The following is a 45,537-nucleotide window of genomic DNA, read 5'->3' as shown; positions in this document are numbered from 1 at the left end:
CGCCCGCTCCGATCGGCACGCCCGCGGCACCCGCCGCCCGCGCACCGCCCGGGCCGCCCGGGCCGCCGGGGCCGCCGGGGCCGCCCACGCCGACGCCCTCACCACCTGCGCCGCCCGCGCCACCAGTTCCCGCGCCGGCCGCGCCGCCCATTCCCGCGCCGCCACCTCCGACGACGCCCACCGCCCCGCCGACCGCCCCGACCGCCCCGGCCGCCGGCCGCCCCACGCCACCCGGCGCCGACACCGGCGAGCTGCCCAGCAGCAACGCCTCCGTCCGCCCGGCGCTCTCGGCGACCGGCACCTGCGCGGTGATCAGCCAGATCCGTCCGGCGTCCTCCACCAGGTCCACCACCGGCAGCGTCCCGGGCAGCATCCCGGCGCGGGCGGCGACCACCCGCTCGATCAGCCGGTCCACGGCCCCGGCCGGCTTCAGCAGCCCGGCCTCGAACCGCAGCACCCCCAGCGTTCCGCCGTCGGCGCCGGTGGCGGAATACCAGACACCGTTCGGGCTCCGCAGCAACTCCGCGCCGAGCTTCAAGCCCATGCCCGGCAGTCCGGCCTCGCTCAACGCACTCCCCCAGATTTCCGTCTGTGTGCGTCCGGCGGCCGCCCCACTTCGCGGCCCCGACGCCTCTCCCCTACCCCCACCCGTCTGCGGCGACGCCAGCAGGCACCGCCCGCAGAAGGCCACGCTTGCGGCAGTGTAGAGCGTCCCGGACGATGGAGGCGTCCCTCCTCGGAGAAAGCGGCCCTGACATGCCCGTGACCCGCCTGAACCACGCGGTGCTGTTCGTCCGCGAACTCCCCCGCAGCCTGGCGTTCTATCGCGACGTCCTGGGCTTCGAGGTCCTGATCCAGGCGCCGACAGCGGCCTTCCTGCGCGCGCCGGGCTCCACCAATGACCACGATCTGGGACTGTTCGCCATCGGCTCCGACGCCGCCTCCTCCGAGGCCGGCCGCGGCCGCGTCGGCCTGTACCACCTGGCCTGGGAGGTCGACACCCTGGCCGAGCTGGCCCGGTTCGCCGAGCTGCTGAGCGAGCACGGCGCGCTGGTCGGCGCCAGCGACCACGGCACGACCAAGGCCCTGTACGCGCACGACCCGGACGGCCTGGAGTTCGAGATGTCCTGGCTGGTCCCGGCCGAGCACGTGGCCGGCGCCCGGCTGCCGGAGGGCACCGTCACACTGCCGCTGGACCTGGAGCGGGAGATCGAGCGGTACGGGGCGCGGACCCGGGGCGGGGTCGGGGTCTCGCACGTGGTCGTGCCCTGACGCGCCTTCCGCTCTCTCCCCAGCCCTTCCTTCCGCTCTCCCCCTCAGCCCTTCCCCAGCCCCTCCCTCAGCCCCTTAGTGCCTCAGGCCCTCAGGCCCTCAGGCCCTCAGGCCCTCAGGCCCTCAGTGCAGCACTTTGAGACCCACGACACACCCGACGATTCCAGCCAGCAGCACCAGCTTCGCCGCCGACACCGCCTCGCCGTCGAACACCATCCCGTAGGCCACCGTCAGCACCGCCCCGATGCCGACCCACACCGCGTAGCCGGTGCCGATCGGCAGCGTCCGCAGGGCGTAGGCCAGACCGGCCATGCTCAGCAGCAGCCCGGCCACGAACACCGCCGTGGGCCCGAACCGGTGGAAGCCGTCGGACTTGCCCAGAGCCGTGGCCCACACCGCCTCCATGCACCCGGACACCACCAGGACGATCCAAGCCACCGCACACCTCGCCTTTCCTCCGATGATTCATCCAATCAACGTCGGACGCCGAAGGCTAATGCGGAGCCGTCCGCCCATCGGCACCCGATAGTCTTGACGGGCCGCCGATCCGCACTCCCGATCACACCGCTTGGAGTCCACCGCATGTCCCTGCCCAGCGCGAACACCCTGTCCCGGATAGTCGTCGCGGTCGACGGCCCGTCGGGGTCGGGCAAGTCGAGCGTGTCGCGCGGGGTCGCGGCCAAGCTGGGGCTGCGCTACCTGGACACCGGCGCGCAGTACCGCGCGGTCACCTACTGGATGCTGCAGAACAAGGTCGACCTGGCCGATCCGGCGGCGATCGCCGTCGACGCCGCGGTCCCGGCGATCGTCTCCGGCACCGACCCGGGCGCGCCGGCCATCACCGTGGACGGCGAGGACGTCGCGGCCGCGATCCGTGAGGCCGACGTCACCGGCGCGGTCAGCGCGGTGGCCGCGGTCCCGGCGGTGCGGGCCCGGCTGATCGCGCTCCAGCGGGAGATCATCGGCGCCGGCGGCATCGTGGTCGAGGGCCGCGACATCGCCGCCGTGGTGGCGCCGGACGCGGCGGCCAAGGTGTTCCTGACCGCCAGCGAGGACGCCCGGGCGCGGCGGCGCAACACCGAGAACGGCGGCGGCTCGGGCACCGTGGCCGCCACCCGCGAGGCGCTGACCCGGCGCGACACCGTCGACAACCGCACCAACGCGCTGGCCGCCGCGCCGGGCGCGATCGTGGTCGACGCCACCGAGCTGACACTGGAGCAGGTGATCGACAAGGTCGCCGGTATCGTCATCCACGCGGCCGCGGGCGCAGCTCCGGGGGCCGACTCCCAGGGGGTGGGACTCACCAGATGAAGGTTCTCCGCGAGCTTCCGCACCGGTCGGGCCGACCGGGCCGTCCGGACCGATCCGACCGGGGCCGACTCGGCCCGCACGGCCTCGGCACCGGCTCAGGGTCCGGCACCGGCTCGGGCACCGGCACCGCGCCGGTACCCGGGTCCGCATCCGGGTCCGCACCCGCGCCCATGCCCAGCGCCCGCGGCGCCCGCCGCGCGCACCGCATCGGCGTGCCGCTGATGCACTCGCTGTGGCACGTGGCCCAGCACGGCACCGCCAACTTCCCGGCCGACGGCCCGGTGCTGCTGGCGGGCAACCACACCAGCTTCCTGGACGGTCCGCTGATCGCCGGAGTGGCGCCGCGCCCGGTGCACTTCCTGATCAAGAAGGAGATGTTCGTCGGACCCCTGGGCCCGATACTGGAGCGCGGGTTCGGCCAGATCCCGATCGACCGGTCGCACCCGGACCGCGCGGCGATCCAGTCCGCACTGGCGACGCTGCGCTCCGGCGGCGTCCTGGGCGTGTTCCCGGAGGGCACCCGCACCACCGGCGAATTCGAGTCGGTCCACAACGGCCTGGCGTACTTCGCCCTGGCCACCGGCGCCCCGGTGGTGCCCGTGGCCTGCCTGGGCACCGCGACCCGCGGCCGCTCGGTCGGCTCCCTGCCGACCCCCCGCACCCACCTGGACCTGGTGTACGGAACACCGGTGAGCCTGGCGGAGTTGTCCCAGGGGTCCGAGGGCCTGGGCCGCCGGCAGCGGATCGCCGCGATCAGCGAGGAGCTGCGGGTCCGCCTGGCGGCGCACGTCCAGTACGCCAGGCAGCTCACCGGGCGCGACAATGAAAGACAGACACGGACGCACGACTGACGCGCTCCGGTCGGCGGCCCAGGCGTCCACGGACGTCCGGACCGCCGACCGAACGCTTTTACGAAGACATGAGGAATCCCTGATGCAGCCCGAGACCGAGGACTACACCCCCGGCGACTCCGGCGAGGAGTACTTCGCCGAGGACTTCGACTTCGAGGCCTACGCCGAGGGTCTGGAGTCCGAGGACTGGTCCCGCGCCGACGGCGAGGCGGTCCGGCTGCCGGTGCTGGCCGTCGTGGGCCGGCCCAACGTCGGCAAGTCCACGCTCGTGAACCGCATCCTGGGCCGCCGCGAGGCGGTGGTCCAGGACGTGCCCGGCGTCACCCGCGACCGCGTGTCCTACGACGCGCACTGGAACGGCCGCCGCTTCACGCTGGTCGACACCGGCGGCTGGGAGCGCGACGTGGAGGGCATGGCCAAGGCGGTGGCCTTCCAGGCCGAAGCCGCCATCAACGCCGCCGACGCCGTCCTGTTCGTGGTCGACGCCACCGTCGGCATCACCGACACCGACGAGGCCGTGGTCCGCGTCCTGCGCCGCGCCGGCAAGCCGGTCATCCTGGCCGCCAACAAGGTCGACGACCAGCGCGCCGAGGCCGAGGCGGCCACCCTCTGGAACCTGGGCCTGGGCGAACCCTTCGCCGTCTCCGCCCTCCACGGCCGCGGCTCCGGCGACCTCCTGGACGCCGTCCTCGACGTCCTGCCCGAGACCCCCACCCTCCGCTTCGGAGAGCTCCTGGGAGGACCCCGCCGCGTAGCCCTGGTCGGCAAACCCAACGTCGGCAAAAGCTCCCTGCTCAACAAACTGGCCGGCGAGGAACGCGTCGTCGTCGACCCCACAGCGGGCACCACCCGCGACCCCGTCGACGAACTGATCGACCTGGGCGGCAAAACCTGGCGCTTCGTCGACACAGCCGGCATCCGCCGCCGCGTCCACCAAACCTACGGAGCCGACTTCTACGCCTCCCTCCGCACCCAAGGCGCCATCGAGAAAGCCGAAGTAGCGGTGGTCCTGGTAGACGCCAGCGACACCCTGACCGAACAGGACCTCCGCATCATCACCATGGTCGCCGAAGCCGGCCGAGCCCTGGTGATCGCCTACAACAAGTGGGACCTCATGGACGAGGAACGCCGCTTCTACCTGGAACGCGAAATCGAACGCGACCTCGTCCAAGTCCGCTGGGCCCCCCGCGTCAACCTCGCCGCCCGCACCGGCCGCCACGTCGACAAACTGGTCCCGGCCCTCGAACAAGCCCTGGAAGGCTGGGAAACCCGCGTCCCCACCGCCAAACTCAACGCCTTCCTAGGCACCCTGGTAGCCGAACACCCCCACCCCCTCCGCGGCGGCAAACAACCCCGCATCCTCTTCGGCACCCAAGCCTCAACCCGCCCCCCCCGCTTCGTCCTCTTCGCCTCCGGCTTCATCGAAGCCAGCTACCGCCGCTTCATCGAACGCCGCCTCCGCGAAGAGTTCGGCTTCACAGGCTCCCCCATCCAAATCTCCGTCAAAGTCCGCCAAAAGAACCGCGACCGCAAGAAATAGGACACGCCCCCCACCCCAGGGGTTAACCGATGTGATTCCAACCCCCCAGGTGCGGTATGGTCTTCCTGCTCGCCGATACGGCGAGCGGCGGGCTGTAGCGCAGCTTGGTAGCGCACTTGACTGGGGGTCAAGGGGTCGCAGGTTCAAATCCTGTCAGCCCGACGTCGTTTTCGCAGGTGAGAGGCCTGGCTCCATGATCGGAGCCGGGCCATTTCGCATTCATGTCCGCAAAATGTCCGCACGGTCGACCGGATCCACGCTGACACGCGGTGAGACGGTCTGACACAGCCCCCACCTGGGAATTTGAACCTGCCAACGGTCGCGCGAGTGCGGACACGAGGCCATCTATAACGATACTGTTTCGGTCTTGGCCGGCCAGTGCGATTTGCCCCTTTCAATCACCTAACCCGGACCCCGGCGGTATGGCGAAAGCGCGCATCGGCGGCCGGCCGCCGACCTCGGCTCAGCGCTGGCCCTGCAGGCCCCACCCCACTAGGCTCGCGGGTTCCCACGACGAGCCCATGAACGAGGTGCCACCACGGCTCACGCAGAACACAGTGGAGAGCGACGGATAGAACCCTGTGTGGTTGCGGCGCGGAGCCCAAGGGGGAAACCGGCTCTAAGGCCGGGCTGGTTCGCAACCAACCAGATAGGAGAAGACCATGGAAATGGTCATCGTGTCCGTCCCGCAGGTGCTTCAGGGCCATGACGTGCCCAGGGTCGCCTGGCGGCCTGCCGGCGGTCCAAGCGGCAGCGCCGGGCCCGGCGCAAGCGTCCGGGCCGCAGTAGCCGGGGCCGTCGGTGACGGCCCGGCGGGGCCGGCCCCGCTGCTGCCCGGATACGGTCCTTAAGCAGGTGATGGCGCTGCGCATGATGGGCGCCACCTACCAGCAGATCGCCGACGCGATGAACACCGCCGGCGTCGCCACCCCTGGCGGCGGGCCGCAGTGGTACCCGTCCTACGCCTACCGGCAGCTGCGCACACGCGAAGCCGGATTCGGGGCCGACGACTTCGTCGCCCTCGACCGTCGGCGCCGCGCGGCGCCTCCCATCGGTTAGTAACTTGGCCCGGCCGGTCGGCTCGAGACGACCCGACCGGCCACTCGGCATCTGGCTTCGATCTGCAGCAGGTCAAGGTCGGCCTCGACCCGGAGCTTCCCGATCAGGGCCGGGCCCTGCTCAGGTCGACTCCGGCCGCAGTCGACTGTCAGCAGACCAGAACCCTGCAGCCTGGGGCTATGGGGTGGACGTAGGTGGAGTGCTCGCCTGTGAGGGGGCCGCCATCCCATCCCGCGTTCTGGTGAGGCCGCCGCCCACGTGTCGGGCCGTATCTGGGCCGTACGAGGCCGGGAGGGATTGACCGGAAGTGACAACTGAAGCAAGTACTCAGTCAGCTCGGGTGGCGCGAACCACGCCACAGTTCGCGGACAACCTCCGTCTCTTCCTGCGCAACAAGCGGAGCGAGTGGGAGGAGTACCGGAAGCAGGTCACGCCGTACGAGCTGAACCGGTACCTGCCAGTGCTGTAGGCGGCCGCCTGTCATCCGCATGGCGGTGGGGGTAACGTTCGGGTCTGCGCAGCTGGCGTGCGATCTAGGATCCTGTCGCGCTCAATGACTGTATGAATGACCATGGGCTGGACGCGGAGCATGTCCGTCGCCTGGCGACGATCCTCGGCAAACCCGAGGCGGACGTGGCGCCGACCCTCGAGAAGATCGCCAAGGCTGGCGAGCTCGAGCTCCTCGACTACTGCACGGGCCTGGTGGTGCCCACCACCATCAGCGAAGTCCGGGCGAACCGGATCAATTACCTCCTCAAAGCCGAGATCGAGCTGCCCGAGCTCGAGACGATGGCCGCGCATCTGTTCCAGATACCCGAGTCGGCTGCGCAAAGGCTGGTCCAGGTCGCTGCATCGAGGTTCGCATACGAGTGGAACGACAGTTTCAAACGAGCTGTCAAGGATGTGCTCGAGAAGGCGGAATGGATTGCCGACAAAGCGAACCGCTACCAGCTTCTCGTCACCTCGTCGCTGGTGCGCGCCTGGATGCAGGAGCAGATCAAGGCTACTGACAAACCAGATATGGAGGATGTGAAGAAGGGCGGCTTGATCCGGCTACAGAAAGAGACCTACGAGGACCTTTGCGGTCGCGTAGGGGCGAAGAAGGTCCCGGCTCGTGCCAAGTGAGACCGACGTCGGAACGGCACTGGCCGCCATCACTCTGCTCTTGGTGTTCGTCATTGCGTACTTCTCGGCGCTGTATCCGGTGATCTCCCAAGAACTGGCCAAGGATCTGTCGGCGCCGGGAGACACTGATATGGCGGCCGCGAAGAAATCCCTTGCCAGGCATCGGAACATGCTGATCGGCGTCGCCGTCCTGAGCTTCCTGATCCTGCTGTTGATCCTGCATCCGGCATGGCGACTCCTCGGCCACTTGTCCCTCTACTGGCCTTGGAGCCACAAATATGTCATGGCGTATGGCGCACTCTTCTTGGTTGCGATATTCGTCGCCGTCTTTTTCATCGTGATAGTCATCTTCGCCGTCAAGGTGGGAAGTGCCGCAGCGAAATAGCAGGTGATGCCGACCGGCAAGGCGTCACATCCGGACCTGATTCAGACGGGCATGACGGGGCCCACTTCGACGGCCCGACCGGGGCCCACATGCGTGACGGATTCACGTAGCTAGGGGTCGTCGGACGCGGCGAACTCGATGAACGCTTCGGCTCGCCCTCGGATCAGATCCGCGGCCACCGCATGATCCGATTCCTCGCCGGCATAGTCGATGAAGACCTGGTCGTAGAGATCGATAGCCTCGGTGCCGATGCTGACGAGCAGACTGATAACCGCCGGGCGATCAGGCAGGCCCGGGGCGCTGACCAGTTGGAACAGAAACGGCACAGTCGCCGTCGTGCACCGCGTGACGTCACCTTGATGATGGACCGCGGCATAGAACCTGCTCAGAGCCTTCCCACGCTCGGCCGCGTCAGCCGAAGCGATCGACTTCAGCAGCCCCGGTACCTCCTCTGCGGTGCCGTAGGCATGGTGCATGGACGACCAGTCGACATCATCGAGTCCCGAGCGCACAGGCGGCACTATGCCCGACACGCGGGACCGCAGTCGACGCCAACGATCGCCGACCCTCGGGCACAGCACTGACGACACTGACTCAACCGCGGTGAAGGACTCACCGCAGGTCAGTGCGGTCAACGTCAAGATAGAACTCAAGCGCCCGCTTAATCACTTCCTGAGGCGAGCGCCCGACCTCGGCGGCATAGGTGCGCAACCACGCCTCTGTCTCCTCTGAGAGGAATTTCGATCGTTTGTTGAGATTCTCCAGCTTTGTAATCCACTGGCAGTTGTCGGGCCCGTAGCCCTGATCTCCGTCGATTCGATCTAGTTCCTTGCCCTCCATGTAGCCGTTCACAAGAGCCCAGTCACGGAACACCACGAAGCTATCGCGCCATTCCGGGCACACGGTGATGCCGCGGCCGACGTATCGATGAGCCGCTTTGGTCTTCGTGCTGGTAGTGCGATGCTTCATACTCGCCCAGACGCCATAGAGCTGCGTCTTGTGCTCGCCGTGGGAAGTGAGCCGTTGGCTCAGCTTCTCGCTGTGGATGCAGCCGCAGCTAGATGTGTTGCCAGACCGCAGGGATGCCAGCCGGAGCTCCTTAACAGTTTGGGCATCGCAGCGGCACTGAACCAGGACCCAGGACTCACGTTCACCGTCTGGCTTGGGACGGTATCCGAGCATCTCCAGGATGGTCAGTCTTCCGTAGACGTCGCCGACCTTCGCCGGCGGTCGCTGCCCCTCATTGCCGGCGGCAGGTGTTTCCCTAGACATGCCAGGCCCTTGACTTAACATGTTCGCGGTAGGCATCGAGCGCTCGATGGATGATCGCGTAGGTGTCGACGCCATCGATGGCGGCTCGCTCCTCCAATGCGGTCGCCAGCGGCGTCGGCAGATATCGAGTACGGTTCAAGAGATTCTCCAGGTCGGTGATCCATCGGCAGTTCTCTGGACCGTAGCCCGCATCGTTATCGATGCGATCGATGGAAAGGCCCTCGGCGTAGCCGTTTGAACGAGCCCAGGCCGCGAATACCAGATAGTTGTCCCACGAGGGGTCGACCGTGATACCGCGGCCACCGTAGGCCGCCCGCTTCGTCGACGTCGGATTAGAGCATCGCTCCCGCATGTTTGCCCAGACGCCGTGCAGCTTGCTGCGAGATTCCCCGTGATACCGGTAGCGCTCGTACTCCTGCACGCGACCGTTCCAGACGCGCTTGACCTTGATTCGTTCCTCAGGGTCGGGATTCGGGCTGAGGTAGCAGTATCCGCAGGATGTGTTCGTCATCCGCTCCAGATCGTCTTCACGGACGTCACGAGGCTCGTCGCAGCCTACACACTGAAGTTTTACGTAGTAGCGATTTCGCGTCGAGGACCGTCCGCTCTGCCCCGCAACCTGTTTCGCCACTGGAAGGCCGACTACCTCATAGATCCCGAGTTGGGTTCCGATGGGTGTTGGGACACGTGTACGAGCAGGCATACTGCGTTCTCCTGGTTGACGAGTAGCAAAATCATCACGGACTGCGACTGGACGTACAGTAGCTCCACGCAGCGACAAGTTGAGTTCGATCGGGACGGGCTCCACCCGTCCGCAGAAGCGGCCGATGTTCGCGATCGTTCCGTGTCGCTGTGCTTCTAGGCCCTTCCGCTGCCCATTCTCCGGGGCCGGCCAGCCGCATCAAGGGCGCTACGCGTCGCTTCGCGATCGGCCTTCGGCCGACCCTTGACCCGGCCGGCCTCTTAGCCCCGGACCCGGCAGCAGCTATGGAAGGGCCGGCGAGGAGTGGTCGGGGGCTCCCAACTGCGTGAGATTTCGCTCCATCCCTGGCTAGCGGAATCATCTGACTCCCTATCTGACCTGCCAAATCACTTGACGTACACTCTAAAATGATGTAAATTAAGAGATGTCGGAAGGGCGGCAACCCGAACGACAGCCCAGGACTTGAGACCAGAGGAAGGCAGCACAGAGCATGGCTCATCTGTTGGAGCAGTTCCGCGATGGCAGCACCGCTTTCGCCACCGCCCGCGAGGACGCATGGCACCAGCTCGGCACGGTCACCCGCGACGCGATGACCGCCGAGGAAGCGCTAAGCGTCGCGTTCCTGGCCGGTTGGAACGTCCGCAAGCTCCCGTTGACCGCAAGTGAGATCACGGAGGACGGCGTCACCCCCGTGGCCGTGCCGGATCGGTTCGCCACCGCGCGAACCAACCCGAAGACCGGCCGTACTGACTATCTCGGCGTCGTCGGCCCGGACTACACGCCAGTTCAGAACGAAGAGAACTGCCAGATCATGAACACTCTGGTTGACGCGTCCGGAGCGCACTTCGAGACTGCCGGATCGCTCCGCGAAGGTCGCCAGGTTTTCATCACGATGCGACTGCCCGAGACCATGACGATCGCGGGCACCGATCGCCACGACTTCTACATAGCCGGACTGAACTCCCATGACGGCACCGGCGCGTACAAGCTGATCGTGACCCCTGTCCGGATCGTGTGCGCCAATACGCAGGCTCTCGCCTTGGACCGCGCCCGCTACTCGTTCTCCATCCGTCACACGGAGAGCGCCCGCGCAAAGATCGCCGAGGCCCGTAAGGCACTGGGACTGATGTTCCGCTACGTCGAGGAGTTCGAGAAGGCCGCCGAGCGGATGGTCAACGAGACGCTTGCACTCGGGGAGTTCGAGAAGGTGTGCCGCGAGCTGTGGCCGCTGGACAAGGATCCCAGCCCGCGCAAGAAGGCGAACGACGCAAAGCGGATGGGCCACCTGCGCCGCCTATTCGAGTACGCCCCGACCAACGCAAATATCCGGGGTACCCGCTGGGCGGGAGTTCAGGCGATCGGTGAGTACTTGGATCACTACGCTCCCGCGAAGACTGACACCGTTCGCGCACACCGGGTGCTGACGTCGTCCGACGTGACGAACCTGAAACAGGACGCGTACCGGCTGCTGTCGGTCTGATCTGCCCTTGTCCGGCCGGACTACGGCCCGGCCGGACCCTCTCTCATCACCTTCACGGCTTGCGCCGGGGCGGCAACCCCGACGTGGCCGATCCCAAGACCACCGACCAGAAGGGCGTTTCCGCCATGACCGTCACCATCACCCAGCCGGAAGCCGACGCCGCGGACGCCGCGCCAGCCGATAGCGCCACAGCGGCACCCGAGCAGCAGCCCGAAGGAATCGCCGAGACACCGCAGCCGCAGGAAGCCGTCATGATCCCGCTGGCCGCGCTGATCGTCCACCCCGGCAACGTCCGCAAAAACCTCAACCTCAACAGGGAGTTCATCGCCAGCATCAAGGCCGAGGGCATCATCGAGCCCTTGGAGATCACCGCGTCCGCCACGCCGGGCCTCTATAACCTGATCGACGGGCACCGCCGCATGGCCGGTGCTTTCAAGGCCAAGCATTCGGCCGTGCCCTGTGTCTTCAAGGCCGCACGTGCCGACGACGTCGCCGGTCAGTTCCTCGACATGGTGATGACCTCCCGCCACAAGGAGAAGCTGACGACGCAGGAGGAGGCGAACGCGTTGTTCGCCGCCTACGAGGCCGGAGCCGACATTAACCGGCTCGCCAAGGCATACGGCAAGAAGGAGACCGTCAATGCGGCACTAAAGGCCGCCACGCTCCCTGCCGAGACGCAAGAGGCCGCCGCCAAGACCGCCGCCGAAGCTGAGTACGCGTGGACCGTGGAGCAGCTTGCCGCGCTGTCGGAGTTCGCCGACGATGCCGAAGCGACTGCGCGTCTGCTCGAAGCCTTCAACGAAGACCAGTTCGCGTGGCAGGCGGAGCGGGAGCGCGCAGACCGCGCCGAGTCCTCCGCCCGCCAGGAGATCCGCGAGCTGCACAAGACCGCAGGCGTGATGCTGTACGAGTACGACGACGCCCCGGCCGGTCTGGTGAAGCTGGCCACCATGCCGACCACGGGAGGAAAGGGCATCGAGCCCGAGGCGCACGCCGCGTGTCCCGGACACGTCGCCGTCTTCGAGCGCTACGGAACCCCGCGCGTGTTCTACGCCTGCGCCGACTCGGAGACGTGCGAGCACATCGACCGCGAACACTTCACCGTCCCCGCCGTCCCGGTCTTGCCGACGAACGCCGAAGCGGTCCTCATGGACGCCGCCAAGAAGGCCGAGGAGTCCGCGAGGCGCAAGCGGGTGATCAAGGGGAACACCGATTGGCGCGCGGCCCGCACGGTGCGGCACAAGTGGCTTGCCGACCTTATGGCGCGCACGTCGCTATCGCGGGAGGACACCGACGCGATCACCAGGTGGACCGCCGAGAACTACCTGCGAATGTCCTGGGTCGTAAGCAGCGGGATCAGCGGGTACGTCGGGCAGGCCGACCTGAAGGCCGAACTGCTCGGGGTCAAGAACCCGAACTGGTCGGAGCTGACCGCCAAGGCATCGGCCAAGCGTCTCCTGCTGTTCACCTTCCTGCCCCTGGTCACCGCATACGAGAAGAACATGCACGACCAGCAGTGGCGGACCGACGGCCGGTATGACTACCGGTCCGAGCGCGAGCAGGCCGCCGCGTGGCTGACATTCCTGATGTCCCTGGGCTACAAGATCTCGCCGATCGAGCGTGCCGTCCTGGAGGGACGCGACTACGCCCCAGGCACCCCGGCCCCGGCCGAATCCAGCCTTGAGAACGAGGACGGTCAGGACGAAGCAGACGACGCCGACCCGCAGGACGAGACCGCTCCGGACGAGAACGGCCCCGGCCTGAACCGGGATGGGTCTGACCAGGACTGACCCGCCCCCACGGCGGGCCGGGAACGCATCCCGGCCCGCCCGCCCCGGACCGTCTGCGGACCACTCGCCCCGACCGGTCAACGCCAGCCCATCAGCAGCGGCCGGCGTGCTGCACACGGGCATCGAGCCCTCCGCAGCACCACGGTGCATCGCGGCTCCCGACTTCGGCCCACCTCCGGCGTTCCCTCCCCGACTCTCAATACGGCCTGCCGCAGTTCCCGTTCAAGGAGCATTACCGTGACCGCTACCCAAACCCTGGCGCGCACCGGCTTGCAGGTCCCTGCGACCTACCGTCGCACAGAGCGCGCGCGATGAGCCCGGGCCACAAGACAGCCGTCGAGCGCCGCAGCTTCCGCGACTGGTGCGCCTATCGCGAGCAGGTAGACACCGAATCGGCGCCAAAACAGGTCGCGAAGTTCCGCGTCAGTCGCGAGAGCGGCAACCGCAGCGGTGTCTGGATCTACTTCGCCAAATACCACGAGGGCATCCGCATCGGCGCAATCGAGTCGACCCGCGTCGAGACCAGCCGCACCCGGTACAGCTACCGCTACACGGCGATCTCCGATGTCCACTACAGCCCGGCCGGTACCAGTGCGGCCGAGCCCACCGTCAGCGGCTTCCACGAACAGCCCGAGGCCGCAGCATTCCTGTACGGCTGCTGGATCGAACGTCGCGGCAGATTCTTCACACCCGGTCCCCCAGACGAGGTGTAGCCGGTGCTTCGAAACGGGAGGTCGGTGAGCGGCGGGTCCGCCTCGATGAAGCGGTACCGGCTAGCACGGTCCCCCGGCAAGGGCCCCGACGCATCACCTGGCCCCGCGACGACCCAGGACGCCCGACCAGAGGTGGGCTTCTTCATCCGTCGCGAGACTTGGCACCAAGCCTACGCTGCGCCAGCAGGACGAACCCAATCCGATCGCGACAGGAGCACCCCTGGTGGACGCCCTAGACTCGGTAGCCGACCGGCACCGCCGGCCCGTCTCACGCCGCGCGTCCCTCGATCGTTCGGCGCGGACGCCCCCGCCGCGCCGAGGAGGCCCACCGTCGTGCTCCACGAGTTCGCCGGCCGCAAGGTCGTCGACCGCGCCGCCATGGTGGCCGCAGGCATCGGCGCCTCCACAATCGCCGCCCAGTACAAGAACCGGGCCGAGACCGGCTTCCCGGAGAAGGCAACCAAACACCAGCGCGTCGACTACTGGTTCGCCGACGAGTGGGAGAGATGGCTGGCCAGCTACCGCAGCGCGAAGGCCGCGGCGCTCAGCACCGTCAACCGCGTGGGCGAGCGGGACGATCTGCTGAGTGCGAAGGAGAGCGCGGCGGTTTTGGGGGTGTCGTACCCCACGTTCCGGTCGGGCGTCTCGCGCGGCTACTACCCCGAGGCCGACGACTACGAAGGCGCCCGGCCCCGCTGGAAGCGCGGGACCCTGCTGGACGCCGCTGACGCGAGGCCCGGCCACGGAAGTCCGCGCTCGGGTGTCCGCAAGTCCCGGACAACCGACAGCGACGACTGACCGACCGCCGAGCGTCGGGGATGACGGTCGTGAACAACGACTCCGCGCCCTGATTGCTGGTTGCCTCATCGCTCCGCGCTGCCCCATGATCCGGGGTCGCGAGCCGTCGTCAAGGGCGCTTCGCGTCGCTACGCGAGCAGGCTTCGCCCGCCCCTGGACTCCGGCTCGCTCTGGGCCCCGGACCCACTGGCAGCTATCGCGGAGCGGACGAGAGCGAGCGATCCAACGTTCGAGCACCCTCGTCCGAGGCGCCTGAGATCGCAGGTCACGGGCCCGTAACAGTCCACTGAAACATGGTCGACAGGCTTGCGCCGATTGACCAACTGATGTAAATTAAGAGATGTCAGAGGGGCGGCAACCCCGAAGACGAACCCAGGACGAACTACCAGGGCAAAGGACCATCCTCATGATCGGCAACACCGTCACACTGGTCGGCAACCTCACCGACGCCCCCTCGATCCGCTTCCTCGACAACGGCAGCAGCGTCGCCAACTTCAACCTCGCCGTCACCGAGCGCGTCTTCGACAAGTCCTCGAACGAGTGGAAGGACGGCGACACGGTGTTCGTCCGCTGCGGTGTGTGGAAGTCGGCTGGTGCCGAGAACGTGGCTGAATCACTGCCGAAGGGCTCGCGCGTCATCGTGACCGGCAAGCTGCGGCAGCACAACTACACCACCGACAACGGCGAGAACCGCTCGGTCCTGAACCTGGAAGTCGAGGAGATCGGCGTCTCGCTCCGCTTCGCGGTCGCCAAGCCGGTCAAGGCCACCCGCGCCGCCCAGACCCCCGCGCCGAGCTCCGACCCGTGGTCGATGCCCACATCGGCCGCCGCCGGAGCCGAGCGGTCTTCCTGACTGCCGAAGCCGTGCCCGGCCAGACCCGGGCACGGCCACCGGCCATCCGCTGAACCCGGTCCGCCGACGACTACCGCCTCCACGCCCGCATCCCTCTTGCGCGGGTCCGACTGGCAACGGCGCGGCGGACCCGCATCGCGGCACACCGCACCCCGACGCACGGCACTTCGCGGTCGCGCTGCGCGTGAGCCATGCCCCGTCCCGCGCGGGAGTACTTGGCTTGCAGCCCGCCTGCTCAGGCCGAACCGCCCGAGGGACTCGGCCCCAGCAGAGCGACAACGCCGACGAGGCCGGCCAGGACGCCCAACGCCCCATCTTCAGGAGTACACCAGTGACCATCCTTGAACACTCAAACTTGTGCGCGCCGGACTCACCGCGCGACTACCACTCCCCCTGTGATCTTCCCGCTGCCAGTCTCACCGAACTGGACGCGCTGTTCCGCGACATGGGCGATCTGATCGAATCGACGCTTGATCGGTGCACGTGGGCCGAAGACGAGATCGAAGCCGCCCAACTGCGCCACGGCGAATGGAAGCGCGGCCCGCTGTGGAACAGCTTTCGTCTACTGCGCCCCACGCATCAGCGCCCCTGGCCGGAACTGGTGTATCGCGCGCACTGCCAGGAACTGCTGAACCGCGTCGCCGCCGGCACCGACACACGCTCTGCCACCGACGCCGAAAAGCTCGCGGTCCTGTCCGCCGCCAGCCAAGCGGCGCCGTTGAACAGCGGAGCCGAAACCCTCTACCTCCGCATAGGAATCCGCCTCTTCCCCGACATCTTCGATGGAGTGGCCGACGTTCTCGACGTCCAAGCGTACGAGACGGTCCACGGCAGTCGCGCCGACGATTACGAGGCACAGCTCACGCGCAAGCTGGCCCAGCCATGGCGTACGAATGGCACCACCGCCAACGAGGTCGAACAGCAGCACATCTCGCCGCAGGAGTGAGCCCACCACACGTGGCACGAGCGCACCGGACACAGTCCGGTGCGCTCGACTGCTGCCCACCGGGCGCAGATCCAACCGGTCAGGTCATGGCTGACGCGGCGGGATCGTTCGGCGAGTCAGCGCTACGCCGTCCTCTGCAGGCTCCAGCGTCGCGATTCCTCGGCTTCATCTCGACCGCGACCGCCGAAGGGATCCGCATCGGCAGGCAGTGAGCCGCCGTGGCCCGCTCGCAGTGGCGAGCGGGCCATTGGCGTGTTCGCCTCGTTATCGACGTTCACAGGACCATCCGTCCGAGTCTGCGCCAGCAGGCCCCGCAGAGCACTCACACTCAGGCCGCATTGCTCGGCGATCTCCCCGTTCGTCAGGTTCAACTCACGCAGCGCCCGCACGGAGGATGCCGCCTGACGCTCGAACTCACTCGCCGATGCCTCCCCGTCGGCGAGCACCTTCTCCGCAGCCACCCGAGCGCGCCCGCGGACCCGCTCCGCCTCGAGCACCGCACCCAGCAGCGCCGCCGTCTGCGTCTCGATCTGATCGTCTAGCCGCGCCCGCGCCGCTTCCCTCGACGCCCGCAGCTCCTTCGCCCTGCGAACAGCCTCCGCCCGTGAACCAGTCGCCCGACGAGCCATCAGCACCACCAACCTTCCGTGAATAGACCATAGTCAATTTTCGAGTCGTGACTATAGACTAGATCGCATGGGAAGTGTCAAGACGCAGTCCGCCTCCGCAGACCGCCACACACAGCGCGGCGCCACATGGCGACCGCGCAATGACGCATCCCCGCGCATGACCACCCCAGCGGCCGCCCGCCGGCACGCACCCCTCACCGCAGGGCAGCCCACCCCGAAGCAGCGACCCACAAGACACCTCTTGCACCAGCTTCAAGATCACTTGATGCGTGTCCGAATTGACCGATTCAGAGCTGCAGCTTCTCGGCGGTGGTCGCGTTGATGACAATGCACAAACTCACCGCCGGAGACGGCTACACCTACCTCACAAGGCACATCGCCGGGGGCGACGTCGATCGCGTTCGAGGGCAGGACGCGGCGGGCTACTACACCGCCAAGGGCAATCCTCCGGGGATGTGGATCGGCTGCGGAGCGCCACTGCTGGACGTCGCCGGCCAGCGGGTGACCGAGGACCAGATGCGGCACGTTTTCGGCTCCGGGATGCACCCCGACGCCGACCGGATCATCGCCGAACACCTCGATGAGCACCTGCGTGCCGACATGACTGACCGGCAGCTCGCCAAGGTCCGCGCCGACGCGATCAAGGCCGCGACACTGGGGACCGCGTTCCCGGCCTACGAGCCGTTGGCCCGGTTCGACTCCCGCGTGGCCGAGCGGCTGGAACAGATCCGCGACACCACAGGCCGGCCACCGACTGAGGCCGAGATCAAGAAGATCCACACCGAGGAGTCACGACGAGCTCGTGCCGCTGTCGCGGGTTTCGACCTCGTGTTCGCGCCGGTCAAGAGCGCCGCGCTGGTGTGGGCGCTGGACGAGCGGCCCGAGGTTCGTGCTGCGGTGCAGGAGGCGCACGAAGCTGCCCGGGATGCGGCGCTGGAGATCCTGGAGACCCATGCCGCCTACACCCGCGCCGGCCGCGGCGGGATCGCGCAGATCGAGGCCAAGGGCTTGGTCGCGGCCCGGTTCGACCACTTCGACTCCCGGGCCGGCGATCCGAACCTGCACACCCACGTGGCGATCTCCTCCAAGGTGCAGGGCGTCGACGGCATCTGGCGCTCCCTTGATGCGCGTGCGCTCTACAAGATGACGGTCGCCGTCAGCGAGTTCTACAACACCCGGTTCGAGACCGAGCTAACCGGGCGGATCGGCGTGTCCTGGACCGAGCGGCCGGACACCACCGGCAAGCGCGAGCCGGTCCGGGAGATCGCCGGAATCGACCCGCAGATGGTCGCGCATTTTTCCTCCCGCCGGACCGAGATCGAAGCCCGCTACGAGCAGCTGCTGCGCACCTTCCGCCGCGAGCACGGATACGACCCGTCCCGCGCGGTGTGCCACGACCTCGCCCGCCAGGCCAACTTGGAGACCCGCGAGGGCAAGAAGGCGCCGCGCTCGCTGGCTGAGATGCGCGAGGATTGGCGGGTCTCGCTGGTCGACGCCTTCGGCCGCAAGGCGGTCCGCGAGCTGATGTCCGCGGTCACGGGAACTGCCGCGGAGCCGTCCGCGAAGACGGCCGAGCCGGTCGACGTCGATGCGATGGCGGCGGCCGTGGTCGCCCGTGTCGGACAGGGCCGGTCCACCTGGACCGTGTGGAACCTGCGGGCTGAAGCCGAGCGCTCGGCACGGATCGAGCACGGCGTATCCACCCCTGCCGAGCACCAGGAGCTGGTGTCCGCGATCGTCGCGGCGGCCGTTTCCCCGGCGCACTCCATCCGCGTTGACGCACCCGCCCTGCTGGACGAACCGGCTTCCCTTCGCCGCAGCGACAAGGAGTCGGTGTTCACCGAGCACGGCGCCGCACGGTTCACCTCCGCCGCGATCCTGGCGGCTGAAACCCGGCTCGTCGAGGCCGCCAAGACGCACACGGCCTTCGGCGCCACGACGGCCCGGGTCGGCGCGGTGCTCGACGGATTCGAGGCCCGATCCGGCGTCCGGCTGGACGCCGGACAGCGCGCCATGGCCACGGCCTTCGCCGTCGACGACCGCCTCGTGGTGGCTGGAATCGGCCCCGCCGGCTCGGGCAAAACCACCGCGATGCGCGCCTACGCCGAAGCGGTCGCCGCCACCGGGCAGCGACTCATACCCCTGGCCACCTCTTCGGCAGCCGCAGACGTTCTCGCCCGCGACCTGGGCACCAAGGCCGAGAACCTGCACAAGTTCCTGCACGAGTATTCCGATTCGCCGACCGCCAGCGCGTCCAAGGCGCTGTGGAGCGGGACCGGAATTCCGGCCTGGGCACGCGGGTTCGCACTGCGTCCCGGAGACGTCGTCCTGGTCGACGAAGCGGGCATGGCCGGCACCTTCAATCTCGACCGGCTCGTCCAGATAGCCACGCATCGCGGCGCGGTGGTGCGGTTGCTTGGCGACTACCGGCAGCTCGGCGCTGTCGAATCCGGCGGCGCGCTGCGGCTGATCGCCAATGAGGCCGGGGCCGTCGAGCTCAGCACGCTCCACCGCTTCCAAAACCCGCGCGAGGCCGAGGCCACCCTCAAGGTGCGGGTCGGCGACAGCTCCGCGCTCGACTTCTACGCCGACGCCGGCCGCATCCGCTCCGGCTCCGCTCAAGGCATGATCGAAGCTGCGTACGCTGGCTGGAAGACCGACATGCTGGCGGGCAAGAAGACCATCATGGCCGCCGCCACGACCGCCGACGTCACGGCGCTGTCCGCACAAGCCCGGCTCGATCGCATCGAGGCCGGCCACGTGGAGTCCGACGGCGTCCGGCTGCGGGATGGGAACCTCGCCGGCTTCGGCGACTGGATCGTCACCCGCGACAACGACCGCAAGAACAAGGTCGCTCGCGGCCGGGACTGGGTGAAGAACGGTGACGCCTGGACCGTTACCAAGCGCCATCGCGACGGATCGTTGACCGTCAAGAACATCGCGCACGAGGGCACTGTCCGACTGTCCGCCGAGTACGTCGCGAACAGCGTGGAGCTGCTGTACGCCACCACCACTAACCGTGCGCAGGGCTCGACCGTGGACACCGCCCATCCGCTGATCACTCCCGAGATGAGCCGCGAGAACTTGTACGTGATCCTCACTCGCGCCCGGCAGCGGACGACGTTCTACGTCGAGACCCACGAGCTGCTGCCCTTCGACGAGGACGATCGCCTTGACCGGGTGAAGAACGATCCGCGCCAGTTCGCTGCTCACGAAGTCCTAACCACCATCCTCAACCGCGAGGGCAACGAGCCTTCCGCGACCGAAACGATCGCGGCCTCCCAGCAGGCCGCCGGTTCGCTGGCGACGATCGCCCCGCGCTTCCAGCATGTGCTGGAGACTGCGGTCCGGCCGGCCTACAAGGAGCTCGTCTACAAGACGTTCACCGTCGACGACAGCACCGAGAACGGCGACACCTCGATCCCGGACGCCATCGCCACCGGCCCCGGATACGCCAAGCTGCGCCGCACCCTCCTGGCCACCGACCAGGCCGGCCACAGCCCCGCCGCGCTGCTCGCCCGAGCCGCCAACGACATCGGCATCACCGACGCCGACAGCCTGTCCGACCAGCCCGCCGCAGACCTCGCCCGCCGGATCAACACGCTTCTCGACCTACGCCACACCGCCGCTCCCGAGCAGGACCGGCGCCCGGCCAGACTGCCCGTCTGGTACTCGATACCGGCCGCGGCGGACGCCTCCACCGCGGCCGACATCCCGCCCTACCTGCGTCACGCCCAGGACGTGATCGCTAGTCGCGTGGACCAGCTCGCGGACATCGCGCTCGCCGAGCGACCCGCATGGCTCACCGTCCTCGGACCGGTTCCCGGCGACGAACGCGCCGCCGTCGATTGGCGCCGGCACGTCGCGGCCGTAGCCGCGTACCGCGACCAGCACCAGATCACGACTGACGATCCGAGACAGGTTCTCGGTTCGCACTCCGACGCAGACGATGCTGCTGGAACGCCATACCGTCACGCAGTGCAGGCAGTTCTCGCGGCTCGCGACATCAACCATCTCGACGACCACGCTGACCCCCGTGAGCTCTACCGCGCGCTGCCGGAGGACGACCGCCAGAGAGTCAACCTCATGATCGCCAGTTCGCTCGGAGCTCTGTTCCTCGATCCTGACGTGTCCGCCAGCGAGTGGCCGGCCTTGCTCCCGGAGCACGCCGAGCATCTGCGGCTCGCACTCCTGGCGCACGGGCACTTGGGCCAGCGCGGGCAGGGTCCGGCCGACACCGCAGTGTCGTCGACGCGGCCCGTGGAGATGACCCTTGCAGACCGCCGCCGGGCAACGCGCGACGCCGAACGCGCCGCCTGTCGCGAACGAATCCTCAGCGGTCAGGGTCGGGATCAAACGCCCTCTCGCCAGCAGCGGCAGGGACAGACAGTCGCCAAACGGATAGCCAAACCGGAGGAGGGCCTGCGGCTGGTCGAGCAGCCCCAGCAGACACAGCAGCAAGGCCGACAGGTCGGGATGTAACGACGGCTCGCCCAGTATTCTGACGCCTATGACTTCATCTGAAGCCCCCACTCGCGGCTGATTTCAACAGCCGGTCGACGAGCCGCCAACCTATGCCAAGGCCTTAATTAGCAGCTCGGCAGTCGCGTAATTACCCGCGGCGACGAATGGCAGTTGGTTGCCATTAGCCAGCACGTGAGGCTTGCTGTCGGCGGTAAGGACGGCACCTCCAGCCTCAGCGATCAGCAGGAGGCCGGCAGCATGATCCCATGGGAGGTCCCAGGTGAGGATCATGGCGTCGAGCCGTTGCGCTGCGACTTCTACGTATGTGAGCCCACACGCCGACAGCGGAGCAAATGCGATACCGCGCTCGCAGAGGCCGGCGTACTTGTGGCGGTCGGCGTTGGGCCACCATTCCTCGTCGGCAGCCGCGACGCGCAGACCGTGCATCGAGCGAGGCCCAGGCGTGATACGCAGCGGCACCCCATTCGACTTCGCACCCTGGCCCGTAAGTGCGGTCGCGGACACACCGACAATGGGGCCGTAGGTCCACGAGGCAACCAGCCGACCGCCGTACGCCAACGTCACGAGAGTCGCGAAGTTCGGGTCACCAGCGACAAAGTTCCGGGTTCCGTCGATTGGATCGATGATCCAGACGGGGTCCGGACCATCGAGAAGCGTCATGACGGTCGGGTCGTCGGCGACGCGTTCCTCGCCGACTACAACCGAGCCAGGCACGAACGCTTGGAGTCGTTTCGCCAAGGTCTCCTCGGCGGCGCGGTCGGCGACGGTCACTGGATCGTTGGGCCCCTTCTCCGCGATGTCGGCAGGGCGGAGGTGGCGGAATCGGGGAACGATCTCATTCGCGGCCGTTTCGCGGATTATCCGCTCGACTTCGACCATCGCCTTCATGTCGATCAACGTCATTACTAGGACCTTCCTTCTGTTGGCACCATTACCGCGGTGTTCCGTGTTCGGCCATAGCGGCGATGATGGAGGCGAGGTGAGCGATTAGATCAGCCGGTTCGTCCGTCGCGGCGAGACTCGTGAGCGTTCGATGCGGTAGAAGATCGAGATCAGCTGGACGGCGGCGGTCCGTCCAGAGGACGACACGCCAGGCCAGCGTGACGCCGAGAGCCTGCATGCCACCACCGCAGCGCGCCGCGAGCTGTTCAGGAGCGTTTCGGCCGGCGTAGATGAGGTCGCGAACCGTGTGGAAGAGGAAGTCTGCGTAATCGAGCACGGCTGGGCCGACCGTCGCGGCTTCCCAGTCGACGACGTAGCGCTCATGATCGGAAGCGATGAAGTGTTCGGGCTTGATGTCCCCGTGCAACCTGATGCTGTCGACCGAATCCAGGATCCGAAGTCGTTCACAGAGTTCAGGCCACCATGGACGGGATCGTGCTCGATGGGACAGCTGTTCGTTCACGGACGCGCTATTCGGCCGGTCTTGGCAGCTGCCAGGCCAGCAGGCCAAGCCGCGTCCGTCGTGGAGTCTCGTCATGAGCTCAACGACGTTGTCGACGAACGCGTCGAGCCCGATTTCGTTGTCCAGCCGCCCGGGACTGCCAGCCACATTCTCAAAGACGCTCCACGTCGTCGTGGCCGTCGCGCCAGAATGCAGGAGTCTCGGCACGGGGATTCCGTGACTGGGCGCCTGTTCGATGGCCGCGCGTTCGCGTTCTTGACGTTGAGCTGGCGAGATCCCTCTATAGATCTTGAGGCGGACAGTGCTGTCCGTGCTCTTCGCGTTCACCGAGTAGGGCTTCCAGAGCGGCATGTCGAAGTCGCCGAAGACCTGACGCAGCGTGTCGATCAGCAGGCCGACCTCACGGAGATCGCCGTCATCCATGTCCGTTCCGATCGTCGATGAGCCGGGCTATCTCATGCCAGGGGGTCTGTAGGCGCGTCACCAGGGACCAGTAGTCGTGGGTCGCTCGCACCGCCGCGCTGCTGCCGAGTGACGTCTCGCCAGCGGGAATCGACTGAAGCAGCCGTCGCGCGGCAGATCCCGGGCCCCTGGCCGAGGGCCGGACGCCCGAGCCGAGCATGAGCGTCAGCGTCCGGACAGCGTCGAGCGTGTCCGTGTTGACGGCTTCAGCGAGGTCACCGAAGACGGTTCGAGCCCAATCGCCGCGAGTCCGGGCCAAACGAAGGCGCTCCAGGCCGGATCCCAGGTCGGTGACCATGTAGGCGGGCTCGTCGGTGTTCCAGATGAGGACAAGGTCGCCGATCGGCATTCCGGCGTGGGCGAAGCGGAGCGTGATGCCGGAAACCTCTCGGCGTTGCCACGTCGTAGCGCTGCCGTAGGTCTTGATGTGGCGGGCGTGAAGTCCGATTTTCGACAGGACAGTGAGCCAGACGTCGACGGTTGCTGCGTGCTCCTCGACACTCGCGATCCGGCGGACGAGGGATGTGTTGACGAAGGAGGTGACGCGTCCTGCGATGAGGTGCCCGTCTGCGTCGCGGCGCGCGTTGAGACGGACAACAGGTTGGGCGAGGAAGCCTTCTCGGTAGGTGAAGGGCTCCTTGTACTTCACGTGGGGATCGAGTGCCTGGATCGCGGAGATGACGAAGTCGGTCTCCTTGCCCCAGCGCAGCGGCAGGGGGTCAGACCGGGGATATCCGACGTCGCCGAACGCCGAGTCGAGAGAAGCCAGCAGCTCTGCCCATGACGGCGGTCGGCGCGCGGGCCGGAAAGGGCTGCCCGCCTGCTTGTGTTCGATCGCGATGTCGTCGCCGTGAACGTCAACGATCCACTGCGGCCCGAAAACGCGCCGGAGCGTCGCGACAACTTGGTCGCTCGTCGGCGGATTCACGGGCGGGTGGCGAGCCGCTGAAAATGGCGTTGGGGGTCAAAAAGTTGTCTCCCGACTGTTCGTACGTCCGTCGCGCGCAGCGTGGCGGCCCGTTCGATCGCCGCGGCCAGCTCGTGCGCGGCCTGCTTGTCGTCGGTCTGCGGAGTGACGACGGCCGTCGTCCCCGCCCCGTCACACAGCGCCGCGTCGGCGCATGTTCCTGACCGCCACGCGAGAGCGGCGACGGGAGTGCCAGCGCGCAGCGACTCTCCGAGCGTTGCGACGCCAGCCTCGACGTAGTGGCGGCCGTAGGTGTAGACGCAGACAGCGCCTTCGCGAAAAGCCGCCCCCTTCACGGCACCGCCGACCTCTCCGACGAGCTCGACATGCGGAGCCGCGAACAGGTCACTGTACGTTTCCATGTAGGCGGAGTCGAAGACCGGCCCGAAGAAGCGTATTCGGCGGCCGAGCAGTCCAGCGGCCATCGCGGCAAGGTGCGGCGCTTTGTCCGCGTCGAGCCTTCCGACCCAAATGAGGTCCTCGCCGTCGATCGGCTCCCCGTCGTCCTCGTCGAGCCCGAGGTGGACCGCCAGCTCGAGGACCGGCTGGTGTTCGGCGTACCGCTCGACCATCTCCGGCGAGTAGCAGTACAGCCGCGATCGCTCGCCGTCGAACGCGTCGTCTCGGTGGACGAAGCTCGGTGCGTGTTGAAACGTCGCGACCTCGCAGTCTAGGAAGTCCCAGGTGCGACGCCAGTCGTGGTGTGACGGGTACTCGTGACCGACGATCAGAAGGTCGTACCCGGCGGCCCGCAGCTCCTTCGCTTCAAGCGAACCGGGTTCGACGTCCTCCAGGCGGATCGGCCTGATGGTCCAGTCATCGCCGACCTCTCGGCGCCATCGCGGGCCGAGCAGATGGACGTCGGCGCCTGCGAGTCTTCCTCCGAGGGCCGTGGCCCACAGCCATCGTTCGATCCCGCCGTATCCGGCCAGCGGGAAGTCGTATGGCCCAGGGAAGTCGCAGACGCCGACGAGCATCTATTTCTCCGGTGTTCCGTCCGGCGCGAGGCGTCGGAAGCCGAGGTACGGGACGAGGACTTCCGGCATGAGCACCGAACCATCCTGTTGTTGGAACTGCTCCAGGATCGCGGCCACCGTGCGGCCGATCGGCAGCCCTGAGCCGTTGAGCGTGGCGGCGAAGCCTCGGTTGCCGTCCTTGTCGCGAGTCCTGATGTTGGCGCGGCGGGCTTGGAAGCTGCCGCAGTCGGAGCAGGAGGAGATCTCGCGGTACTTGCCCTGGCTGGGCAGCCATACCTCGATGTCGTACGTCTTGGTTGCCGAGAAACCCATGTCGCCGGCCGGGAGGACGACGACGCGGTACGCCAGGCCCAGCTCGCGCAGGCAAGCCTCCGCGTGGCCGACCATCTGCTCCAGCTGGTCGCTCGACGCCTCGGGAGCGGAGATCCGCACCATCTCGACCTTCGAGAACTGGTGCAGACGGATCAGGCCGCGGGTGTCACGACCGTAGGAACCGGCCTCCGACCGGTAGCAGGGCGTGTGCGCGGTCATCGCGAGCGGCAGCGACGTGGTGTCGAGAATCTCGTCGGCGTAGAGGTTCGTCAGCGGAACCTCCGCCGTCGGGATCAGGTACAAGTCACGTGAGCCGACGCCGGTCTTGAATAGGTCAGCCTCGAACTTCGGCAGCTGGCCGGTCCCGGTCATCGTCTCGCGAGTGACCAGGTTCGGCACCGAGTACTCGACGTAGTCGTGGCGGGACGTGTGCAGGTCCAGGAAGAACGAGGCGATCGCCCGCTCCAAGGCCGCGCCGGCGCCGCGCGCCACGACGAACCGAGGTCCTGACAGCTTGGTGGCGCGCTCGAAGTCGAAAATGCCCATCGTCTCGGCGAGGTCGACGTGATCCTTCGGCTCGAAAGAGAACGACGGAACCGCTCCGTGGCTGCGGACCTCGACCGCGAAGTCGTCCGAGTCGCCGTCCGGAATGTCGTCCGACGGCAGGTTCGGGATGGACAGCATCAGCTCGCGGATCTGGGCTTGGAGCGCTTCCTGCTCCTCCTCGCGCTGGGCGATTTCGCTCTTCAACTCGCGAGCGCGTTCCTTGAGCGCCACCGTGTCGCCACCTTCGCGGGCGGTCTTCTGCACGTCGGCAGCGATCCGCCTGGCCTCGGAGCGGAGCTGGTCGGTCGCCTGGATTGCGGAGTTGCGACTAGAAAAGAGAGACTCCAGCGAAGACAGATCCAGGGAGTAGCCGCGGCGCGCCAGGCGACGGACGGCGTCGGTCTCCGGGTCCAGAAGGACGCGAGGATCATGCATGAGGGCCTCTTCCTCGTAGGGGTAGATGTTTCCGCTGCTGAAGGTATCAACTCCAGCGGGTACATCCCGCGCGAATCATCAAGCGCCGCTACACTCCGTTACGGAGGCACTGCCGCGAGACGGCAGCGCTCGAAACCACGCAGGACTTCGATCATGCGTGCGACACGCTGGTCTCTGGCCTCCAGGTAGAAGAGGAGCCCGTCCAGTGCCAGCGCTGCCGACCAGGTCAGGATGGCTTCTCTGGTCGCGGTGCCGTGCAGGTCCGCCAAGCGGAGCCGTTCGTCCTGCCCGTCCGCGAGGTCGTAGTAGACGGTCCAGAACGCCCAGTCGAATGCCGCGTCCCCGATCATTGGCAGGGGGTCGATGACGACCGGCTGGCCGTCGCTGTCCCACAGCACGTTTTCGCGATACAGGTCGGCGTGCAGCAGGACCGGGGGGCCGCCGATTTCGGGCAGTCGGTCGCAGGCTGCGGTACCTGCGTGGACGCAGTCGCTCGGGACTCTGTCCGCGAAGATCGCAGTCCGTCTGCGGACGCGGGGCAGGATGTCGATGTCGCGGTAGTCGGAGAGCAAGGGCAGGTTGCGACTGGCCTGGTCAAGCGTCACAGTGTGCAGCTCGGCGATCGCCGCGGCTACGGCCGGCGCGTCCTGTGGCGGACGTGGCTGCCCTCCGGGTCGTTCGCCGACTATTCCCATCATGGCGATCTGAAGATCATCGGCACATCCGATGAGACTCGTCACAGGCCCGGACTGCCAGAGTCGCAGAGCCGTCGTCTCGCGAATGTACCGCTCGTCAAACCACGCCTTCAGGAGTACGTCGGCACCGTCACAGGTACTGCCGCGCGCGATCACGGAGGCGTGACCGGCGTCGTGGTAGCCGCTCAGAGCCACTCCCCAGCGAGCGGCGGCGGCAGCGAGGAACTGCGGCACTGCCTGCAGCCAGGTCTCGGCGTCGGTTCCGTAGTGCGCGAGGATCCGCTCTCGGCAGCCGGAAGGAACAGGCTCCAGGGCTCCGGTTCGGGTCATCAGCTCAGCACCAGGCCGTCGGCCAGGATCTCGTCGGTGAGCGCGGGGAAGCCATTCAGCGTGTTCATCACCAGCGGCATGACGGCATCGGTGTCGACCGTTCCGACTGCGAGCCGGATCAGCACCCGCCACGGCCGGTCCAGTCGCTGACCGGTCGCGCTGACCAGGTGGACCTCGGCGTAGTCGCCGGTGGCCTCGTGCAGCGCCTGGGCCAGGCGGACGGCGGCGACGTTGTAGAGCTTGCCGACGTGGTAAACGGGGTTCTTGCCGTTCGCGCCCTCGACATTCATCGGCCGCAACGGGGTGATCAGCCCGCTGACCCGGTTGCCCCGGCCGACGACGCCCTCGTCGCCGGACTCGATGGAGCTGCCGGTCAGGGTCAGGTACAGCTCGTCGCGTTCGGGGATGTCGCGGACGTTGATGCGGAAGTTGACGGGCAACTCGGGGAAACGCTCGGCGGCCAGCCGGCGGCACTCGGCTGCGACCGTCTCCTTGTTCTCCAGATACTGCGCGCGGGAGCTGACGAAGGACGACTTCTGCGGAACGCAGGTCACGACGTCGATCTCCTGGGTGGTCGCGTACCCCATGAGCTTGACGTCGGAGCCGCACCACGGATGGGCGAGCGTGAAGTCGTTCACCGTGGTGAACCGGTCGACCAGGTCCTTGACGAACCGCTCGAAGTCGCTGGCCGGCGCGTACCCAGTGCCGAGCGAAGTGTCGTTGGCGATCCGGACTTGCCGCTCCCGCAGATCCTCCACTGAGCTCGGCTCGAACCACTTCGTACGTTCCGGCGAGGAGCCGTCGTCGGTGTGGACTGCTCCCGGGCTCGAGTTACTCGTGACGTTCAGTTCGATTTTCAGGTGCTCGTCGAGCTCTGGCAGACGGTCGTGGAAGAAGCCGCGTACCGTCTCCACGATGATCTCGTCCACGGGGATCGCCGATCCCCCGCACGAGCCGGCCGCGCGGCCGTTAACCAGCACGCGAACCGGGTCGAGCATCTGACCACCGCCGTAGCGGACCTCGCATGCCCCGCCCAACAGCGCGAGTTTGTCGAAGTTGTGGTGCAGGACGGCGCCGAACGTCTCGTGCGTGCAGCGGCTGTAGGCCACGGACAGGTGCTCGGCCAAGTGATCGGCCAGCGTGTCAGGGTGACCGTGGCCCTTGCGTTCGACGATCGACAGCGGCGATGGCGTGGCCTCGCCGATCTCGAACTCGATGGTGCTCTCGTCGACGGTTACGCGGGTACGTGACATGACGGGCCTCATCCCTCGCTTGTACGTGTCCACGCCGGAGCGCGGGCCGGATCGGAGTCGCTGGCCTCACAGGTTGCTCGTACGGGGTTCGTTTCGAGCGTCGCCGACAAAGCGCGTCAATCGGGACGTCCGCGCGCCGAACCGGTGCTGAACCCGCGCTGAACCGGTGGACCCGACAGCCGTGCGAGTGGCAGTAGCCTGATGGTGGTGATCGGTCGCGAACAGGAGCCCGCGTGGACGGTGTACAGCAGTGGTCCGGGCGCGAAGCGCGCGCGCTCCGCATGGCGCTGCGCATGAGCCTTCGTGTGTTCGCCGAACACCTCGGGATCAGCCATCGCACGGTGTCCAAGTGGGAGGCTGGCGGCGCGGAGCTGATCCCGGTCCCGGACTCCCAAGCCCTTCTCGACACCGTCCTCGAACGAGCAGGCGGCGACGTCGCACGGCGCTTCCGACAGATTCTCGACGGCGGTGTTGACGACGCGTCCGTGAGCTCCGGGAGTCTTATCCTCATCCCGCCAGCGGAGCCCGGATTGATCGACAGAGACAACGACTTCGAGACGCTGATCGCCTCGCTTACAGCGGCATGGGACAGCACCGAGAACCATCCCGTCGCGGTCTGCGGGCCGGGCGGCTTCGGAAAGACGACGCTCGCGACACAGACTTGCCACGATCCTCGAGTGCAGGAGCTCTTCCCGCAGATCCTGTGGGTCGAGACCGGCGAGGACTGCACTCCGGCCCGCATCGTCGAGCTCATCTCCGACGTGTGCGTGCATCTGGAAGGTGTCCGGCCAGCCTTGACTGATCCGGAGCAGGCCGGCTTCCACCTGGCACGGGTCTTGGGCGATCGGCGCGTGCTCCTCGTTATCGACAACGTCTGGTCAGCCGCCGACCTCGCCCCGTTCCTCCTCGGAGGCGCGCGATGCGTGCGGCTGGTGACGACGCGGAACCTTCGCGTCTGTCCTACAGGAACCCAGGTGCTCCGGCTGGGCCCGATGTCCCCGCACGAGATCAGCGAACTGTTGAGCCGGGCGATCGCGTCTCTGCCGCGCGCGGACGCAGTCCGTCTGGCTGAACTGTGCGGCGGATGGCCACTGCTCGCGACGATCGTCGGCGCGAATGTGTCGAACGACGTGAGTTCCGGTGCCCCGATGGGCCGCGCCGCTTCGGACGCGGGTGAGTCACTGCGGATCTACGGCCCCAGGGCGTTCGACGTCTGGGACGCGGACCAACGTCACAGCGCTATCGGTCATGCGATCATGGCGAGCCTGCGGAGCCTCGACGAACACGTCACGATCAGCGGCGGAACCGGGCTGCGGGAGCGGTACCTCTCACTGGCCGCCTTTCCGCCATCGGTGCCGGTCCCAATCGATGTGCTCACCCAGTGGTGGCGGCACGCGTCGGGGTGGTCAAGAACCTCGGTCCGACAGTTCTGCCGGATCCTGGCTGATCGATCATTGATCGGCTCCTACCAGGCCGATCGAGACGCGATCGTCCTGCACGACGTGTTCCGCTCGTACCTCCGAAACGAGATCGGAGACGGGTGGTCCGAGCTGCACCGATCGTTGGTCGACGCGTACCGCCCCGGCGGCGAGTGGTCGTCCCTCGGTCCTGAGCATTCCTACATGTGGCGCTACTTGTCATACCACCTGCACGAAGCAGCCCTCGATCCAGAACTTGTCGCGCTCCTGGCGTCGCCGCGGTACATCGTGAACAAGGCGGCCTACGTCGGCCATCAGTCCCTGGCAGCCGATCAGGAGGCGCTGCGCGCTGCCACCGTGTCGACCGGCCACGTCGGGTTCGATCGCGATCTGCACGCCTCCGCCGTCGCGATGACCGATGCCGGATACCTCCTGCGTGACCTCAATGAACCGGCTGATCTCGCGACCACCTTGCTAGTGGCGTCGATGCGCCAAGAAGCGCTCGACACCACCGTCGACGAGCTTCGCATGATCGCCTCCGAAGCTGCCTCGCCAGTTGTGCCGACCTGGGCGAGACGGCTGACGGACCAGACCGCGACCGGCGGGCACGTCGGCGCGGTGGTCAGCGTCTCGGTTAGTGGTGAACTCGTCGCTTCCGGAGGCGAGGACGGCGTCGTGCGCCTGTGGGACCGCGAGCGTACGGCGTTGATCCGCGAGTGCCGCGGTCATGCGGGGTGGGTCTACGCCACCGCGCTCACGCGCGACGGCACGTTGCTTGCCACTGCCGGGGATGACGCCGTAATCCGGCTGTGGCGGGTGCCCGAGGGCAGGCTCGTGGGCCTGCTGCTGGGCCATACGCGGCGTATCCGATCTCTCGCCTTCGACGACGCGGGCTCGATCCTTGTGTCCGGGGCGGAGGACGGAAACGCGTACGTCTGGGACGTGCACCGGAGAAGTCTGCTGCGCGCGATGGAGACCAGCGGTACGCCTATCTGGTCGGTCGCCATTGGATGCGGAGACAGCATCGTCGCAGTGTCAGGCGAGGACGAGTTCGTCAGGGTCTTCGATCTGGAGTCCGGTACTCTTCGCGATGAGAAGGCTACTCACCACGATTGGGTGCGAGCCGTGGCCTTCGCACCGGACGTACCGCTGCTGGCATCGGCGTCAGGGGACCGGTCCGTTCGGCTGTGGAACGTGGCGGGCGGTCGGCTCACAGCGGTACGGGAGATTGCCACACCAGCTGCGAGGCCCCGCAGCGTCGTCCAGTCCGATCGTGGTGATCTGACGCTCGTCGCCGACGAAGACGCGAAAGTGCGGGCGTTCACCGCGACTGGTCTCGCAGGCGAGGTAAAGATGCCGATGGGCGTCGACTGGGTCCGATCGCTCGCATGCACCGGGGACGGCGGCGTGGTCATCGGCTGCGAGGACGGCGGATTGCGACAATGGCTTGGGCCGGAGAGCCGCGACGTCACCGAGCTGGGCTCCGGCGCGAACACCGTTTGGTCGACTGCTTTCGCGGACGCCGGCCGCGTCGCGATCCTCGGCTACGGCGACGGGACGATCGATATCTGCGCCGCGCGCACTGGCGAGGTCCAGCGTCGCGAGGCCACCGGCCGGGGACGGATCTGGTCCGCGGCATCTGGAGGCGGTCTACTCGCTACGGGCTGCGGAGACGGGACGATTCTCCTTCTTCGTCTTGATGACGACGAATGGCGGCTCGAGCTGAACGAAGAAGAACCCCGATGCTGGGCCGTCACTGTCGATGACTCCGGGGCCCGACTGGCCGTGACGACTGGCAGAGGCTTCGTGCAGCTATTCGAGACCGTGACTGGCGCGCTGGTGTGGGAGCGGGACGCGCAGGCCGGACGAGTTCGCTCGATTGCGTTCGACGCGGCGGCCAAGCGTCTCGTTTCCTGCGGCGGGAGCGGAGCCGTCACCGTCTGGGACGCCGAGTCTGGCGACATCGTCGACTCCTTCGCCAACCCCGCGGGGTGGGCCCGGTGCGTTTCGATCGATCCGGCCGGAGCCCGCGTCGCGGTCGGCTCTGGCACCGGCGACGTTTACGTGCGCGACATCGTTGCTGAACGGTTCACTGCCCACCTTACCGGCCATGCCGGACGTATCCTGATGCTCGGCTTCGCCGATGATCACGATGTGTTGACCACGGCATCCGCCGACGGGACGGCGCGGGTCTGGTCACTCAGTCGGCAGGTTCAGCTCGCCGAGACGCGGCTCGACGCGTCGCTCCAATGCGCGGCATGGGACAGAACCAGCGGCCAACTCCTTACCGGGAGCGCGGACGGGCTCGCGCTCCTTCACCTGAACCGAACCAGCTGAGCGAAGGATTTGAACAGATGACGAGCGGCGCACCCCGCGTGACCCCGATCGTGTCCGACAGCCCGGGATCATTCGCCTGGGGCGTGTGGAATCAGCGGCATCCGGTCCTGATCAAGCAGATCCGCGACGCGTATCCGTACCCGCCCGCAGCTCATGAGGCGCTGGAGGCGCTCCTCGCAGAGTCGATTGCCGGTGACATTCAGAAGCTGCCGAGCGACGTCCACGACTTCGCGATGTGGGAGCAGTGGTGCGACGACCAGTATGGTCGCCCGTGGGCGCAGGCGCCGTTCCTCTGGGCTGAGTCCTACTTCTACCGCAGAGTTCTGGAAGCAGTCGGCTACTTCCGGCCCGGACCATTGCGAGGCGTGGACACATTCGCGCCGTTCAAGCAGGCCGAGCTCGCGACGCCCCTCGTAGAGACTGAGTTAACTGCCCTCGACGCACTCGCTGGCCTCGGCCTCTCGGACCAGCGGCATGCCGTGCTCACCGCGTCGCTGTGGGGCAACCGCGCCGATCTGGGTTTCCGCATTACCGCAAAGGGACCCGATCACGGCGCTCCAGAGGCCGACTTGATCGTCGACGATAGCGCGACCGCCTGGGTGATCCTGGACGACGCGCCAAGTGCGGTGGTCCACCTGGTCGCGGACAACGCCGGCCGGGAACTACTCGCCGACCTGGTGCTCATCGACCATCTCCTGACCACCGGCGCGGCCGTACAAGTCGTCCTACACGTCAAGCCGCAGCCCTACTACGTGTCCGACGCCAACGGCTCCGACGTCGTCGACGTGACGCGCCGCATCGCTGCGGCCCCTGGCGACGCAGCCGACATCGGTCACCGACTGTGGGCCGCGCTCACCGACGGCACACTTCAGCTACGAACCCACGCCTTCTGGTGCGCGCCACTGCCGTTCGACCGGATGCCGACCGACCTCGTCATGGAACTGTCGAAAGCGACGCTAACGATCCTCAAGGGGGACCTGAACTACCGCAAGCTGGTCGGCGACTGCACCTGGCCCGCGACGACGCCGTTCGGTGAGCTCACCAGCTATTTCCCCTCCCCGGTCGCTGCGCTTCGCACCCTGAAGTCCGACGTCGCTGTGGGGATCGGCCTCGCTGAACTCGAGCAGCTTGACGCGAGCGGCGCGCAGTGGCGAACGGATGGAACGCACGCACTGATCCAGGTCCGCAAGTAGCACGTCGGGGGCCACCGATTCGGCACGGGTGCCGCACTGGTTCGGCAGCACGTCATTCCCCAGATCACAGCGTTCGCCGACGCTGAACATATGGACAGCAGTGAGAACCTCTCGACGGACGTCCGCCGCGCGGCCCAGATCCTGAACGCGCGCACTGTCCCGCGCCTTGGGATCGACCGTGGCGGACGGCCCGAGCGCATCATGCACGCCCTCGACGGGCTCTTGGAGCCCGCCGACGCCGCCGCGATCGGCGACATCTCCGCACAGCTCTGGACCGCCTGCCGAACACTGCTTGGGGTTGCCGAAGTCGAACCGGACTACATCTTGGGTCTGGAGGCGGGCGGGATCGTGCCAGCCGTCGGCCTCGCGATGGCGAGCGGCCTCCCGTACAAGATCGCCTACAAGCTCAGGCTCGCCCTGCCTGGCACCATCCAGTTCATCGAGCCGCACAGCGCCCGCCGCGAGATGTACGCGTACGGGATCGAACCTGGCCAGCGCATCCTAATCGTCGACGACGAGATCACCACCGGCCGCACTATCGCGAACCTCGTGCGGATCCTCCGACAGGCCGATGCCGAACCCCTTGGGGCCGCTTGCCTGATCGAAGACGCCAGCTGCGGCGGCCGGGAGCGGCTCAGTGAACTGGGAGTGCCACTCGCGACCCTCATGACATTGCCATGCCTGGGCTGAAACGGACCGAGCGGTTGGCCGACGACTTCTTCCTCATGGTCCACGACGATCTTTCCGGACGTCCTCGACTTTCGGACCGGATCCTCGGCCTCGGCCTTGCCGGTGCCCTGCTTTGCGAGCTAGCGATCCTGCGCGCGATCGACGTCGAGGACGGAGAGCTGACCACCAGCACCGACCGCGAGGACGGCAACACGACGACCGCCGGCGCCGACGAGCCGTCGTCGCTCACCAGCGAGCTGGTTCGTGAAGTTAGGGGCGAGCAGCGGCTGCCTGTGCGGGACTGGCTCAACTACCTCGCGGCTGACGCGGCTGAGCGGGTCGCCGGCCGGATGGCAGCTGAGGCCCTGGTCTACCGCAAAACGTCGCGTCTGAAGCTTTTGGGTGTGTCGGATCGGTGGATGCCTATGGACACCACGACCGCGGAGTGGCCGGCGATCGACGTCAAGCTCAAGGTCCACAACGGCAACGCGTACACCCATCACCTCGTGCTATTCGGACTGACCCGTGCGACGGGTCTCCGACATCCTTCGCTGTTCGAGGTACAGGGCCGGCTGGAAGATCCCGCGGCTTTGGAAAAAACGCTGGAGCCTCTGGACGGCACGCTTCCGCTGCGGCAGCTGCTGGCACATACCGAGGCCGCTGTTGGCAGTGCCGTGACCAGCCAACGCATCGGCTGACCCGCTTCTGCGCACCACCTATCCGCTACCGACCTCTCCCGAGGAGTTCTCCGTGCCCAGACGATCACCAGCCCCCAGCAAGGTCTCAGCCGCGCTGGCCCGCGACCGGCTCGGCGTCACCGGCGTCATGTTCTTCATCCTGGCCGGGGTCGCGCCGCTGACCGTGACAGCCGGGGTCGTGCCCACCGCCTACGCCGTGACCGGCCTGACCAGCGTCCCGGCTGCGTTCCTCGTGGTCGCCGTGGTGCTGGGCGTCTTCGCCGTCGGCTACGTGGCGATGGCCCAGCGGATCCCGAACGCTGGCGCCTTCTACGCTTTCATCTCCCACGGCCTGTCCAAGCCGGCCGGGGTCGGCGGCGCGTTGGTGGCCGTGGTGGCGTACAACGTCCTGCAGGTCGGGCTCTACGGCATGATCGGCCCGTCGCTGCAGTCGTTCGCCGCCGACAACTTCGGGGTGAACGCCCCGTGGGGCGTGTGGGCGTTCGGCGCGTGGGCGGTGGTGACGATCCTGGGTCTGATGCGCGTGGACCTGTCCGGTCACCTGCTGGGCGTGCTGTCGACGATCGAGCTTGTCGTGATCGTCGCCCTGACGGTGCGCGGTCTGGCGCACCCGGCGGTCGGAGGGATCAGCGCTGCTGCCCTGTCCCCGACCAGCCTGCACTTCACCGGCCTCGGCGCCGTCCTGGCGGTCGCCGTGCTCGGGTTCACCGGGTTCGAGCAGGCGCCCGTCTTCAGCGAGGAGGCCCGCGATGCAAGGCGCACGATCCCGCTGGCGACGTTCGTGTCCCTGGCCGTGATCGCCGTCGTCTACGCCGGTGCGTCTTGGGCGTTGGACGTGCACTACGGCAACCAGGTGGTGGCAACCGCTCAGGGTCCTGGCAGCGCGACGATGCTGTTCGCCATGGCGCCGGGCCTGCTGGCCAGCGCCGCCCGCACGCTGTTCCTGACCAGCCTGCTCGCGGCGGCGCTGGCGTTCCACAACGCGGTCGGCCGCTACATGTGGGCACTGGGCCGCGAGCGGGTGCTGCCGGCGGCGATGGGGATCACCCGTCCCGAAGGCTGCCTCGGGAGTGCAGAGTCTGCTCGGTGCCGTGGCGATCGGGTTGGCGTTGGCGCTGCATTGGGATCCGGTCGGGCAGTTGTTCTTCTGGGGCGGGACCACCGGCGGCTTCGGGATCCTGCTGCTGCTGGCCGCTACGTCGGCGGCGGTGGTGAAGTACTTCGCCACGACAGCGAGCGAGGAGAACATCTGGCGGCGCTTGGCCGCTCCGGCGGTATCGACCGTGCTGCTGGTCGTCATGGCCTGGCTGTGCGTCGACCACTACGACGTGCTGCTCAACGTCCCGCCCGGCTCGTTGCCCACCAAGGTGCTGCCTGGGATCTTCGCCGTCGCTGCCGTGATCGGGATCATCTGGGCGCTGGTCCTCAGGCGCCTCCAGCCCGATGCCTATGACGTGATCGGCTACGGCGGTGCAGCCGCGCTGGCCCGCACCACTGCCCTCGCTGCTTCGTCCACCACAGCAGCGAGCGTCGAGCGGACCGCCCGGTGAGCCCGCGCGACCAGATTGTCCCGGCGCAGCCCCAGGACACCAATGCTCTGAGCCACGTGATCGCCCGATCGTTCCTGACCCTGGCCCCGTCGATCTGGCTGATCCCCGGCGAGGACGACCGCCGCCGCATCTTCCCCGGCTATTTCCGGCTGTACGTGCAGGAGGCGATGGAGCGGGGCCACGTCTACACCACCGTCGACCGGACGGCGGTCGCGCTGTGGCTCCCGGTCGGCGAGGAAGGCGAGGCACTCGCCGCGGACTACGACGAGGCGCTGGCTCGGGTGACCGAACGCTGGGTGGACCGGTTCCGGACCTTCGACGGCCTGCTCGCCAAGCACCACCCCACCGGGCTGCGTCACGACCACCTCGCGATCCTTGCCGTGGATCCCGACCAGCAGCGGCGCGGCATCGGCACCGAGCTGCTGACCGCCCACCACCGCCGCCTGGAGCAGACCCCGGAGCCGGTCGCGGCCTACCTGGAGGCCAGCGATGCCGGGACCCGCGAGCTGTACGTACGCCACGGCTACACCGACCTCGGCGACCCGATCCAGCTCCCCGTCGGGCCGCAAATGTTCCCGATGCTGCGCCGCCCGGCCAGCGCCGACGAACAGCGCGCCTGAATCCGCCACCGACCAGGAGAGACACGTCATGACCGCTTTTCAGACCCCGCCCGCCGCCCCGCAGGTGACCGACCGGCTGGCCGGGCGGTTCCGCGCGGCGCGCGGCAGCGCCGACGATGCCGCCATGATCGAGGGCTGGGCCGGCCGGGCGGGCTGGAGCCTTGGGCGCGGCGACCTTGAGCTGTTCACCAGGCACCGGCCCGGCGGCCTGCTGATCGGCCTGCTGGACGGCCGCCCGGTCTCGGCGATGGCGACCGCCGGCTACGACAACGGGTTCTGCTTCACCGGCGCTCTGGTCGTCGACCCCGGATTCCGGGGCCGGGGCATCGGGGCGGCGACCGCCGACGCCGCACTGGCCCACCTGACCGATCTGCCCGTCGGCTTGGAGGCTCCGCCGGAGCTGCGCGAGTTCTTCGCCGCACGGGGCTTCATCACCCGCTGGCGCACCATCGCCTTCGCCAGTGCCGTCCCGGCCCCACGCCCGACCAACCCACACGTGATGCCGCTGAGCGCCGACCAGCTCGGCCCGGCCGCCGCCTTCGACGGGCACTGCTTCCCTGCCGAGCGGACGGCGCTGGCTGTGGACTGGGCCAGCGGGCGCGACCGCTACGCCGTGGGCTATGTGCAGGACAACCGGCTGCACGGCTACGGCGTCCTGCGGCCCGGATTCGGCGCGGCCCGCATCGGCCCGCTGTACGCCACAGAGCCGCACGTCGCCGCCAGCCTGTTCGACGCGTTGGCCGAATATGCGGGGCAGCGAGGAGCGCGGGCGATCGCCATCGACATCCCCGAGCCGAATCCGGCTGCGATAGCGCTGTGCGAGACTCGCGGCCTGTCGCACGATTCCGAGACCTTCCGCATGGTCCGCCCCGGCCCGAGCGCTGCCGAGCGCGCGGTCGACCTCACAGTGCTTTACGGCTTGACCAGCCGGGAGCTGGGATGACCTTCGTCATGAACGAGACGCTCGCGACGCGCCTCAGAAGGACGGGCCGCTGGTGCTCGCCGATCGGCCGGGCCGCTGACATCGCCCTAGCGGTCGCCGACGTACTGACCCGGCTCAACGTCAACGTCATCCCCGACCTGGATGCTGCGGCGATCCACCTACGCGAGGCCGCCCGCCTCGTCAACACCCGCGTGCCAGCCGCGCGTGCCTCCCATCCGTATCGGCACACGGTGCGCCGCATCGGCCTGCGACTCAGGGGGCTGTGATGAATTTGATCACTGACCCGACAGTCCTAGCGGCGGCCCGGAAGGTGCCCCGTCTCGCATCGAACGGGAGTAGGCGGGCTGCTCCGGTCAAGGAGATGAGCCATAGCGCAATGCATGCAGCGTTCTCAGCTGGCGAAGCCACATCCTTGACGTCCGCCATCACTGACATCGCGCGATACGACAGCTCGTGGTGGCTCTACGACCGCGACAGCTGGCTTCGTGTCACCGATGCCGAACTTGTCGCAGTCCTTGAAAATTTTGCCGCTCGAACGACCCGGGAGAGCGCGACAGGAAACTTACTAACTGGGATACAAGCCGCTGCGGCAGACGGTGAGTGAGGAGAGGTATGCCGGTCAGCGTCAAATTCGCGGGGCGGCTTGAGCCTGCACAACGGCGTCGGTGTAGAGCTCGGTGGTGAGGTCATCCTCTGTGATCCCGAGCATCGTGAGTACTCGGCGTACCGCATCCAGAGCAGCTGCGATCTCGGCGGCAGAGGGAACGATCGTCTCGACTTCGAGGAACGTGCCGTCCAACTCCGGGACGGTGACCAGCGTGGCGAGCATGTCATAAGCGTTGTCGGAGAACTCGAAGTTCTCGCAGTTCTTGGTGAACTCGATAGCCACGCTGTATCCGAGCCCTAGCAAGATCTCGTGGGTCGCGTCGCGGTCGGCGACAGCGGTCTCCTGTTCAGGTTTAGAACCGCTGGCTTCGTCTACGGCCGGCGCCTTGAACGTGAGTAGGTGGCGTACTGAGTCGGCGGTCTCAACGCTGCGCAAGCGCAGCTCATGGCCGTCGGCCATGAATCGCCGCTCGGGCGCGTCAAAGTAGGTGTCGTGATACACGGCGCGCCGCCGCTCGGCACGCATCGTCAGCGCAGTCCGGACAGCAACTACATCCCGCACCCGTGCCTTCAGCTCAGCTTCGACGGGCATCGATTCTCCCCTTGGTCTAGATGAACTGCTCGGCAGTCACGGCCAGTTCATTGAACAGGCGCCGGGACCCCCTTGAACAGCACACCGTTGTCCGATACCTAGACTCTGTGGACTGGGGAGCTGTAGCCCTACCAGTCCTCGTAGGTAGAGTCGAAAGCCGTTTCGTCCCCAGTGAGGATTCGTCATACCGGCAGACCCGCGTGGCGGAATGCCTGCATCGCGATTCTGGGCTCAGTGGAAAGATCCTTGAGCTTGTGCTCGGCAAGGCACCCTGATACGCGACCGGGCTAGCGTTGCCTCAGGCAGCGAAGGAGTACCTTGACCCCCACCGGGAACACCAAGCCCCAGCTACCCGCCTCCCAGCGGCTCGACCTCCGGCACGTCAACATCGAGTACGTCGTCGATCGCGTCGAGTCGGCGCTGATGACCCGCCTGCACCGCGACCAGGTGGTGAAGAAGCGCCGGTCGATGGGATACCGCAGCGACCGGGGCACCTGGGTTCGCATCGAATGCCGAGGGCTAGAGCGGCTCGACGGCCAAGGCTGGGGCCTGGAAGCCGCCGGCGTGCTGGCCAGCGTCCCGATCCCGGCCTGGCACGCCGGCCTGTCCTGGCATGACCCGGCCCGCCAGGTCATGTGGCGCGCCGATGAGACGGCTCTAATCGACGAGCCGCCGATCGGCCGATCCATCGCTGCGAGCTCGTTGCCGGACAGCTGGTGGACCGAGCTCGACAGGGCGATGGAGGCTTTAGCCGAGGCGTCCACGACGAGGCTCGCCACTCCGGACCTGAAGCCCATCAGCGTCGAGCGGGTCCGCACCGCGATCGCCAAGGTGTTCCCCGACGCCGAGACGCCGATCGAGGAATGGTCGACCGCCCACGCCGACCTGAACTGGGCCAACATGACCGGCCCGGAGCTGTGGATCCTAGACTGGGAAGACTGGGGCCGCGCACCCCGCGGCCTGGACGCCGCGAACCTGTGGTTCAGCTCCCTGGCTGTGCCCGGCCTGGCCGACAAGGTCCTGGAACGCCGGCGCGCAGACCTGGAGTCCGTCACCGGCCGCACGATGCGGCTGTTCAAGTGCGCCGAACTGCTCGCCTGGGCGGCTGAGGACGAACCACTGCACGCTCCGGCTGCGCGAGCCGTCAGGGACCTGCTCGGCGGCACGGCGATGAGCAGAGCGTCGTGACCATGTAGGAGCCCTGCGTTACTACCCGATCACATCCTGTCGGAGGTGGCCGCTAGAGTCAGCGTTTCGCGGCGTGGGAGGGGAAAGGGGTAGGGCGTGAGGCGATGGCTGTTCTTCACCGAGGGCGGCGGGAAGGAGAGGATTGTACACACCTCGGCTGTCGTTGGCGACGAGGTCGCTCTGTGGCGTTCGGGGCCGGATTCAGGGATCGTCGCGATCGGCACGATCGTTGGCCTGCAGCCGGTGATAGACGAATTGGCTGCGCTGGGGCGAAGGCTCCAAGAGCCCGGGGGTGATCCGGATGAGCGTCCGGTGGGGCTCCGTGCCGCTGCGCGCTACGACCGGACATATCTGTCGAATCCGCTGACGGGTCCCGTGCTGCGCCGTCTTGGGCTCGGTGAGGTCTGGCGGCGAGGGCGCAGCGGCCCTGGCGTTACGTTCAAACCCCCGTTCCCGGGACCGCTGCGACTCGACGACGACCAGTGGAACACCCTGATCACAGCTTTGGCGGCTGATCATCCCGACGGCGGCAACCCGCGATTCTGGGTGGTCGAGCCGGGTACGATTCTCAGCCGCAGCGACGTCCGCGATGCATTCGGCGCCGGGCTTCGATCGGTGGAGACCTCCAGCTCGCGGCTGGCGTGCGATTTGCTGTTCGTCAACGATCGACATGAGGATCCGCTGTTGCTGCCGCGCTGGTGCGAGGATGTTCTGCTCGTACCGGGTCAGGAACGTCGAGGCAGCGTCATCGACTCTGACGGTACGACGCTGGTTGCAGACCACGTATACCGTGGCCGGCCCTTGCACCTCTTCCAGGCGCGCGAGCAGCTGTGCCGCTATGTCGGCGAGTTCCTGGTCGACCAGGCTCGACCCATCGAGGAATGGATAGATGCTGGCCGCCGACGCGTTAGGCCGCCGAGGCGTTCATTCCTGGCTAGGGTGACCGAGGCCGAAGGACGGCCAGCAGAGCTCCAAGACTTCCGGGTTCCTGTGCTGCGGCTTCGGCAGCTCAGTGGCCTCGCAGCCTTCGCTGGCCAGGACGACCCGTTTGACGGCCCGGTCCGGTCGCACGGCTTGCGTACATACCTGGCCACCGATCTCGGCGTCACCGCCAGAGATGCGCACGGGGTAGGAACCACGGTGCAGGGACTTGTCCGGCTCCTCCAACAGCAGCCCGACGTGGCAGCGGTCATCGAGGACAGCATCAACGAGCTGCAGGCGCTGGCGGCCCTCACCGAGAATGCTCGCCGACGATCGGACCTGGACGCCTTGCGTAAGGTCGTTGCCGACCCCGACAGCAAGGAAGCCGACCTGCAGAAAGCTCTGGAGCGCATGACGTGGGTGTTCGGTGGACAGTTCCTGTCCACCACCGGCCGCCGCAACTTGACCGCCACCGACCAGCTCGACCTGGCCCTCATTCGACCCGACAGGTCCCTACACGGCGTGGAACTCAAACTGGCGAACATCTCCCCACTCATCAAGCCCGACCATGAGAGCAGGGGATACGACCAGTACGTCGTCAGCGCCAAGGTCAGCGACGCCGCAGGCCAGGCCAAGAACTATCTCAAGGAGCTCGATCGGGAGCGCGACATCATCTGGTCCAAGTTCGGTATCGACACCAAGAGCGCTGGGATGACCGTTGTCATCGGGTCGGCGGCCTTCGCGGAACCGAAGGTCAGGCCGCACATCGCCGAGACGCTGCGCACCTACAACGAATTTCTGAGCAGCAGGATCCGTGTCATCACCTATGACCAACTCGTCGACGACGCGGAACGGGCCTCCGCGCTCGCCGACGTCGGCGACGACGAGCACTAGGACGAGCTGACGCCCACCCAGACCCGTTGGTTCTCGCGCTCAATTGGTGAAATTGTGAGCACTCTCCCAGGACTCGACTTACCGTTCAGGCATGACTCCCCAGCGTGACCTCGTCTCCAGGGCAACCCGCAATGCCATCAGGCGGCCAATGAACGTGCTTGCGCGCGGTGCGATCTGTGAGTACTGGGAGAACGAGGGGTTCCAGGCCATCGAGGGCTACGTTCCGACGCGCGAAGGCGGGGTTCGGCAGACCGCTTTCGATTCGTACGCAACAGGTGTCGACTGGGCAGACGAGGAGCAGGTGCGCCGCGCGTTACGCGTTTTCGAGAGCCTGCTTCGACGACTTCGGAAAGAGGGGGCGCTCGAGTCTGCCGAGGAGGTCGAGATCAGCCAACTTCTTGCGCGGGACGGGTGCCAGCTCGACGAGGAGCTACGGATCCATGTCCCGCGCGTTGCACATCTTGAGCTTCACCTCGCGGCGCTCGGCAACGCCTCTGGGATCCGGTCCGAGTTGGAACGTGTCCGACGTGTCGGGACGGAGTACCCGGATGACGCAATCGGCGCCGCGAAGCAGCTTATCGAGGCAACGGCCAAGCTCGTTCTGTACGAGCGTGGTCGCCCGGTGAATGAGAACGACGATGTCCCCGCACTGATCAAGCAAGCGCAGCAGGCGCTTCAGCTACACCCGGCCGCACTCCCCGCGTCCCAAGCCAGCACGCCGCCGGACAATGCCGAGTCCATCAAGCGGATCCTCGGTGCGCTCTCATCAGCGGCGATCGGCGTCGCCGAGCTTCGCAACCGATACGGCACTGGGCACGGCCGCCTCACAGCACCGACGGGACTCGGACCTCGCCACGCCCGCTTCGCAGTGGGCACGGCGTGTACGTGGTGCGAACTGCTTCTCGACACTCTCCAGGACCCCGACGCTCCCTGGCGGAACCATCCATGACGAATGCGCGGTGGCCCAAGGCTTCAGAGCCGCTGGGGTCACCGCGCACCGCGGCCAGGGCCTCAGCTGTTCCGACCACCGATTACTGCCAAACCGCTACTCATCATCGTCTCCAAACTCCAGCTCGTACTGGACGAGCGTTTCGTAGACGGTGACCTCCGGCTCGTCCGCGGTCTCATCAGTGGCTTCGGTGTCTTCGTCGAGCTTGATGACGTCGGGTTCTTCGCTCGGCAGCGCGTAGTCTTCGGCGCGTTTGGCCAGGTGAAGGGCCAGCGGTAGCGCTAGGGCGTCGGCGTAGTCCGAGGCGAAGCGCTGTTGGTGGATGAACATCGCCCATGCTTCGGGGTCATCGCCGTCCTGGCAGCCGGCCATGGTGATCTCGAGGTTGGCGGGGTTCCAGGCCGGGACCTCGGTGTCGAGTGTCTCGGCGCCTTGGGCGTTGATCCTCGGGACGTACCTGGAGGCTGTCACGGCGGTGCTCTTGAACGGCCCGGCCTTGGGCGCGGTGCTGCCGAAGACGCGGTTGTCGTCGCTGGCGCCGGCCGGGATCCACAGTCCTGCTGCCAGTCCGGGCTCGTCGCCGCGGCTCTTGGGCTTCCACCACTGGGTGGTCTCGTAGCCTTCGGAGGTCCGCAGGCGCGCGAAGCGCAGTTGCTTGCCGTAGGCCGACAGCTTCTCCGGCCGTGCGTCGCCGAACTGGACATGGTCGCGGATCATGAGGCCGTCTTGGAGGCCGGGCCAGTCCAGGCGGCTGTTGTGGGCGTGGGTGAGGATCAGCGCTGGTTCGTAGCGCAGGTCGGCCAGGACCTGCTTGACGAACATGCCGTACATGGATCGCTTCGCCGGTTCGCTCAGTTTGTCCTGTGCGCCGTGGCCGGCTAGGCGGAGCAGCAGTTGCGGGTAGGGGACCCAGTCGCCGGTTTCAGGGCTCCTACCGAGGATGCAGTCCTGCTGTGGCCTGATCATGACCGCGATCGGCATGAACAACGGCTTTCCGGTGGGTCCGTCGGCGCGGCGCTTGACCGCCCAGAACGCCACCTGGCTGAGCCCGTCGGGAAGCCTGGTGCCCAGGGAGTGCGCGGGCACGATGCGCATCCCGAGCTGACGCAGCCCGTCACCCCACGCGGCCTGCGCCCGGTGTGCTGCGGTCTTGATGTCGGTGCCGCGGGCGGGGACCACGAACTGGCTGACGCGTCCGGCGTCGGCGAAGCCCAGGCGCAGCGCGTACTTGGGGTCGCAGTGCGCCGGGGTGAAGGCTTTCCTCTTCTCGAGTTCGATGAGCGTCAGCCGGGCATTGGTTCCAGCCTTCGTCGCGTGGTCGCGGGCGGCGGCGCGCCGGTCGGCGATCGCCGCGTCGATGTCAGTGCGGCCGTAAGGCACGGTGCCGTTGCCGAGCGGGCCCCCGAGGCCGCCGAGTGGATGCAGGTGGATCCTGAGCTCGAGTTCGGGGCTCGTCCACTCCCGCAGTTCCGTGCCGCCGGCCTGTCGTTCCTGTCCGAGCAGCCCCAGGTCGGTGACGGCGGCGTTGATGAGCTCCTCGCGCATTGCGTCGGTCTGCCAGTACAGATCGACGTTGAGGGTGTCGGCGCCGAGCACGGTGGCGACCATGGGGCGGCGCAACTGGGCTGCGTCTTGGACGGCTTGCGCTTTCGCCGCCTTCACGGCGGCCTTCTCCTCCGCAGTGGCGTCCCGGGGCATGCTCACCTTGCGGGCGGCAACCGACGACTGTTGCGGTTTCCCGGGCAGTCTGCTTTGCGTGGCGTCGCCGAGCATCATGACGCTGGGCGCGAGGGCCTTGGCGGCCCATTCGGTCAGCGGCTCCCGGTCGCGGGGCATGAAGCCGGCTCCGACGGCGTGGGAGCCCATCATCGTGTGGTAGACCACGGCGGCGGTGACGCCGTTCTCGCCGTTGAACCAGCGGCCCGGTTCCTTGCGCAGCTGGTCGGCCGCCGGGAAGTCGCGGGCGAAGGACAGCTGATCCAGCATCCCGTTGGGGCCGCCGCGCTTCCATTCAACCTGCCTGAGCGAGCGGTCGTAGGCCATGCTGGCCGTCGCGATCCGCGCGGTCTGTGGGGCGCCAGTCAGCCAGGGGCCGGGGGTGAGCAGGTAGGCGGTGACGCCGTGGCCGGAGGGGAAGTAGACCGGCTTGTGGTGCAGCCACCGGCGCACGCCGGTGTGTAGGTGGATGCGCGGCACGTCGGAGAACGGCTCGGTCTGCAAGGTGATCTTGATGAAAGCGGAGAACCACCAGGTGGTGCCGTCCTCGTCGATGTGCGGGTGGGCCGGCCAGGACATCAGCTCCGCGCCGCGGTCGGTTGCCACCCGGCGGAAGTTGAGCTGGACGCCCTCGTCGACATACGGGTGC

The 45,537-nt window shown here is 67.4% G+C and carries 40 protein-coding genes, 1 tRNA gene and 1 pseudogene (1 of these 42 running past the window's edge); 27 read left to right on the top strand and 15 right to left on the bottom strand.

The genetic code is table 11. The features are described from left to right. Positions 1-568, bottom strand: a pseudogene (locus ABD481_RS16735) (hypothetical protein); the annotation flags it as partial. A 188-nt stretch (positions 569-756) separates the two neighbouring features. Between ABD481_RS16735 and ABD481_RS16730 the strand changes: the two are divergent. Then, on the top strand, positions 757-1,272 hold the full coding sequence (locus ABD481_RS16730; protein WP_344666590.1) for a VOC family protein: 516 nt from the start codon (positions 757-759) through the stop codon (positions 1,270-1,272). Positions 1,273-1,395: 123 nt separating this feature from the next. On the opposite strand, the gene ABD481_RS16725 is transcribed toward ABD481_RS16730, so the two are convergent. Beyond that, positions 1,396-1,710 (bottom strand): DMT family transporter, encoded by a 315-nt coding sequence (locus ABD481_RS16725; RefSeq protein ID WP_344666589.1) that lies wholly within the window; start codon positions 1,708-1,710, stop codon positions 1,396-1,398. A gap of 144 nt (positions 1,711-1,854) precedes the next feature. On the opposite strand from ABD481_RS16725, the gene cmk reads away from it, so the two are divergent. The 8 genes from cmk to ABD481_RS16685 all read left to right on the top strand — a co-directional run bounded on the left by cmk (position 1,855) and on the right by ABD481_RS16685 (position 7,543). Continuing rightward, positions 1,855-2,583 (top strand): (d)CMP kinase, encoded by a 729-nt coding sequence (gene cmk / locus ABD481_RS16720; protein WP_344666588.1) that lies wholly within the window; start codon positions 1,855-1,857, stop codon positions 2,581-2,583. Continuing rightward, positions 2,580-3,434: a lysophospholipid acyltransferase family protein gene (locus ABD481_RS16715; RefSeq protein WP_344666587.1), complete on the top strand. Its 855-nt coding sequence runs from the start codon at positions 2,580-2,582 to the stop codon at positions 3,432-3,434. Before cmk ends, ABD481_RS16715 begins: the two co-directional genes overlap by 4 nt. Before the next feature lie 82 nt (positions 3,435-3,516). Beyond that, a complete protein-coding gene (der, locus tag ABD481_RS16710; protein WP_344666586.1) occupies positions 3,517-4,974 on the top strand; it encodes a ribosome biogenesis GTPase Der in 1,458 nt (485 codons plus the stop codon). Positions 4,975-5,062: 88 nt separating this feature from the next. Next, positions 5,063-5,136: transfer RNA gene (locus ABD481_RS16705), tRNA-Pro, on the top strand. Between the two features lie 696 nt (positions 5,137-5,832). Continuing rightward, entirely contained in the window at positions 5,833-6,033 is a 201-nt protein-coding gene (locus tag ABD481_RS16700; RefSeq protein ID WP_344666585.1) for a hypothetical protein, read from the top strand. A gap of 340 nt (positions 6,034-6,373) precedes the next feature. Further along, positions 6,374-6,502, top strand: a complete 129-nt coding sequence (locus ABD481_RS16695) for a hypothetical protein (RefSeq protein ID WP_344666594.1) — start codon at positions 6,374-6,376, stop codon at positions 6,500-6,502. A gap of 92 nt (positions 6,503-6,594) precedes the next feature. Beyond that, positions 6,595-7,158, top strand: a complete 564-nt coding sequence (locus ABD481_RS16690) for a hypothetical protein (RefSeq protein WP_344666584.1) — start codon at positions 6,595-6,597, stop codon at positions 7,156-7,158. Further along, positions 7,148-7,543, top strand: a complete 396-nt coding sequence (locus tag ABD481_RS16685) for a hypothetical protein (RefSeq protein WP_344666583.1) — start codon at positions 7,148-7,150, stop codon at positions 7,541-7,543. The genes ABD481_RS16690 and ABD481_RS16685 overlap by 11 nt, the downstream gene beginning before the upstream one ends. Before the next feature lie 110 nt (positions 7,544-7,653). Here the strand turns inward: ABD481_RS16685 and ABD481_RS16680 are convergent, their stop codons facing one another. From ABD481_RS16680 to ABD481_RS16670, 3 genes are all read right to left on the bottom strand, one after another. Further along, on the bottom strand, positions 7,654-8,055 hold the full coding sequence (locus ABD481_RS16680; protein WP_344666582.1) for a hypothetical protein: 402 nt from the start codon (positions 8,053-8,055) through the stop codon (positions 7,654-7,656). Between the two features lie 100 nt (positions 8,056-8,155). Then, positions 8,156-8,815: a hypothetical protein gene (locus tag ABD481_RS16675; RefSeq protein WP_344666581.1), complete on the bottom strand. Its 660-nt coding sequence runs from the start codon at positions 8,813-8,815 to the stop codon at positions 8,156-8,158. Beyond that, positions 8,808-9,326, bottom strand: a complete 519-nt coding sequence (locus tag ABD481_RS16670) for a hypothetical protein (RefSeq protein ID WP_344666580.1) — start codon at positions 9,324-9,326, stop codon at positions 8,808-8,810. The genes ABD481_RS16675 and ABD481_RS16670 overlap by 8 nt, the downstream gene beginning before the upstream one ends. 682 nt (positions 9,327-10,008) lie before the next feature. On the opposite strand from ABD481_RS16670, the gene ABD481_RS16665 reads away from it, so the two are divergent. From ABD481_RS16665 to ABD481_RS16640, 6 genes are all read left to right on the top strand, one after another. Beyond that, positions 10,009-10,998, top strand: a complete 990-nt coding sequence (locus ABD481_RS16665) for a DUF932 domain-containing protein (protein WP_344666579.1) — start codon at positions 10,009-10,011, stop codon at positions 10,996-10,998. Positions 10,999-11,057: 59 nt separating this feature from the next. After that, positions 11,058-12,788 carry a ParB/RepB/Spo0J family partition protein gene (locus ABD481_RS16660; RefSeq protein WP_344666578.1) on the top strand — a complete coding sequence of 577 codons (1,731 nt, stop codon included), beginning with the start codon at positions 11,058-11,060 and terminating at the stop codon, positions 12,786-12,788. A 311-nt stretch (positions 12,789-13,099) separates the two neighbouring features. Next, positions 13,100-13,501, top strand: coding sequence for a hypothetical protein (locus tag ABD481_RS16655; protein WP_344666577.1), 402 nt, complete (start codon positions 13,100-13,102; stop codon positions 13,499-13,501). A gap of 333 nt (positions 13,502-13,834) precedes the next feature. Next, positions 13,835-14,299 carry a hypothetical protein gene (locus tag ABD481_RS16650; protein WP_344666576.1) on the top strand — a complete coding sequence of 155 codons (465 nt, stop codon included), beginning with the start codon at positions 13,835-13,837 and terminating at the stop codon, positions 14,297-14,299. Positions 14,300-14,705: 406 nt separating this feature from the next. Continuing rightward, the gene (gene ssb, locus ABD481_RS16645) at positions 14,706-15,152 is read left to right on the top strand and encodes a single-stranded DNA-binding protein (RefSeq protein WP_344666575.1); all 447 of its coding nucleotides are present in this window, start codon (positions 14,706-14,708) and stop codon (positions 15,150-15,152) included. Positions 15,153-15,483: 331 nt separating this feature from the next. Next, positions 15,484-16,098 carry a hypothetical protein gene (locus ABD481_RS16640; RefSeq protein WP_344666574.1) on the top strand — a complete coding sequence of 205 codons (615 nt, stop codon included), beginning with the start codon at positions 15,484-15,486 and terminating at the stop codon, positions 16,096-16,098. 122 nt (positions 16,099-16,220) lie between these two features. On the opposite strand, the gene ABD481_RS16635 is transcribed toward ABD481_RS16640, so the two are convergent. Continuing rightward, positions 16,221-16,739, bottom strand: coding sequence for a hypothetical protein (locus ABD481_RS16635; protein WP_344666573.1), 519 nt, complete (start codon positions 16,737-16,739; stop codon positions 16,221-16,223). 309 nt (positions 16,740-17,048) lie between these two features. On the opposite strand from ABD481_RS16635, the gene mobF reads away from it, so the two are divergent. Next, positions 17,049-21,209, top strand: coding sequence for a MobF family relaxase (gene mobF, locus ABD481_RS16630; RefSeq protein ID WP_344666572.1), 4,161 nt, complete (start codon positions 17,049-17,051; stop codon positions 21,207-21,209). A gap of 90 nt (positions 21,210-21,299) precedes the next feature. Here the strand turns inward: mobF and ABD481_RS16625 are convergent, their stop codons facing one another. The 7 genes from ABD481_RS16625 to ABD481_RS16595 all read right to left on the bottom strand — a co-directional run bounded on the left by ABD481_RS16625 (position 21,300) and on the right by ABD481_RS16595 (position 28,594). Beyond that, positions 21,300-22,115: an inositol monophosphatase family protein gene (locus tag ABD481_RS16625; protein ID WP_344666571.1), complete on the bottom strand. Its 816-nt coding sequence runs from the start codon at positions 22,113-22,115 to the stop codon at positions 21,300-21,302. A 28-nt stretch (positions 22,116-22,143) separates the two neighbouring features. After that, positions 22,144-23,040, bottom strand: a complete 897-nt coding sequence (locus tag ABD481_RS16620) for a phosphotransferase family protein (protein WP_344666570.1) — start codon at positions 23,038-23,040, stop codon at positions 22,144-22,146. Then, positions 23,033-24,007: a hypothetical protein gene (locus ABD481_RS16615; RefSeq protein WP_344666569.1), complete on the bottom strand. Its 975-nt coding sequence runs from the start codon at positions 24,005-24,007 to the stop codon at positions 23,033-23,035. Before ABD481_RS16615 ends, ABD481_RS16620 begins: the two co-directional genes overlap by 8 nt. After that, positions 24,004-25,023 (bottom strand): glycosyltransferase family protein, encoded by a 1,020-nt coding sequence (locus ABD481_RS16610; RefSeq protein WP_344666568.1) that lies wholly within the window; start codon positions 25,021-25,023, stop codon positions 24,004-24,006. Before ABD481_RS16610 ends, ABD481_RS16615 begins: the two co-directional genes overlap by 4 nt. After that, the gene (serS, locus tag ABD481_RS16605) at positions 25,024-26,316 is read right to left on the bottom strand and encodes a serine--tRNA ligase (protein WP_344666567.1); all 1,293 of its coding nucleotides are present in this window, start codon (positions 26,314-26,316) and stop codon (positions 25,024-25,026) included. It abuts the gene before it with no gap. A 98-nt stretch (positions 26,317-26,414) separates the two neighbouring features. Further along, positions 26,415-27,341 carry a phosphotransferase gene (locus ABD481_RS16600; protein ID WP_344666566.1) on the bottom strand — a complete coding sequence of 309 codons (927 nt, stop codon included), beginning with the start codon at positions 27,339-27,341 and terminating at the stop codon, positions 26,415-26,417. After that, positions 27,341-28,594, bottom strand: a complete 1,254-nt coding sequence (locus ABD481_RS16595; protein ID WP_344666565.1) for a methionine adenosyltransferase — start codon at positions 28,592-28,594, stop codon at positions 27,341-27,343. The genes ABD481_RS16600 and ABD481_RS16595 overlap by 1 nt, the downstream gene beginning before the upstream one ends. A 233-nt stretch (positions 28,595-28,827) precedes the next feature. On the opposite strand from ABD481_RS16595, the gene ABD481_RS16590 reads away from it, so the two are divergent. The 8 genes from ABD481_RS16590 (at position 28,828) to ABD481_RS16555 (ending at position 38,288) form a co-directional block, all read left to right on the top strand. Further along, a complete protein-coding gene (locus tag ABD481_RS16590) occupies positions 28,828-32,349 on the top strand; it encodes an NB-ARC domain-containing protein (protein ID WP_344666564.1) in 3,522 nt (1,173 codons plus the stop codon). Positions 32,350-32,366: 17 nt separating this feature from the next. Next, positions 32,367-33,542 (top strand): damage-control phosphatase ARMT1 family protein, encoded by a 1,176-nt coding sequence (locus tag ABD481_RS16585; protein WP_344666563.1) that lies wholly within the window; start codon positions 32,367-32,369, stop codon positions 33,540-33,542. Positions 33,543-33,632: 90 nt separating this feature from the next. Next, positions 33,633-34,232: an orotate phosphoribosyltransferase gene (locus ABD481_RS16580; RefSeq protein ID WP_344666562.1), complete on the top strand. Its 600-nt coding sequence runs from the start codon at positions 33,633-33,635 to the stop codon at positions 34,230-34,232. Positions 34,233-34,246: 14 nt separating this feature from the next. Next, on the top strand, positions 34,247-34,909 hold the full coding sequence (locus tag ABD481_RS16575; protein WP_344666561.1) for a GOLPH3/VPS74 family protein: 663 nt from the start codon (positions 34,247-34,249) through the stop codon (positions 34,907-34,909). A gap of 52 nt (positions 34,910-34,961) precedes the next feature. Further along, positions 34,962-36,362 carry an APC family permease gene (locus tag ABD481_RS16570; protein WP_344666560.1) on the top strand — a complete coding sequence of 467 codons (1,401 nt, stop codon included), beginning with the start codon at positions 34,962-34,964 and terminating at the stop codon, positions 36,360-36,362. 93 nt (positions 36,363-36,455) lie between these two features. Continuing rightward, complete coding sequence (locus ABD481_RS16565; protein ID WP_344666559.1) at positions 36,456-37,079, top strand: GNAT family N-acetyltransferase; 624 nt, start codon at positions 36,456-36,458, stop codon at positions 37,077-37,079. Positions 37,080-37,107: 28 nt separating this feature from the next. Then, complete coding sequence (locus ABD481_RS16560) at positions 37,108-38,022, top strand: GNAT family N-acetyltransferase (protein WP_344666558.1); 915 nt, start codon at positions 37,108-37,110, stop codon at positions 38,020-38,022. Beyond that, positions 38,019-38,288, top strand: coding sequence for a hypothetical protein (locus ABD481_RS16555; protein WP_344666557.1), 270 nt, complete (start codon positions 38,019-38,021; stop codon positions 38,286-38,288). Before ABD481_RS16560 ends, ABD481_RS16555 begins: the two co-directional genes overlap by 4 nt. Positions 38,289-38,647: 359 nt before the next feature. Here the strand turns inward: ABD481_RS16555 and cyaB are convergent, their stop codons facing one another. Further along, positions 38,648-39,220 (bottom strand): class IV adenylate cyclase, encoded by a 573-nt coding sequence (gene cyaB / locus ABD481_RS16550; RefSeq protein WP_344666556.1) that lies wholly within the window; start codon positions 39,218-39,220, stop codon positions 38,648-38,650. 318 nt (positions 39,221-39,538) lie between these two features. Between cyaB and ABD481_RS16545 the strand changes: the two genes are divergently transcribed. The 3 genes from ABD481_RS16545 to ABD481_RS16535 all read left to right on the top strand — a co-directional run bounded on the left by ABD481_RS16545 (position 39,539) and on the right by ABD481_RS16535 (position 43,172). Then, positions 39,539-40,408, top strand: coding sequence for a hypothetical protein (locus ABD481_RS16545; RefSeq protein WP_344666555.1), 870 nt, complete (start codon positions 39,539-39,541; stop codon positions 40,406-40,408). Between the two features lie 96 nt (positions 40,409-40,504). Further along, positions 40,505-42,223, top strand: a complete 1,719-nt coding sequence (locus ABD481_RS16540) for a Shedu anti-phage system protein SduA domain-containing protein (protein WP_344666554.1) — start codon at positions 40,505-40,507, stop codon at positions 42,221-42,223. Between the two features lie 91 nt (positions 42,224-42,314). After that, entirely contained in the window at positions 42,315-43,172 is an 858-nt protein-coding gene (locus ABD481_RS16535; RefSeq protein ID WP_344666553.1) for an abortive infection family protein, read from the top strand. A 96-nt stretch (positions 43,173-43,268) separates the two neighbouring features. Here the strand turns inward: ABD481_RS16535 and ABD481_RS16530 are convergent, their stop codons facing one another. Then, a protein-coding gene (locus ABD481_RS16530) for a pPIWI_RE module domain-containing protein (protein WP_344666552.1) crosses the window boundary here: on the bottom strand, positions 43,269-45,537 show its 3' portion. It continues 518 nt past the right edge of the window; the window shows 2,269 of its 2,787 coding nt (coding positions 519-2,787); its start codon lies off the right edge, out of view; the stop codon is at positions 43,269-43,271.

The sequence above is a fragment of the Catenulispora yoronensis genome, from assembly GCF_039531695.1.
GTDB classification, from domain to species: Bacteria; Actinomycetota; Actinomycetes; order Streptomycetales; family Catenulisporaceae; genus Catenulispora; species Catenulispora yoronensis.
Note: the sequence above shows the minus strand (reverse complement) of the source record. Positions and strands in the feature narration are given on the sequence as shown.

Excerpts from the sequence above, each read along its gene's own strand:
- ABD481_RS16730 (WP_344666590.1), top strand. The coding sequence starts at position 757 with ATGCCCGTGACCCGCCTGAACCACGCGGTGCTGTTCGTCCGCGAACTC.
- cmk (WP_344666588.1), top strand. The coding sequence starts at position 1,855 with ATGTCCCTGCCCAGCGCGAACACCCTGTCCCGGATAGTCGTCGCGGTC.
- ABD481_RS16715 (WP_344666587.1), top strand. The coding sequence starts at position 2,580 with ATGAAGGTTCTCCGCGAGCTTCCGCACCGGTCGGGCCGACCGGGCCGT.
- der (WP_344666586.1), top strand. The coding sequence starts at position 3,517 with ATGCAGCCCGAGACCGAGGACTACACCCCCGGCGACTCCGGCGAGGAG.
- ABD481_RS16700 (WP_344666585.1), top strand. The coding sequence starts at position 5,833 with ATGGCGCTGCGCATGATGGGCGCCACCTACCAGCAGATCGCCGACGCG.
- ABD481_RS16690 (WP_344666584.1), top strand. The coding sequence starts at position 6,595 with ATGAATGACCATGGGCTGGACGCGGAGCATGTCCGTCGCCTGGCGACG.
- ABD481_RS16675 (WP_344666581.1), bottom strand. The coding sequence starts at position 8,815 with ATGTCTAGGGAAACACCTGCCGCCGGCAATGAGGGGCAGCGACCGCCG.
- ABD481_RS16670 (WP_344666580.1), bottom strand. The coding sequence starts at position 9,326 with ATGACGAACACATCCTGCGGATACTGCTACCTCAGCCCGAATCCCGAC.
- ABD481_RS16665 (WP_344666579.1), top strand. The coding sequence starts at position 10,009 with ATGGCTCATCTGTTGGAGCAGTTCCGCGATGGCAGCACCGCTTTCGCC.
- ABD481_RS16655 (WP_344666577.1), top strand. The coding sequence starts at position 13,100 with ATGAGCCCGGGCCACAAGACAGCCGTCGAGCGCCGCAGCTTCCGCGAC.
- ssb (WP_344666575.1), top strand. The coding sequence starts at position 14,706 with ATGATCGGCAACACCGTCACACTGGTCGGCAACCTCACCGACGCCCCC.
- mobF (WP_344666572.1), top strand. The coding sequence starts at position 17,049 with ATGACAATGCACAAACTCACCGCCGGAGACGGCTACACCTACCTCACA.
- ABD481_RS16625 (WP_344666571.1), bottom strand. The coding sequence starts at position 22,115 with ATGACGTTGATCGACATGAAGGCGATGGTCGAAGTCGAGCGGATAATC.
- ABD481_RS16620 (WP_344666570.1), bottom strand. The coding sequence starts at position 23,040 with ATGGATGACGGCGATCTCCGTGAGGTCGGCCTGCTGATCGACACGCTG.
- ABD481_RS16610 (WP_344666568.1), bottom strand. The coding sequence starts at position 25,023 with ATGCTCGTCGGCGTCTGCGACTTCCCTGGGCCATACGACTTCCCGCTG.
- serS (WP_344666567.1), bottom strand. The coding sequence starts at position 26,316 with ATGCATGATCCTCGCGTCCTTCTGGACCCGGAGACCGACGCCGTCCGT.
- ABD481_RS16600 (WP_344666566.1), bottom strand. The coding sequence starts at position 27,341 with ATGACCCGAACCGGAGCCCTGGAGCCTGTTCCTTCCGGCTGCCGAGAG.
- ABD481_RS16595 (WP_344666565.1), bottom strand. The coding sequence starts at position 28,594 with ATGTCACGTACCCGCGTAACCGTCGACGAGAGCACCATCGAGTTCGAG.
- ABD481_RS16585 (WP_344666563.1), top strand. The coding sequence starts at position 32,367 with ATGACGAGCGGCGCACCCCGCGTGACCCCGATCGTGTCCGACAGCCCG.
- ABD481_RS16580 (WP_344666562.1), top strand. The coding sequence starts at position 33,633 with ATGGACAGCAGTGAGAACCTCTCGACGGACGTCCGCCGCGCGGCCCAG.
- ABD481_RS16560 (WP_344666558.1), top strand. The coding sequence starts at position 37,108 with ATGACCGCTTTTCAGACCCCGCCCGCCGCCCCGCAGGTGACCGACCGG.
- ABD481_RS16555 (WP_344666557.1), top strand. The coding sequence starts at position 38,019 with ATGACCTTCGTCATGAACGAGACGCTCGCGACGCGCCTCAGAAGGACG.
- cyaB (WP_344666556.1), bottom strand. The coding sequence starts at position 39,220 with ATGCCCGTCGAAGCTGAGCTGAAGGCACGGGTGCGGGATGTAGTTGCT.
- ABD481_RS16535 (WP_344666553.1), top strand. The coding sequence starts at position 42,315 with ATGACTCCCCAGCGTGACCTCGTCTCCAGGGCAACCCGCAATGCCATC.